This is a genomic window from uncultured Campylobacter sp., from assembly GCF_937959485.1.
Classification (GTDB): domain Bacteria; phylum Campylobacterota; class Campylobacteria; order Campylobacterales; family Campylobacteraceae; genus Campylobacter_B.
The window spans coordinates 1-57,671 of record NZ_CALGPY010000004.1; the positions used below are offsets into that span (position 1 = coordinate 1).

At 47.5% G+C, this 57,671-nt stretch carries 53 protein-coding genes and 1 pseudogene; 30 read left to right on the forward strand and 24 right to left on the reverse strand.

Annotated features, from left to right (window positions below; translation table 11 throughout):
* The 5 genes from Q0380_RS00715 to Q0380_RS00735 form a co-directional block, all read right to left on the reverse strand.
* Window positions 1-3,611 (reverse strand): hypothetical protein (locus tag Q0380_RS00715; RefSeq protein ID WP_298958907.1); only part of this gene is annotated, 3,611 nt, incomplete at its 3' end.
* A 506-nt stretch (window positions 3,612-4,117) separates the two neighbouring features.
* Window positions 4,118-4,921, reverse strand: coding sequence for a transporter substrate-binding domain-containing protein (locus Q0380_RS00720; RefSeq protein ID WP_291936842.1), 804 nt, complete (start codon window positions 4,919-4,921; stop codon window positions 4,118-4,120).
* A 101-nt stretch (window positions 4,922-5,022) separates the two neighbouring features.
* Complete coding sequence (locus tag Q0380_RS00725; RefSeq protein ID WP_298958909.1) at window positions 5,023-5,829, reverse strand: transporter substrate-binding domain-containing protein; 807 nt, start codon at window positions 5,827-5,829, stop codon at window positions 5,023-5,025.
* A 167-nt stretch (window positions 5,830-5,996) separates the two neighbouring features.
* On the reverse strand, window positions 5,997-6,803 hold the full coding sequence (locus Q0380_RS00730) for a transporter substrate-binding domain-containing protein (RefSeq protein ID WP_298958912.1): 807 nt from the start codon (window positions 6,801-6,803) through the stop codon (window positions 5,997-5,999).
* A 139-nt stretch (window positions 6,804-6,942) separates the two neighbouring features.
* On the reverse strand, window positions 6,943-7,449 hold the full coding sequence (locus tag Q0380_RS00735; RefSeq protein ID WP_298958915.1) for a hypothetical protein: 507 nt from the start codon (window positions 7,447-7,449) through the stop codon (window positions 6,943-6,945).
* Between the two features lie 83 nt (window positions 7,450-7,532).
* Here Q0380_RS00735 and Q0380_RS00740 point away from each other — a divergent pair, with 83 nt between their 5' ends.
* Window positions 7,533-8,411, forward strand: a complete 879-nt coding sequence (locus Q0380_RS00740; protein WP_298958917.1) for an aminotransferase class IV — start codon at window positions 7,533-7,535, stop codon at window positions 8,409-8,411.
* A gap of 46 nt (window positions 8,412-8,457) precedes the next feature.
* Here the strand turns inward: Q0380_RS00740 and Q0380_RS00745 are convergent, their stop codons facing one another.
* The 3 genes from Q0380_RS00745 to Q0380_RS00755 all read right to left on the reverse strand — a co-directional run bounded on the left by Q0380_RS00745 (window position 8,458) and on the right by Q0380_RS00755 (window position 10,769).
* On the reverse strand, window positions 8,458-8,931 hold the full coding sequence (locus tag Q0380_RS00745; protein WP_298958920.1) for a DUF3137 domain-containing protein: 474 nt from the start codon (window positions 8,929-8,931) through the stop codon (window positions 8,458-8,460).
* Window positions 8,932-9,006: 75 nt separating this feature from the next.
* On the reverse strand, window positions 9,007-9,423 hold the full coding sequence (locus tag Q0380_RS00750) for a hypothetical protein (RefSeq protein WP_298958923.1): 417 nt from the start codon (window positions 9,421-9,423) through the stop codon (window positions 9,007-9,009).
* Window positions 9,424-9,431: 8 nt separating this feature from the next.
* On the reverse strand, window positions 9,432-10,769 hold the full coding sequence (locus tag Q0380_RS00755) for an AAA family ATPase (RefSeq protein ID WP_298958926.1): 1,338 nt from the start codon (window positions 10,767-10,769) through the stop codon (window positions 9,432-9,434).
* Window positions 10,770-10,825: 56 nt separating this feature from the next.
* Between Q0380_RS00755 and Q0380_RS00760 the strand changes: the two genes are divergently transcribed.
* On the forward strand, window positions 10,826-12,208 hold the full coding sequence (locus Q0380_RS00760) for an SH3 domain-containing C40 family peptidase (protein WP_298958929.1): 1,383 nt from the start codon (window positions 10,826-10,828) through the stop codon (window positions 12,206-12,208).
* 338 nt (window positions 12,209-12,546) lie between these two features.
* Here the strand turns inward: Q0380_RS00760 and Q0380_RS00765 are convergent, their stop codons facing one another.
* Together Q0380_RS00765 and Q0380_RS00770 are read right to left on the reverse strand one after the other, a co-directional pair.
* A complete protein-coding gene (locus Q0380_RS00765) occupies window positions 12,547-13,110 on the reverse strand; it encodes an isoprenylcysteine carboxylmethyltransferase family protein (protein WP_298958932.1) in 564 nt (187 codons plus the stop codon).
* Between the two features lie 510 nt (window positions 13,111-13,620).
* Window positions 13,621-14,640, reverse strand: a complete 1,020-nt coding sequence (locus Q0380_RS00770; RefSeq protein ID WP_298958935.1) for an ABC transporter substrate-binding protein — start codon at window positions 14,638-14,640, stop codon at window positions 13,621-13,623.
* A 159-nt stretch (window positions 14,641-14,799) separates the two neighbouring features.
* Here Q0380_RS00770 and Q0380_RS00775 point away from each other — a divergent pair, with 159 nt between their 5' ends.
* The 3 genes from Q0380_RS00775 (at window position 14,800) to Q0380_RS00785 (ending at window position 18,373) form a co-directional block, all read left to right on the forward strand.
* A complete protein-coding gene (locus Q0380_RS00775; RefSeq protein WP_298958938.1) occupies window positions 14,800-16,224 on the forward strand; it encodes an SPFH domain-containing protein in 1,425 nt (474 codons plus the stop codon).
* A gap of 605 nt (window positions 16,225-16,829) precedes the next feature.
* Window positions 16,830-17,513: a hypothetical protein gene (locus Q0380_RS00780; protein WP_298958941.1), complete on the forward strand. Its 684-nt coding sequence runs from the start codon at window positions 16,830-16,832 to the stop codon at window positions 17,511-17,513.
* 119 nt (window positions 17,514-17,632) lie between these two features.
* Window positions 17,633-18,373 (forward strand): sulfite exporter TauE/SafE family protein, encoded by a 741-nt coding sequence (locus tag Q0380_RS00785; RefSeq protein WP_298958944.1) that lies wholly within the window; start codon window positions 17,633-17,635, stop codon window positions 18,371-18,373.
* A gap of 61 nt (window positions 18,374-18,434) precedes the next feature.
* Here Q0380_RS00785 and Q0380_RS00790 read toward each other — a convergent pair whose 3' ends face one another.
* The 3 genes from Q0380_RS00790 to Q0380_RS00800 all read right to left on the reverse strand — a co-directional run bounded on the left by Q0380_RS00790 (window position 18,435) and on the right by Q0380_RS00800 (window position 21,954).
* Window positions 18,435-19,058, reverse strand: a complete 624-nt coding sequence (locus Q0380_RS00790) for a hypothetical protein (protein WP_298958947.1) — start codon at window positions 19,056-19,058, stop codon at window positions 18,435-18,437.
* A 1,166-nt stretch (window positions 19,059-20,224) separates the two neighbouring features.
* Complete coding sequence (locus Q0380_RS00795) at window positions 20,225-21,277, reverse strand: HAMP domain-containing sensor histidine kinase (protein WP_298958952.1); 1,053 nt, start codon at window positions 21,275-21,277, stop codon at window positions 20,225-20,227.
* Window positions 21,274-21,954: a response regulator transcription factor gene (locus tag Q0380_RS00800; RefSeq protein WP_298958955.1), complete on the reverse strand. Its 681-nt coding sequence runs from the start codon at window positions 21,952-21,954 to the stop codon at window positions 21,274-21,276. Before Q0380_RS00800 ends, Q0380_RS00795 begins: the two co-directional genes overlap by 4 nt.
* A gap of 98 nt (window positions 21,955-22,052) precedes the next feature.
* Here Q0380_RS00800 and Q0380_RS00805 point away from each other — a divergent pair, with 98 nt between their 5' ends.
* From Q0380_RS00805 to Q0380_RS00835, 7 genes are all read left to right on the forward strand, one after another.
* Window positions 22,053-22,730 carry a CsgG/HfaB family protein gene (locus tag Q0380_RS00805; RefSeq protein WP_297951240.1) on the forward strand — a complete coding sequence of 226 codons (678 nt, stop codon included), beginning with the start codon at window positions 22,053-22,055 and terminating at the stop codon, window positions 22,728-22,730.
* Window positions 22,731-22,739: 9 nt separating this feature from the next.
* Window positions 22,740-23,222: a DUF4810 domain-containing protein gene (locus tag Q0380_RS00810; protein WP_298958959.1), complete on the forward strand. Its 483-nt coding sequence runs from the start codon at window positions 22,740-22,742 to the stop codon at window positions 23,220-23,222.
* The gene (locus Q0380_RS00815; protein WP_298958962.1) at window positions 23,219-23,899 is read left to right on the forward strand and encodes a DUF799 domain-containing protein; all 681 of its coding nucleotides are present in this window, start codon (window positions 23,219-23,221) and stop codon (window positions 23,897-23,899) included. The genes Q0380_RS00810 and Q0380_RS00815 overlap by 4 nt, the downstream gene beginning before the upstream one ends.
* A gap of 18 nt (window positions 23,900-23,917) precedes the next feature.
* Window positions 23,918-24,376: a DIP1984 family protein gene (locus Q0380_RS00820; protein ID WP_298958964.1), complete on the forward strand. Its 459-nt coding sequence runs from the start codon at window positions 23,918-23,920 to the stop codon at window positions 24,374-24,376.
* Window positions 24,377-24,766: 390 nt separating this feature from the next.
* Window positions 24,767-25,453 (forward strand): tyrosine-protein phosphatase, encoded by a 687-nt coding sequence (locus Q0380_RS00825; RefSeq protein ID WP_298958966.1) that lies wholly within the window; start codon window positions 24,767-24,769, stop codon window positions 25,451-25,453.
* 550 nt (window positions 25,454-26,003) lie between these two features.
* Entirely contained in the window at window positions 26,004-26,681 is a 678-nt protein-coding gene (locus Q0380_RS00830) for an SMI1/KNR4 family protein (protein ID WP_298958969.1), read from the forward strand.
* A gap of 391 nt (window positions 26,682-27,072) precedes the next feature.
* Window positions 27,073-27,849, forward strand: a complete 777-nt coding sequence (locus Q0380_RS00835; RefSeq protein WP_298958972.1) for a MipA/OmpV family protein — start codon at window positions 27,073-27,075, stop codon at window positions 27,847-27,849.
* Between the two features lie 201 nt (window positions 27,850-28,050).
* On the opposite strand, the gene Q0380_RS00840 is transcribed toward Q0380_RS00835, so the two are convergent.
* The 6 genes from Q0380_RS00840 to Q0380_RS00865 all read right to left on the reverse strand — a co-directional run bounded on the left by Q0380_RS00840 (window position 28,051) and on the right by Q0380_RS00865 (window position 34,768).
* Entirely contained in the window at window positions 28,051-28,578 is a 528-nt protein-coding gene (locus Q0380_RS00840; RefSeq protein WP_298958974.1) for an NAD(P)H-dependent oxidoreductase, read from the reverse strand.
* Window positions 28,579-28,862: 284 nt separating this feature from the next.
* Entirely contained in the window at window positions 28,863-30,206 is a 1,344-nt protein-coding gene (locus tag Q0380_RS00845; protein ID WP_298958978.1) for an anaerobic C4-dicarboxylate transporter, read from the reverse strand.
* A 291-nt stretch (window positions 30,207-30,497) separates the two neighbouring features.
* Window positions 30,498-31,904: an aspartate ammonia-lyase gene (locus Q0380_RS00850; RefSeq protein ID WP_005870686.1), complete on the reverse strand. Its 1,407-nt coding sequence runs from the start codon at window positions 31,902-31,904 to the stop codon at window positions 30,498-30,500.
* Between the two features lie 315 nt (window positions 31,905-32,219).
* On the reverse strand, window positions 32,220-32,819 hold the full coding sequence (locus tag Q0380_RS00855; protein ID WP_298958981.1) for a DedA family protein: 600 nt from the start codon (window positions 32,817-32,819) through the stop codon (window positions 32,220-32,222).
* A 233-nt stretch (window positions 32,820-33,052) separates the two neighbouring features.
* The gene (locus Q0380_RS00860) at window positions 33,053-33,877 is read right to left on the reverse strand and encodes a peptidylprolyl isomerase (protein ID WP_291936931.1); all 825 of its coding nucleotides are present in this window, start codon (window positions 33,875-33,877) and stop codon (window positions 33,053-33,055) included.
* A gap of 114 nt (window positions 33,878-33,991) precedes the next feature.
* Window positions 33,992-34,768 carry a MetQ/NlpA family ABC transporter substrate-binding protein gene (locus Q0380_RS00865; protein WP_005870677.1) on the reverse strand — a complete coding sequence of 259 codons (777 nt, stop codon included), beginning with the start codon at window positions 34,766-34,768 and terminating at the stop codon, window positions 33,992-33,994.
* 234 nt (window positions 34,769-35,002) lie between these two features.
* Between Q0380_RS00865 and Q0380_RS00870 the strand changes: the two genes are divergently transcribed.
* The 7 genes from Q0380_RS00870 to Q0380_RS00900 all read left to right on the forward strand — a co-directional run bounded on the left by Q0380_RS00870 (window position 35,003) and on the right by Q0380_RS00900 (window position 42,413).
* On the forward strand, window positions 35,003-37,654 hold the full coding sequence (locus Q0380_RS00870) for a valine--tRNA ligase (RefSeq protein ID WP_298958984.1): 2,652 nt from the start codon (window positions 35,003-35,005) through the stop codon (window positions 37,652-37,654).
* Window positions 37,655-37,694: 40 nt separating this feature from the next.
* On the forward strand, window positions 37,695-37,841 hold the full coding sequence (locus Q0380_RS00875; protein ID WP_298958987.1) for a hypothetical protein: 147 nt from the start codon (window positions 37,695-37,697) through the stop codon (window positions 37,839-37,841).
* Window positions 37,842-37,899: 58 nt separating this feature from the next.
* Entirely contained in the window at window positions 37,900-38,886 is a 987-nt protein-coding gene (locus Q0380_RS00880; protein WP_298958990.1) for a diaminopimelate dehydrogenase, read from the forward strand.
* 44 nt (window positions 38,887-38,930) lie between these two features.
* On the forward strand, window positions 38,931-39,920 hold the full coding sequence (locus Q0380_RS00885; protein ID WP_298958993.1) for a methionine ABC transporter ATP-binding protein: 990 nt from the start codon (window positions 38,931-38,933) through the stop codon (window positions 39,918-39,920).
* A 432-nt stretch (window positions 39,921-40,352) separates the two neighbouring features.
* Window positions 40,353-40,586, forward strand: a complete 234-nt coding sequence (locus Q0380_RS00890; protein ID WP_295153321.1) for a hypothetical protein — start codon at window positions 40,353-40,355, stop codon at window positions 40,584-40,586.
* Window positions 40,586-41,248 carry a response regulator transcription factor gene (locus Q0380_RS00895; protein WP_298958997.1) on the forward strand — a complete coding sequence of 221 codons (663 nt, stop codon included), beginning with the start codon at window positions 40,586-40,588 and terminating at the stop codon, window positions 41,246-41,248. Before Q0380_RS00890 ends, Q0380_RS00895 begins: the two co-directional genes overlap by 1 nt.
* Complete coding sequence (locus Q0380_RS00900) at window positions 41,241-42,413, forward strand: HAMP domain-containing sensor histidine kinase (RefSeq protein ID WP_298958999.1); 1,173 nt, start codon at window positions 41,241-41,243, stop codon at window positions 42,411-42,413. The genes Q0380_RS00895 and Q0380_RS00900 overlap by 8 nt, the downstream gene beginning before the upstream one ends.
* Before the next feature lie 243 nt (window positions 42,414-42,656).
* On the opposite strand, the gene Q0380_RS00905 is transcribed toward Q0380_RS00900, so the two are convergent.
* The 3 genes from Q0380_RS00905 to pta form a co-directional block, all read right to left on the reverse strand.
* Window positions 42,657-43,280, reverse strand: coding sequence for a hypothetical protein (locus Q0380_RS00905; RefSeq protein ID WP_298959001.1), 624 nt, complete (start codon window positions 43,278-43,280; stop codon window positions 42,657-42,659).
* 521 nt (window positions 43,281-43,801) lie between these two features.
* Window positions 43,802-45,034, reverse strand: a complete 1,233-nt coding sequence (locus Q0380_RS00910) for an acetate kinase (RefSeq protein ID WP_298959004.1) — start codon at window positions 45,032-45,034, stop codon at window positions 43,802-43,804.
* Window positions 45,034-46,632 carry a phosphate acetyltransferase gene (gene pta / locus Q0380_RS00915; protein WP_298959005.1) on the reverse strand — a complete coding sequence of 533 codons (1,599 nt, stop codon included), beginning with the start codon at window positions 46,630-46,632 and terminating at the stop codon, window positions 45,034-45,036. Before pta ends, Q0380_RS00910 begins: the two co-directional genes overlap by 1 nt.
* Before the next feature lie 112 nt (window positions 46,633-46,744).
* On the opposite strand from pta, the gene Q0380_RS00920 reads away from it, so the two are divergent.
* The 4 genes from Q0380_RS00920 (at window position 46,745) to lpxD (ending at window position 51,057) form a co-directional block, all read left to right on the forward strand.
* On the forward strand, window positions 46,745-47,467 hold the full coding sequence (locus Q0380_RS00920) for a helix-hairpin-helix domain-containing protein (RefSeq protein WP_298959008.1): 723 nt from the start codon (window positions 46,745-46,747) through the stop codon (window positions 47,465-47,467).
* A 441-nt stretch (window positions 47,468-47,908) separates the two neighbouring features.
* Window positions 47,909-49,603 (forward strand): acetolactate synthase large subunit, encoded by a 1,695-nt coding sequence (locus Q0380_RS00925; protein WP_298959011.1) that lies wholly within the window; start codon window positions 47,909-47,911, stop codon window positions 49,601-49,603.
* A 1-nt stretch (window position 49,604) separates the two neighbouring features.
* Window positions 49,605-50,075, forward strand: coding sequence for an acetolactate synthase small subunit (gene ilvN / locus Q0380_RS00930; protein ID WP_005870631.1), 471 nt, complete (start codon window positions 49,605-49,607; stop codon window positions 50,073-50,075).
* A 31-nt stretch (window positions 50,076-50,106) separates the two neighbouring features.
* Window positions 50,107-51,057, forward strand: coding sequence for a UDP-3-O-(3-hydroxymyristoyl)glucosamine N-acyltransferase (gene lpxD, locus Q0380_RS00935; RefSeq protein WP_298959015.1), 951 nt, complete (start codon window positions 50,107-50,109; stop codon window positions 51,055-51,057).
* Between the two features lie 24 nt (window positions 51,058-51,081).
* On the opposite strand, the gene Q0380_RS00940 is transcribed toward lpxD, so the two are convergent.
* The gene (locus Q0380_RS00940) at window positions 51,082-51,318 is read right to left on the reverse strand and encodes a hypothetical protein (RefSeq protein WP_298959019.1); all 237 of its coding nucleotides are present in this window, start codon (window positions 51,316-51,318) and stop codon (window positions 51,082-51,084) included.
* Between the two features lie 126 nt (window positions 51,319-51,444).
* Here Q0380_RS00940 and Q0380_RS00945 point away from each other — a divergent pair, with 126 nt between their 5' ends.
* A complete protein-coding gene (locus tag Q0380_RS00945; RefSeq protein ID WP_298959022.1) occupies window positions 51,445-52,083 on the forward strand; it encodes a Type 1 glutamine amidotransferase-like domain-containing protein in 639 nt (212 codons plus the stop codon).
* Between the two features lie 95 nt (window positions 52,084-52,178).
* Window positions 52,179-52,757 (forward strand): NAD(P)H-dependent oxidoreductase, encoded by a 579-nt coding sequence (locus Q0380_RS00950; RefSeq protein WP_298959025.1) that lies wholly within the window; start codon window positions 52,179-52,181, stop codon window positions 52,755-52,757.
* A gap of 90 nt (window positions 52,758-52,847) precedes the next feature.
* Here Q0380_RS00950 and Q0380_RS00955 read toward each other — a convergent pair whose 3' ends face one another.
* Window positions 52,848-53,753, reverse strand: coding sequence for an AraC family transcriptional regulator (locus Q0380_RS00955; RefSeq protein ID WP_298959028.1), 906 nt, complete (start codon window positions 53,751-53,753; stop codon window positions 52,848-52,850).
* A 182-nt stretch (window positions 53,754-53,935) separates the two neighbouring features.
* On the opposite strand from Q0380_RS00955, the gene Q0380_RS00960 reads away from it, so the two are divergent.
* From Q0380_RS00960 to Q0380_RS00980, 5 genes and pseudogenes are all read left to right on the forward strand, one after another.
* A complete protein-coding gene (locus Q0380_RS00960; RefSeq protein WP_298959031.1) occupies window positions 53,936-54,901 on the forward strand; it encodes an aldo/keto reductase in 966 nt (321 codons plus the stop codon).
* A gap of 52 nt (window positions 54,902-54,953) precedes the next feature.
* Window positions 54,954-55,649, forward strand: coding sequence for an antibiotic biosynthesis monooxygenase (locus tag Q0380_RS00965; protein ID WP_298959034.1), 696 nt, complete (start codon window positions 54,954-54,956; stop codon window positions 55,647-55,649).
* Window positions 55,650-55,737: 88 nt separating this feature from the next.
* Window positions 55,738-55,974: a DUF2798 domain-containing protein gene (locus Q0380_RS00970; protein WP_298959037.1), complete on the forward strand. Its 237-nt coding sequence runs from the start codon at window positions 55,738-55,740 to the stop codon at window positions 55,972-55,974.
* Between the two features lie 234 nt (window positions 55,975-56,208).
* Window positions 56,209-57,176, forward strand: a pseudogene (locus Q0380_RS00975) (alpha/beta hydrolase); the annotation flags it as partial.
* A 53-nt stretch (window positions 57,177-57,229) separates the two neighbouring features.
* The gene (locus tag Q0380_RS00980; RefSeq protein WP_298959040.1) at window positions 57,230-57,646 is read left to right on the forward strand and encodes a cyclophilin-like fold protein; all 417 of its coding nucleotides are present in this window, start codon (window positions 57,230-57,232) and stop codon (window positions 57,644-57,646) included.
* Window positions 57,647-57,671 lie beyond the last annotated feature (25 nt).

Sequence of the window (57,671 nt, forward strand, 5' to 3'; positions counted from 1 at the left end):
CCGCTCTTTAAGCTGGCTAAGCTTGCGGCACGGGTTTCTGCGAAGGATTTGGTATTAGAATTTACGCGCGCGCTAGGAGCCGAGGAAACATCAAAGCCTAAATTTAGATAATTGCCGCTTTGATAAATTTTAGGGCTGTAGCTTAGACTTACCCCTACATTTAGCGTTGCGTGCATATTGGCTACGTTAGGAGCTATAAGGCTGCCGCTTCCTTGCTTATTGATTAGATGAATCTCGCTGCTTGGATTAATCGGACCGCTTACTCCGCTGATATAAGCCGTGATATTGTTTACGTTGCTTAGATCTGTGTTAGCGGTAGGATCGCTTAGGGTAAGCACGCTATCGCCTGCTCTAATAGAGCTAGGAAGGAAGAAATTTAACTTGTCAAAACCGCTAATATTTTTAGCGCTTAAGGAATTTACTGCCGCAGGAGAGCTATTGCTAGCTCCTATGTTAAGGGTGTTGCCGCTACCGCTTGCGCTTATTGAGCCTACATTGTGACCACTGATAAAATTTAACGTATTATTTGCGCCTGCTGCATGGATATTTCTAGCGTTAAAATTCTTATCCTCCCCCGCTTTGCCTATGTCTATGTTATTTCCGCTAAGACCGCCGGCACCAAGATACTTCTGCAGCTCATCCGCATCGAAATCCCCATTTATGCTCTCGTTAGTCTTAATAAGCTTTTGGATATAAAGTTCCTTCTCATCCTCGCTTATATGCATACCGCCTATGTTTCTGCTAAAGGTATTGGCATCTTTTATGACATAGTTTTTATTTAGCTGAGTTACGTAGCCTTTATCTTTAAAGCGCGGATCATATCCGGTAAATTTACCGCCTCCGCTTTTATAGGCAAGTGTGTATTTCTTATTATCGCCATTTGGATAGCTTGCATTGTTTAAAGCATTAAATTCGCTTGTCGAGTTTACAAATATATCGGTACCGCTTAGATCAGTATTGCCAGAACCTGTCAAGCTTAAAGCTCTTTTAGCATTTGATGAAACGTCGTTTTTAATCTCGCTAAGAGAAGCTAAGTTGAATTCTAATTTATTGAAATTTGCAAAATTCCCTGCATTTAGGCCATTGCCGGAGTTTGAAGATAGGATATTTAGGCTATTGCCCGAATTGCTAGCGTTTGCACTAGATACGCCGTATATCGTGCCTGCTACGCTACCGCTTCTGAAATTTACTACGTTGTTGCTGCCGCTAGCGGCTTCCGCTGCGTATACGTTGCCAGCAACTTGCGTGTTGCCGTTTAAATTTACAGTGTTGGAGGAGGCGGTGCCGCTAGCCTTTCCGCCGTATACGCTTCCGCCTACGTTTACCGAGTTAAGAGTTATGGTGTTGGAAATCGCGCTGTTTCCCTTGCCGCCTACCGCCATTGCTCCTACGCTGCCGTTGTTTATCGTTACGATATTGGACTTAGCTTCTCCGTTGCTAGTATTGCCTCCGTAAATGCTATTGTGGATTATCGTAGCATTCGTAGTTACGCTATTATCGTGGACGTCCCCGCCTCCGCTACTGCTATGAGTGATGCCTGCATTTACATACCCCACGTCTATTCCGCTTGCTTCGAAGGTTACGTGGTTATTATAAATTTCTTGTGGGGTAGCGGAATTTGAATACCCGCCGTCGATCTCGCCTATGCTGCTTCCGCCCTTGATCTTGGCGTAGTTATCGTGGATGCTGTTGCTTCCGTCGGTAGCGTCGTCTCTGCCCGAGCTTATGTTTTTGCCGCCTAGATTGCCTGCACCCTCTTTTACTATTACGGTGTTTCCTTTATTGCCGAATAGCTCAGTAGCGCCCGCAGCCTTGTTGGAATTTTGATTTTGCATTAGCTCACTTTGATCGAAGTTGGGATCTATCCAAGAGCGAGTTAGTGTGCCTTTCTGCATGATTAAATTCTTGCTGTTTTCGACCTCGATCGTAGTGCCGGTGATTTGATAGTGGTCTTTGTCGGTAATCGTATAAATTTGATTATCTTGCACGGTTTGTGCGGCTCTAGTGATCGTGCCGCCGCCTGAATTATGTATCAGATAGTACTTTCCTTCGCCAAGATCTGATTTTATACCCTCTATCTTTGTACCGTTTAAATTCGTATTACCATTAGTGGTTAGAGTAAGCGGCGCATCCGCTTCGATCGTGGAGTATAAATCATTGAAATTTATAGAGCCGAAATTTTTAATGTCTTTAGCTTTTTTAATGCCGCCGCCGACCCAATTTTCTATATGTAAGGTATTAGTTTTATCCGTAGGCTTATTGCTGCCGTAGATTGTACCGCTTATAGTGCCGCCTCTAAAATTTACGTTACTATTTTCGACGCTGCCGCTTGTAGCGTAGCCCGCAAAGACGTCTCCTGCTATCGTCGTTCTTTCTTTATTGATATAAACGACTGCGTTTTTGACGCTTCCTGCACGTGCGCCATAGACATTGCCGCCTACGTGCACGCCTTTGTTGGAGTCTGACGCTCCTAGAGTAACTCTATCGCCGTCCGATTCGCCTGCAATGCTGTTTGCTGCCGCGACATCGCCTTTTACTGTACCTTTTATAAGATCAACTACGCTTCGCGAGCTTGAGGCGCCGCCCAAAGAGCCTGTGACGCTGCCTACGATTGCATCGTCGTTGTTGATTTCTACGCGATTTGCACTCATTACGCTAGCGCTATTTGCTTGACCGCCTACTACTTGGTAATTTTGCGCTTTTAGTCTTGCGTTTATGGTTACGGAGTTTGCACTAGAGTTTCCACTTCCGCCCGCTGCGCCCCAAATTCTACCGTTTCCGTTTAGAGTGATAGTATTTGTGCTGCCATAATAAGGCACCGTTATATTGACGCTATTGTAGCTGCTTTTTCCCGTGGAGGATTGAGCGCCGAATATATCGAAGTTCCCTCTAAATGTGCCGCTTTTGATAGTTATTCTATTCGATACGGCATCACCGCTACCGCTTACTATGCCGCCTACGATTACGTTTGTAACGGAGCCGTTACCGATAGTGCCTCCGTCGATTGTTACGGCGTTAGAGGAGGCTTCTTTGTCCGCTCCGCTTCTGCCGCCGATGATATTATAATGTCTATTTGAGCTGCCGCCGAAGTTATCGGCATTTCCCGTAATTTCGGCGCCGTATTTCACGAAAACCTGATTTCGCGTCGCTTCGCCTTCGTTGCCCGTTTTTGACGCCGCTATGCCTTGCCCGCCTACAACCAAATTTACCTTAGAGCCGTTTTCCAAGCTCACGTAATTATCCGATACCCCCTTGGCCTCGGCGCCTATTGCGATACCCACGTAAGCGTTTGCGCCTCTAATCGTAAGTCTATTGTTGGAGGCGGAGTTTAACTCGGTAAAGCCCGAAATTCCATCGCCGCTTCCTCCGCCGTAAATCACGCTGCCAGAGTAGTCCGTCCCGCCGCTTGCAACGCCCGTAATCGTCGTAATATTGCCGTTCGGGCTGGTGCTACCGCTGCCGCTAGTATTGCCGCTAAATCCCGCCGAATAGAGGTTATTATGGGTATGGATAAGCGGCGGATTAGAATCTGCATTGCAAAGCGCTTGTGCGGGCGCTAGTGCGAGCACCGCTGCGAGGCTAAGCATAGAGGAACAGATGGATTTTTTCATATATTGATCCTTTAAAATTCATAAAGTTTGCGATTATACATAAAAATAGATCAGTTTGCAATATGAAAATCACTGATCGGTTTTTAAAAGAGGGGGGGCTTCATTTGTAATTTTAAGTAATAAAAATTCACTCTTTGTGCAGAATAAATTCCTGGCTATGAAATTTAATCCTTTTTTTGGGGGGGGCATTTTGAGCGGATTGCAAGTGGTAAAAAATCCTAGCAAGAGGATTTTTAGTAAAATTTGAAATAATAAAAATCTGAGCTAAATTTATTTTAGCAATTTCAAGCTGCCATGGAATTTATGCAGGGTAAATTTTTAAACGAGCGGAATTTTTTATAAATGCCGTTTCGCCCGCGAAAAAGCTTTTTTGAAAAATTTAAACAAGCAATATTGCGCGATAAATTTTATGTGATCCATGGCTGCAAGAGCTAAAGCATAGCAAGCAGGAGATAAAATTTACGAGATAAATCTTGCGTGATAAATTTTAAAATAAGCCGCAAATCCTACAAGAAGCTGTAAATTCCATCTAGCAAGAAATATCTTTTATCCGCAGCGCCGTGATAAAATGGATTAAAAGTTCCCTCGTATGCCTTTTCAAAAAAGCCTTCTTTGCTTAGCTTTATAAGCTCTGCATTGACGAAATCCAGTAGCTCTTTATTGCCCTTCTGCACGCCAATACCCATGAAATCGGGCTTGCCTAGAGTTTTAAGCGGTACTTCTACCTCGCTATCGACTACTGGATATGCCATTGCGATGAGATTATCGGTCGCGTAGGCGTCCACGTCGCCGTCTTTTAGCATGCGGTAGCACTCTCTAGCGATCTTGCAAAATGTAAAATTTCCAAAGCCTTCTTGTTTAAAAAATGCCTCGCCCGTACCGCCGCTTTCGAGTAAAATTCTCTTCTCTTTCAGATCGGCTAAGGATTTTATTCTATCGGCCTTGCGGGTTAAAACTCCAAGATTTACCGAAAAATACGGTGTTGAAAAATCGATCTGCTGCGCACGTTCAGGCGTAATGGTAATCGTAGCGATGACGATATCTACGCGGTTGTTTACTAATGCTGGAATTCTATCCTCGACCTTCATCGGCACAAGTTCGATTCTGCCGCCTTTTTCGCCGAAAAGATCATTTGCTATGGCCTGTGCCATCGTAACTTCAAAGCCCTCGAAAGTTCCATCGTTTAGCTCGCTAAAAGGAGGCTGTCCGTCGTAAACGCCGATGCGAACGACGCCTTTTGATCTTATCTGTTCCAGACTATCGGCAAAAGCAACGATAAATGGTAGCAACATTGCAAGAAGCAATTTCATGGCAAATCCTTAAATTTAATATCTCTTCCGCTTTCAAACGAAGCGGGAAATTTTATTTACTAAAATTCTAAAAGCTGGACTTAAAAATTTAAAGCAAGCTCTTAGAGCATATTATAAATTCCATCTAGCAGAAAATATTTCTTATCCGCCGTACCGCGATAGAATGGATCAAAGCTCTGCTCGTAGGCTTTTTTGAAAAAGCCCTCTTTGCTCAGCTTGATGAGCTCTGCATTGACGAAATCAAGTAGTTCTTTGTTATCTTTCTGCACGCCGATGCCGATGAAATCGCTAGGACCTAGGTTTTTAAACGGCACTTCCAAAGTATCATCGATGACGGAATATGCAAGCACGATGAGATTGTCGTTTATATAGCCGTCCGCATCGCCATTTCGAATCATTTCGTAACATTCCTTAGCCGAAGCGCAATGGCCTAAATTTTTAAATCCCTTGGTTTTGAAAAATTTCTCTGCTACTGTCGCGTCGCCTTCGAATACGATCTTTTTATCATGAAGCTGCGCGATATCGGTAAAAGCGTCGGCTTTGCGCGTTAATACGCCTAAATTTACGGAGAGGTATGGGAGGGAGAAATCGATCTTTCTTTTTCGTTCGTTGGTGATGCTAAATAGACCGATAACCAAATCAAGCTTATTTGCCTCTAAAAATGGAATTCTATCGTTTACGCTTAGTGGGATGAACTCGATTTTGCCCTCTTTTTTGCCGAAAATTTCTTTAGCAATAGCGTTTGCAAGATCGATCTCAAATCCTTCAAATTTGCCGCCGCTAGACTCGCAAAGCGGCGGATGAGCATCGCGCACTCCGATGCGAATGACGCCGTTTTGTCTGATTTGATCTAGGCTATCGGCAAAAAGCGCCGCACAAAGTAAAAATATAGCGATAAATACCCTCATTCCCTATCCTTTATCGTTAAATCTCAACGTTATTCTAGCGAAAATAAGGCAAAAAGAACTAAAATTTTATGAAAAATTGAATTTATTTTTTGAAAACTGAGTGATTGAATGAGATTTTAAAAGATTTTTTGAAATTTAGCGGGTTTTGTACTAAACCCGCTAAGTGTTTATAAAAGGCTGTAAATTCCATCTAGCAAGAAATATTTTTTATCCACCGCCTTTTTGTAAAACGGCTCGAAAGTTTCGTTGTATGCTCTTTCAAAAAAGCCCTCTTTGCTTAGCTTGATTAGCTCAGCATTCACCAGTTCTAACAGCTCTTTGTTGCCCTTCGAAACGCCCACGCCGATAAATTCTGTAGGTCCCAGCGTCTTAAAAGGCACGTCCATCGTCTTATCCATGATCTCGTAAGCAAGCACTATTATATTATCGTTTACGTAGGCGTCGGCTTGGCCGTTCTTTACCATCTCGTAGCACTCCTTTGTAGTAGCGCAGCGCATTAGATTGTCGAATTTTTCCTTTTTAAGATACATCTCCGGAGCCGTTGCATTGCCCTCTACTAAAATTTTCATATCTCTAAGTTGCGAAATATCGCTGATCGTATCCGCTTTGCGGGTCAGCACGCCGAAATTTACGGAAAGATAGGGGATCGAGAAGTCGACGTGCTTACTGCGCTCGGGCGTGATGATGAAGGTTCCGATAACTAGATCGACTTTGTTATTCACCAAAAAGGGTATGCGTTCGCCTGCCGCAACTGGGATAAATTCTATCTTGCCGCGCCCTTCACCAAATACGCTTTTACTAAGCGCTCTTGCTAACGAAATTTCAAACCCCTCGAATTCGCCGTTCTTGGATTGACTAAGCGGCGGGCGACCCTCTCTTACGCCGATTCTGATCGTACCGCTTTGTTTAATGCCCTCAAGGCTATTTGCAAAAAGCCCCGCACAAAACAAAAATAATGCAAAAAACAACTTCATTTTTTGCTCCTTTTCTTTGAAATTTATATAATGATATCAAAATAAAACTGTTATTTGTGCTAATAGTTTTCAAATAGCAATTGCTTAAATGTGTGTTTATGCGCATTCTCTCGCAGTAATTGGAATTTAGATAGTAAATTTATGGTTTTTCGCCAACTTCTACGATTTTGCTTAGCACGTATTGTTCTAGCTCGCGTCTAGGCACGTCGTTTTTGAGCGCTTCGTTGTAGATATTTTCGACTATGCGGCTGTATTTTTCGTAAGGAAAGTAGAGGAAATGGTTCGCCCACGCGCGTTTGATGAGCTCATGCGTTAGCTTTTTTCTAGCCCACGCTTTGAAGCAATCAAAGCCGATAAAAACCGCCGACGTCGTCATAATCGTAAATAAAATGGAGAAGTGAAAGTCGATCTTTTCGAACATCGCGTGCGTCAGCGTTATCAAAAACATTACGCAGATGAATGCGAAGCAGGCGAAGATCACGTAGGATTTGCCGTAGTTAAATTTAAAATTTAGCTTCGAAGGATCGACGAGCATTCCGTCGTTAAACTCGGCGTTGGCTTCGAGCAGATCGCGGAAAAGCACGGGTTTATGCGATACATGAAACATAATTTCTAAAAGCTTATCTTTAAAATTTGATTTATCCATCGGGTTTCCTTCGATTTTTGCGGCATTATATCTTAAATTAAATTGTTATAAGATAAAATGGTGCGAAATTTCAAGGAGCGATTATGTTTGAAATCAGCGGAATGAGTGGCGACGAGATAGTTTATATTAACGGCAAATTTTGCAAGGTCAAAGAGGCCGCGATAAGCCCTTTTGATCGCGGTTTTGTGCTCGGAGACGGCATCTATGAAGTAGCGCCCGTGGTAAATTCTAAAATTTGCGACAGAGCGGATTTTTGGGAGCGCTTTGAGCGCAGCGCCGCGCAGATCGAGCTAAAAATTCCATATTCTCGCGAAAAATATGAGAAAATTTTATATGAGCTCATCGCGCGTAACGGCGTGAGCGAAGGCGCTTTCTACACCCAGATCACAAGAGGTGCGGCGATGCGGGATTTTGATTACGTCCGCGGCATAGAACCTAGCGTCTTCGCCTTCGTCTATAGCACGCAAATTTTTGATAATCCGCTCGCAAAAGAGGGGATCGAGATCGTAAGCCTGCCCGAGATTCGCTGGCATAGGCGCGATATAAAATCGATCTCGCTTTTAGCTCAGTGCATCTTAAAGCACGAGGCCCACAAGGCGGGCGCTTATGAGTGCTTTTTGATCGAGGACGGGCTAGTTACCGAGTGTTCGAGCTCCAGCGCGTTTATCATTAAAGATGACGTTCTGATCACGCGGCCGCTTTCAAACGACATACTGCCCGGCATCCGCCGCAAGGTGATCTTGGGCCTTGCTGAGCAGGCGGGGCTTAGCGTGCAGCAGCGGGCGTTTGGAATGAGCGAGGTTTATGAAGCCGATGAAGCCTTTATAAGCGCGGCGACGCTGATGGTGCTGCCGATCGTAAAAGCTGACGGCAGGCAGGTCGGCGGCGGTGCGGTCGGCAAATACGTACCGCGCCTGCGCGAGATGTATGCCGCGCGGCTAAGAGCCGAAGCGGGACTGTAATAGGGCGGTCAAATTTAGCCCGTTAAATTTAAATTATGCGGGCTGATTAAATTTTGCTTTCTAGCTCCCCGGTTATGTGACCCAGCTCGCTTACTAATTCTAAAATTTCAGACAGTTCGTATTGATGAGCATACGCTGTTCCGGTTGTCGGAGGTATGCTAAATAGCTCTGTTTCAAAGTGGTTCGGCGCGCCGTTTAGAAATAGGTAAAATTTATTATCCATAAACGCCGCGCTTATGCTAAATTTATGGTAGTATCGCTTTAGCTCGTTTAGTCGCTCCATCAGCGCAGGCGTCAATAGATATCGAGCTTCGACCTTGTCATCAGCAAACACGCGAAATTCGCTATTAAAAATGACGTTGTCCATTAGCTCCTTCTCGCCTAAAATTTTTGTATTTAGCTCGCGGCTCGCCAAGATGGTTTTAGTGTAAAATCTCTTGCCGAATTCGCATATCAGCACGCTGCCGTTAAAATCCATATACGCATCATATAAGCTCATCGCAAGCGAAGCTAGCTTCACATAGGTATTGTCTATGCCCAGATCGTAGTTCTTTTTGATTCTAATCGCCTCGCTGAGGCTAAATTTTACCCCATCTCATTCGCCTTTTATCTCATCTTCGCTGATAAAATCGGAGTTTGCAAAGATTCCCGCTCGCCTAAATTCCTTCGCGCTTATGCCACGTCCTGGCGAATAAGTAAGCTGCGGATACGCCTGCGAGATCGCCGTGCGCACCAAAACTTTTTTGTAAAATAGTTTATATTCATAAGCGGCGTCCGCAATGCCGTCGTAAATGCAAGCAACATAAATAATCAAAAGCACCGCATAGATAAGATAGACTTCGATCATTTTGTAATCCGTATCATCGTCTGTTTTAAATACCGCATCGATCGCAAACATTACGATAAACGGAAACAGATACAAAAATGCTATCTTGGCATAGATCATCACTACCTTGCAAATACACTTTTTTTGTTTGGCTCTACTTAGCGCTATTGCCCTGTCTAGTTGCATACGTTTCCTTAAATTTTTTGATCCGAAATTTTATAAAATTCATTCTCTTGATAAAATTTCACCACGGCTTCATTCGCGCTTGCGTTGCGCTGCAAATACCGCAGCAACGGCTCTGCGCGCGTATATATCACCCCGAGCCCCGCAAGGCTAGTCGCGCGCGAAAGCGCCACGTAGAGTTGCCCCTTGGCAAAGATCCTGTCGATGTCGCAGATGAGCTGCGGGATGCTCATGCCTTGGGATTTGTGGATCGTGATAGCATATGCGAGCTTGAGCGGGAACTGATAATACCGCGCCAGCACGATCTGCTCGGCATCCGTGCCGCTCGCGGCGATCTCGCTTAGTTCGTATGTTTGCAGCCCCACGCGGCTTAGCATACCCGAGGGCTTTTTTACGACCACGCTTTCGATCTCGTCGCCGGAGCTTTTTTCGATCTTTTCGACGACACCTTGCTCGCCGTTAAAAAACTCGCCGCTTTTGTTTGCGGTAAACAGCACCTTTGCGCCCTCTTTCAGCGTCAGACTTTGCGGCGTATTTAGAGAGGCGATCCATTTTTGAATTTTTTGCTCGCTCACGCCGCTTTGCAGCGCTTCATAAACGCCCTCGAAGCTGCTTTGCGGCGCATTAAGCTTGGCTAGTCTGGCGCTATTTATCGCATCTACTTCGGCGTTTCTGCCCGAGATTATCGTGGCATCTGGTTCTGCTCGCGCGGCATCGATGATCAAAGATCGCATCAGCTCCGCCGTCTGCTCGCTTGGGGTGCCGAGCCGCAGCTCGCAAAGCAGGCGGTATAGCGCCGCATCTGCGGTGCGCTTGGAGCCTATCATCTCGACGTAAAAAAACTCGCACTGCCTCCACGCGTACGAGCCGAAAGCGTAATCCGAGTCGCTAAATAGGCTCGCGCGCGGCGCGCTCTCGCCCTCTTTGCGCACCGGCGGAAGCTGATAAAAATCGCCCGTAACGAGCAGTCGCCCGTTAAATTTAGAGTTTGAAATTCTAAGATAGATCATCTCGAAAAGCTCGGCGCCGATCATCGAAATTTCATCGATCACGATGAGATCAGCGAGGGCTAAAATTTTTCGCAGCTCGCTTAACTTGCCGCTTTGTTTGCGATCGAAGCTTTTTAACTCCTCGTGGTTTTTGCAAATGCCGAAGCGAAAGAAGCTATGCACGGTCACGCCGCCGATCTCTACGGCGCTGATGCCGGTGCTGCCGAGTACGATGACGAGCTTGCCGCGGGCGCGGTAATCCTCGATGAGCTCTTTTATTACGTAGCTTTTGCCCACGCCTGCGCCGCCCGTGATGAAAATATTGCGATCTTTTAGCTTTTGGATGATGAAATTTATCAAGTTTTTTCCTATTTTTTGGCAAAATTATAGCCAAAATTTTTTAAAAGGCATTTTGTTTGAAACGATTAGTATCTCTTATCTTCGCGGCTTTAATCCTTGTAGGTTGCGGTAAAACCGTCCATAAGTTTATCCCGGAAAATCCCGCTGTTTTGGATCTCGAATACGCTCAAAACAGCGAGCGGCTGCCGGCTCCTGCGTCGGTGCAAAACATAAGCGGAAAAGCGTTTAAGAGCCGCTATTTTAAAATTTGGTTTGACGATGCGCCCGTGAAGGCGGGAATAGATACTTTTTGGGGGCTTAATTACGCCAAGGGGCGCCACTTTGACGCCGCAGGCAGGATATACGACGATGCGATCTATCAAAGCATTCGTATAAACGCGAACGAAGAGGCGTTCGGGCTGATCTCCGCGCCCGCTATAACGGTAAAAAACGCGCTACTGCGAAATATCCCAAGCGACTTGCCGATTTTCGGCGATCCGAGCGAGCCGGGGGAGGGCGAGCCGTTTGATTACGCCGCAAATTCCGCCGTGAGCGTGGGCTATCCGCTGCTGCTGTCGCATTACAGCAGAGACGGCGCGTGGGCGTTCGTGCGCAACGACGGCGTATGGGGCTGGATAAAAAGCGACGCGATAAAGCGCATCAGTCCTCAGCAGGCAGATATTTACGCAAATTCTAAATTTATAACGATCCTGCGCGAGGGCGCAGCTGTCTATGACGGAAGCGGCGCGGAGCTTTTTAAGGCGCGCACCGGCACGATCCTGCCGTATGATTTTAGCGGCGAACGCGATCTTGGCGGTACGCTCGGCGTGCGGAACGTATTTAGCGGCGAAATTTTAACCCAGTTTGGCGCCAAGAGATATTTCGTTAGCGCGGAGGATGCGAGGCTTTGGCCCGCGCCGCTTGATGAGCAGAACTCAAAGATCGTAGCCGCTAGCCTGCTCGGGCAGAAATACGGCTGGGGCGGGTATAAATTTCTTCGCGATTGCTCGCTTTTGACGAAAGATTTTTTGGCGAATTTCGGGCTGTGGCTGCCGCGAAATTCCAAGGCGCAATCGGGCCGCGGCGAGCGTTTTTCGCTGGCGGGGATGAGCGCGGATAAAAAGCTCGAGCTCATCGGCAAAAACGGCGTGGCGTATAAAACCCTGCTGTATATGCCGGGCCACGTGATGCTCTACGTAGGGCAGGTGGACGGCAAGCCTGCAGTGCTGCACGATATCTGGGGGCTTCACACGGTGGGAGGCGGGCGCGCGGTCATCGGACGCACGGCGATTACGTCGCTTACTATCGGTTCGGATCGCGCGGACATCGCCGAGGATCGCCTGCTGATCTCGCGTATCAGCGCGATGAGCGTGCTCTCGGGCGAGGATGACGCTATCTCGGACGATCGGTTCGCTCCTGAGGATCCGAGCACTCTGTCTGCGTATGCGAGCGGAAATTAGGCTGCTTGCGGGTATGGGCGTGAATTGGACTTCGCTTAGCAGCTGCCGTCATAGTTTGCTTTTGCCGTTGGTGGAGTCGCGCGCTTGACGATGCTGCGGTGCACGCAGGCTAAATTTAAAATGGCGTTTTAAGTGCTGCGCCATTTTAAATTTAGCCTAGGCGGCGAGCAAATTTAAAATTTCGGGCTTTAAATTTAGTTCTAAATTTAAGCCTCAGCTCTTGCAGTCCTTAAAATTTCGGGCAAAATTTTAAAATTAGCCCGCAAGTCTAGTTAAAATTTTAAAGCGTTATCTAAATTTACGCTCCTGCTTTAAAGCTCAATCGCGCGTTGCTCCCCTTAAAAGAACAAAAAATATCTCGGCGTTTTGCGTTTATACTTTAAATATTCCTGTCCATAGGCTTGCTCGCAGTAGCGCTCCTCGCCGAGGACCACGAGATGGTTGTATATGGCAAAGGGCACTATCACTATGAGTAGCCACAGCGACGCCGAGGCGATACAAACGCCCGCCATGCCGAGGAAATAAAAGAAATACATCGGATTGCGCGATAGGCGGTAGATGCCGCCTTGTGCGGCTCTGTCCGCAGGAGCCGCCGCATAGTCGTAAAACGCCTTGATGAAGTCCGCAAAAGCCGCTACGTAGATTACCGCTCCGATCCAAAACCACGCGCTGCCCGTCTTAAGCGGCACGAATACTGACAAAATAAGCAGTGCTACTTGCAGCAGCGAGCTTATGATCGCATTTCGCTTGTCCGCGAGCGCGTACCACGAGGTATCGGTGGCGCGTTTGCCGACCTCCTTGTAGATAAACATATACGCGAATTGTATCAGCACCATCGCAAATGAGGGTATCCAAGCACCCGCTAGAGCAGGCTTAAGCGTCGTAAAAAATGAAATTTCCATGACCGCTTCCTTTGCTTTAAATTTTATCTTGCAGCTTTGTTTTGCCCTTTTTCGCTCGCCGCTTTACTTTACCTTTTTAGCTTGCCGCGGGTTTAAATTTTACTTCGCCTCGCACCGCCCGTTTTAGCGTGCTGCGGCTATGTTTGCTCGGCACGCCGCGCGTTAGGGATGCCGCTTCGGTAAGGCAATACGATAGTGACGCCGCTCATTCGGGTATCGACGCGCCGAGCACCGATGGGATCTGCACTTTATGCGGGCGGCATCCGCACTTCAACGCGCCAAAAATGCGATAGTGCCGCTTATTTTGACGATACGACGCCGCTCGCCAGTATGACTAGACGATTTGTATATCTGGTGTCGAGATAGGACAGGCAGTCTGCTCGGCACCGATGTGCGTCGCACGATGAAACATTCTGTACCGATGTACTCGCTGCCTACTACACGATGAAACTGTTCGGCACGGGTTGCCTGCTAGGTGCGGCGCCGACGTCGTTGCTTCGGTGCCGCGCGTTATTTACCCTCCGGGCTAAGTCCTTTTAAAATATAGCCAAATTCCGCGTCGCTTAGCTCGTAATTCATAAATTTTTTATAAAACGCCTTCGTTTCGGCCTTTATGTCGATATCCGCAAAAAGCTCCGGCTGGATGGTTTTCGCCGCCCATAAAATTTGAAGCACCGTATCCGCGCCGTATCGATCCCAGTTGAAAACCCCGCGCGGATTGCCGTAAACGCGCCCGTTTTTGACCGCATCCGTGCCGCTGTAGATCGGGCTGGATTTGATCTGAGCTACCGCATCTTCGTTGTGATCGCCGCCCACGATTATGATCTGCGGGTTGCTAGCGATGATCTCCTCGGCAGTGATGGTTTTCATCGGGCCTTTTGTGGCGGTGATCGCATTCGTTCCACCGGCTAGCTCTATCCACGAGTCGATCAGCGTGCCCTTGCCGTCGATCTTTAAAAGATCGGTTCCGCCTACGATGTGAAGGACGCGCGGGCGCTTATCGGGACTTAAATTTGCGGTGCGGCCGCTAACCAAAGCGATATTTTTATCGAGATTTGCGATCAGATCCTTCGCTCTTTGCGGCGCGTCGCCGCCTAGCATATCGCCGCACATCCTGATGCTTCGCCTCATCTGCTCGTAATCGCTAAAGCTCGCCTTTAAAACGGTAAAGCCCTGCTTAGCTAAATTTTCGCCTGCCAGTGCGGTTGAGACGATGACTACGTCGGGGTTACGGCTCATTAGTTCCTCTAAATTTACGTCGTTATTTTTTAGCAGTACTGGGATCTGCGCTAGGCGCGGATAAATTTTAAGAAACCATGCGTTTTTGCTGATGTTATCGGTGGTAGCGACGATCTTGTCCGCTCCTCCTAGGGCCAGTAAAATTTGATTGTTCGAGTGCCAGAGCGCCGCGATGCGCTCAACTTTTGCGGGGATTTTAACCTCAGCTCCGTCCATATCCTTGATAGTTCTAAGCTCTGCTGCGCTCGCAAAAAGCGCGCCCGCTAAAAGCAGTAGTAAAAATTTTTTCATTTTTTCTCCTAAAAGGTATTGAAATATACGCTGCGATATTACATAAAATCTCATTAAAATTGCGTAAATTTTAACCGCTGTCGCCGCGATTATTTATTATTTTTCAAAGTAAATTTTTATATAATCCATTTTAAATTTAGCATTTTTAAAGGAGAGAAAATGGATGAAATTTTGTATTTAATAGGCGCCGCCGCCGGGGTTTTAATCGCGCTTTTTATCATCGTGCCTCTGTTTTTCAGGCGTATAGTGGAGACGAACGAAGTGCATATCGTCCAAAGCGCACGCAAGACGACGAGCTACGGCAAAGATACCGGCAACGGCAACAGCTACTATGAATTCCCAAGCTGGGTGCCGGTGCTGGGCGTTACGAAGATCGTTTTGCCGGTCTCTGTTTTTAGTATCAAGATCGAGGATTACGAGGCGTATGATCTAGGCAGGCTTCCTTTCGTCGTCGATATCACGGCGTTTTTTAGGATTATGGATTCAAATTTAGCCGCGCAACGCGTTAATAATTTTGAGGATCTTAACAATCAGCTTAGAAATATCATTCAAGGCTCGATCCGTTCGATCCTTTCGAGCCGTGTACTTGAGGATATTTTGCAGATCCGCTCCGAGCTCGGAGATGATTTTACCAAGGCGGTAAAGACGCAGCTGCAAAACTGGGGTATCGAGCCCGTTAAAAACATCGAGCTGATGGATATCCGAGATAGCAGCGGCAGCAAGGTCATCTTAAACATCATGGAGAAGAAAAAATCCCAGATCGAAAAGGAAAGCCGCGTCGAGGTCGCAAACAACACCAAGCTCGCTCAAATCGCCGAGATCGAAGCCGCGCAGGCAACCGAAGTGCGCCAGCAGGAGGCCAATAAGATGGTGGGCCTTAAGACCGTCGAAAACGAGCGCGAAGTCGCAATCTCAAAAGAGCAGGCCGAGCAGCTCATCAAGGATCAGCAAAAGATCACGCAGGAAAAGGCGATGGAGGTCGTGCGGGTAAACGACGTCAAGCAGGCCGAGATCAAAAAGCAAGTGGAGATCGTAAAAGCCGAGCAGGAGCAGCGCAAGATCGAGATCGACGCCGAAGCGCGTAAAAACGCCAAAATCCGCGACGCCGAAGCGATCAAGGAAAATCAAATTTTAGTAGCGCAGGGCGATAAAGAGAAGCAGTTTCTCGCCGCCGCGGCGCTTTTGGAGATGAAGGATAAAGAAGCACAAGGTACGCTAAAGATAGGCTCTGCCGAGGCCGAGGCGCTTAGGTTAAAAGAGCTCGCGCCGGTAAACGCACAGATCGAGTTGGCACGCGAGATCGGCGAAAATCAGGGCTATCAGACCTATCTCATTTCGATCAAACAGATCGAAGCGAACCGCGACATCGGCCTAGAGCAGGCCAAGGCGCTAAGCGCGGCGGATCTTAAGATCATCGCGAACGAAGGCAGCGTGGGCGAGGGGATGAGCAAATTCGGCGAAATTTTAAGCGCCAAGGGCGGCACGCAGCTAGCCGCGATGCTTGAAGCGCTAAATCAAAGCGAGGTCGGCAAAAAGGTGCTGGATAAAATTTCAGGCGCCAAGGAGGGGGATAAATCCGAGTAATATTCGCACCGAGTAATGTTCGCAACATCTCGGGCGAGTAAAATTTTAAATTTATACGCTAACGGCGTTGCAGGGGCGAGTAAATTTGAGTGATCTGCTTGTTCTGGCAGTTTACCTGCCTACGTCGGATAAAATTTAAGACGCTAGAGGAATTTTAAAGGTTGTAAATTCTAAATACTCGCAGAATTTAGAATTTCGCTGGAATTTAAAATGCCGTGAAATTTTAAAATGCCGCGGAATTTTAAATATCGTGAAATTTAAACGCCTCGAAATTTTAAATGCTAGTAAAATTTTAAGCCTTCCGTGCGTAGCGTTTGGAAACGGTGCGGTATCGCAAGTATTCGTAGAGCGCCGAAACTGCGGGTAAATTTTAAAAAAATTCGCAAAGCAAGATTTAAAATTTAGGCGCGGGTGCATAGCGTTCACGCGAATTACACTTAGTAGTTGTAGGTTTGCCGCCAATGCTTGAGCTCTGCCGTTTATCGGTCAAATTTTGCCGCCCTGCGAGGCAAAATTGATTCGATTCGCATGAAACTCAAGAAGCGCGAGCCGTTTGAGGCAGCGCAAAATTTAACCCGCCTACATAAAATTTTAAGGAGCGCACGATGCCAAACGCCGTAAATTCCGCGCAGTATCAAGCGCGCATCAAGCAGGCGGAAGCTCTTTTTGAGGAGCAAAATTTTACTCAGTGCCAAACGATAAATTTGGGTAGCGGATATGAGATCGTAAAGGACGCATATGGGCCCAGCACGGCAAGCTTTGGCGGCGGCGAATACACGCTGTTTGATACTCACAAAATACAGATAAAAAACTGGCGCTGTATAGACGATCGGGCGGAATTTTTCAGCCTGATCCGCCACGCAAACGGCAAATTTTACCTCGTCTTTCGCCAGGATCTATACGGCTATAGCGTGCTTGATCTAGCCTCAGCGCAGATCATGCGCTTCGTGCCGGACGCCTGGACGCTCGGCAAGGAGAGCTTCATTTGGGGCGGCGTGCACTATCTGCGGGGCTGGGACGCGCTGGCCGTGAGCGGCTGCTACTGGGCGGCTCCAAACGGCGTGCATTTGGTGAGCTTTGCCGAGCCGATGAGCGAAGAGCAGAGATATGTAGATGTTTTAGACTGCATACGGGGCGGTTACGACATCTACGAGCAGGCTGATTTTGCGGGCTTTGAGGGTAATGAACTGAGCCTAAAATGCTTTCGCGCGGATACCTTGCGATATGAAAATATAAAAATTTCGCGCGAGCGCTACCGCGAATGGATGCGCGGAGCGAAACAGCTATAAGGCTTAAATTTACTAAATTTTGCGCTTAAATTTAAAGACTCGCAAAACAGTAAAATTTAATTACAAGCCGCAAAAAGCGGAATTTAGAGAGATCAAAGGGGCTGAAATAAGGAATACGGATGTTTTTTGAATACATTTTAATCGGCGCCTGCGTAGGCTTTATCAGCGGATTTTTCGGCATCGGCGGCGGCACGGTCGTGGTGCCCGTGATGATGCTCTTCGGCTACGATGTCAAGTACGCCATCGGCATCAGCATCATGCAGATGATCTTCAGCTCGATTTTCGGCTCGTTCGTAAATTTTAAAAGCAAAATGCTCGACGTCGCGCCGGCGCTGGTGCTGGGGCTCGGGGGCTTTTGCGGCGCGCTTAGCAGTGGCTTTATCGTAAGCTATTTCTCCTCAAAATTTCTACTCGGCACGCTCATTTTGGTGCAGATCATAAATTTAATCAAACTCTTCAAAACCCCGACCGAGCCCACCGGCGAGGCTAACGAATCAAAAATTTTACTCTTTATCGTGGGGCTGCTCGTCGGCGCCGTGGCGATCAGCGTGGGTATCGGCGGCGCGGTATTCGTGATGCCTATTTTGATCAGCTTTTTAAACTACGACATCAAAAAGGCCGTCAGTACGGGGCTATTTTTCGTGATATTTTCCTCAAGCGCGGGCTTTATTAGTCTTGCCGCGCACGGGCTCGTGTACTACGAAATCGGTGCATTACTCGGCGTCGGCTCGCTAGCGGGCGTTTATGCGGGCGTCAAAACCTCGCACAGGATCGGCAAAAAAGCTCAAAAGTGCTGGATGATCGCACTTATCGTCACGATACTTTGCGTGACGATCAAAAAATTTATCGCTCTAAACTAGCGCTGTTCGTTTCGCTTGCCGCGCCTAAATTCGGCCTAAAGCGTGCTTTAAATTTTAAAATTTAAACTCCGTCCGTTCGCGCGAGCGATTTTTGAAATTCGTATTTGAAATAAAACGTCCACGCGAGCGGGCACAGAAAAAATAGCGCGCGGATTACGTAGAGCGATTTTAGCGGTATTTGAAAATATATCCACACGCAAAAAACGTAGCTTAAAACATACGCGAGCACGCAGATTACGGGCAGAAACCTTCTAAGCTTGATCGCCGCAGCCAAAAGATAAATGCAGATCGCGATGAGAGAGCCTGCGAAAAAATAAAACATCGTGCCCTCCTTTTGGTAGTGCTCATCCGCATCTAAATAGCCTAAAATGCACGCTGCGACGATCAAAATCGCCAAGGCTGCTCGTAGCGGCGTAAGAGAGCGCTTTATCGCGCCGCTAAGCAGCCAATGCAAGCAGAGCGCGATAAAATAGGCATTCGCGGTAAAATCGAAAGAGATATAAAATAGCTCTCCTCCAAAATTCCCCCGATGGTATTCGTACCCCAAAATCGCAATGCGCGTAAGATAGATCGTGCCGAATTTCGCCGCTAAAAATACAGCCGTAAGTAGGATCGGGTGCAGTAGCGCTCTGCCTGCAAGCAAATCTGCGCAAATGTGCCTCAGGAAATTTATCGATTTTTTCAAGCTAGGCTCCTTTGAGATTTTGCCGCTTGCGACGTCTTTTGTGAAATTTTTGCCGTCTTGGTTGAGTTTAAATTTGATCTTAGATCGAGATAAATTTTAGCTCGAGAGCTTTTAAAAATCGCTTAGCGGCAAAGGCGTAAATTCGCGCGATTGGGAGCGGGTTGCGTATCTTAAAATTTGCGCCGTTAAAATCATTTTCCTATCACAAGCTGTTTGCGAGCGAGCACATATTGCAAAAGGCGCGGATGAAATGGGGCGTCAACTAGCTCATTCGTCCGCTAGTAGCATTTAAAATTTTATCGATCTTTATAGTTTGCGGCGGGAGTTTGCGCACAGCAAGGTTTGCGTGCGGCCGGTTTGCGTGCGGTATGGGTTTGCACGTAGTGAGGTTTGCGCAGCAGGCGGCGGGTGGATTAAAATTTTGATTTATAGTTAGCTAGGGTGCGCCCCTTTTCGCAGCGGATGCGAGGCAGGGCGCAAATTTCGTAAATTTTATAAATTATTTCGGCAGATCGCCGAGCTCAAAGCGTAAAAATTACGCGCCTAAAACTATAGCCGACAAAAGCCCCCATAAAATGGCCTCTATCGCTAGCACTGAATGAAGTACGGTCGTATTCATCGCTTCTCCTTTGTTTTTAATTTTATTATTTGCCGAACTCGGGCGCTAGGGGCGTACCCGATCGATCTATGAGCGGGATTATATAAGATGATTGTGTTCTTAATGTGTCTTTTGAAATTTAGGACAAAATTTCTCCGTCCGTTGCAAAGCGTGAGCGAGCAGCGGCGGATTTCAGGCAAAATTCAGCTACCTGTGTTAAGGCGCGGCAAATTTAAGCGAGCCTGCCCGCTCGCCGTAATGTGCGGCAAAGTCGCAGCGCGCGGTAAATTTAAAGCAGAATTCCGACCTCGTCGCGGCGCGCGCGGCATCCGCGGCAAATCGATATAAAATTTAAAGCAGAATTTTATGTGAATGCGGCGCGCGACACGCCCACGCTTTTTTACGTCGTCAAAGCTTGTATCATCAAAGGACTGCATCGGCTAGGATTGCGCCGTCAGGGCCCGTATCGTCAAAGCTTGCATCGGCGTGGCTTGCGCCTGTGGGCGAAATTTTACGGCGAGCTACGAATTACAAGACGCAGCTCATCCGCACCGTCTTAATTTGAAATTTAAAGCGGGATTTTAACGCGCGCCTCGGTTCCTACGCCCGGCTCGCTTTCGTATTCGATCTGTCCGCCCAAAAGATCAAGCGCCGTGCGTACGATGCTAAGTCCAAGCCCGCTGCCAAGCTGTTTGTGCGATTCCTCGCACTGATAAAATCGGTCAAAAATTTTATCCAGCTTCTCTCGCGCGATGCCGATGCCTTCGTCTTTTATGCTCACCTGCGCAAAGCCATCGCAAGCGCAGCAACAAACGAAAATTTTACCGTTCGGGCGCGAGTACTTAAGCGCGTTTTCGATCAAATTTCGCCAAATTTGATTTAGCAGCCCCGCGTTTGATTGCAGGCTAAGTGGCGATAAATCTAGCTCAAACTCGCGCCCTTCGTAGTTTTGGCTTAGCGAGATGATGCATTGCCGCAGCTGCTCGTCGATACGTACCGTCTCATCTAGGCACACCGCCGCACCGCTATCAAGCCTGGTTAGCTTTAGCATATCGGTGCAGAGCTTGCTTAGGCGGTTTGCTTCTGCGCCGATGGAGGCTGCGTATCGCACCGCGCGCTCCTCGCTCACGCCGCCCTCTATCATCTCACTTAACGCGGCGATTGAGGAGATCGGCGTTTTCATCTCGTGCGAGACGTTTGAGACGAACTCCTTTTGTAGCTGCTCGTGCTTTTGCAGCTTCTGCGCCATTTTATTGACGTTTACCACAAGCTCGTCCAGCTCGTGCATATATACGTAATCGGTGCGGTGCCCGTGTAGCTTGCGCTCGGCGCGCGCCTCAAAATCGCCGTTTGCGATCGCGGTGATCGCGTCTAATAGCCGCTTGATCGGGCGGAATAAAATTTTAAGTCCGAAGTAAAGCAGGGTAAAATTTAGCGCCATCGTGATTAAGCAGATGATCGCGCACAGCGCCACTCCGTCCCAAAACCCGCCGATCTTGCCGCCGATGCCTATGTAAAAAAGCATGCAAACCGCGAAGCAGACGATGAAATTTATCAGGCCGAATGCGAGCGAAGAGTAAAACGCGATGAAGCTTTTGAGGCTGATGAGGTATTTTTTCACGCTCGCTCCTTTTTTACGGCTTTGTAGCCGAGCCCGCGCACGGTGATTATCTCAAAATCTTTGGAGTTTTCAAATTTCGCCCGCAGCTTTTTGACGTGCGTATCGACGACGCGCTCGTCGCTGTCCGTTTCGTAGCCCCAAATTTCGCTCATTATTTCAAACCTCGTAAAAATTCTGCCCGCATAGCTTAGCAGCAGAAACAAAAGACGAAATTCCTTCGGCGCCAGGCTTATCCGCTCGCCCGCCGCACGGACGCTTAGCGTATCGTAGTCAAGCTCGCTTCCGCCGATGAGAAGTCGCTTTTCGTTCGCGATCTTTGCGCGTCTTAGCAGCGCATGCACGCGCAGCACGAGCTCTTTTAAATTTATCGGCTTGCTCATATAATCGTCCGCGCCGCTTTTAAAGCCCGTCTGCATATCCTCGATCTCACTTTTTGCCGTTATAATCAGTATCGGCTGGCTCTTGCCGTCGCGCCTAACGTATCTGCTAAGCTCAAAGCCGTCCATCTTAGGCATCATCACGTCCGAGATGATCAGATCGAAGTGCGCCTTATCCAGCGCCTCTGCCGCTTGCTCGCCGTCGAAAGCGCAGCTCACGTTAAAGCCCTCGTCAAGCAGTTTTTCTCTTATCACCGAGCTCAAAGCCTCATCGTCTTCGACCAGTAAAATATTAAGCATAATCGCTCCCGTTTTGCTAAATTTATGCGCTTAAATTTATACATAAAATTTTAAGAAATAATGAGATATTATACGTAAATTTTTTCAAGGAGTAAAGAATGAATTTCAAAAAAACCATATCGGCTGCCGTTATTGCAGCTTCGGTGCTGGCGCTATTTAGCGGATGCGCGAAAGAGAGCTCTCGCGTAGTGCAAACCCCTACGGTAGCGAGTCTAAACACCAACTACTCGGGCGAGCGGATCGCCGTGTCGGTAGGACGCTTTAACAACCAATCCTCTTACAACAACGGCGTGTTCTCCGACGGTGAGGACAGACTGGGCAACCAAGCGCAGACGATTTTAATCTCAAATTTACAGCAAACGGGACGCTTCTCGGTGCTTGATCGTACAAATATGCGCGCCATCAAAGAGGAAAGCGCAATCTCCAAAAGCGCGCAAAACTTAAAGGGCGCCAGATACGTTATCACCGGCGATGTGACTGAGTTTGGACGCAAGACGACCGGAGATCATCAGCTGTTTGGAATTTTAGGCAAGGGAAAGACCCAAACCGCGTATTCTAAAGTAAATTTAAACATCGTTGACGTCAGAACGTCCGAGGTGGTCTTTTCGACTCAGGGCGCGGGCGAGTATGAGCTATCAAACCGCGAAGTGCTAGGTTTCGGCGGCACTGCGGGCTATGATTCGACGCTAAACGGCAAGGTGTTAAGCCTGGCGATCATCGAAGCGGTCAATAATCTTGTAAACGGCCTTGAAAACGGCGCGTTTAAAGTGAGATAAGGATTAAATTTGAAAGCGAGCAGCGCTCTTGTTCTTGCTGCTGCGGCCGTGATCTTTTGCGGCTGCGGCGGCGGGACGCGGAATCAAATTTATTACTGGGACGGCAGCTACACGGACTCAACCTATCGGTATCTAAAGCAGGAAGGCGACGTAGGCGAGCAGATCGAAGCGCTTGAAAAATCCATCCAAAAGGCATACGAAAAGGGGCTCAAAGTCCCGCCGGGGCTTTATTCACATCTGGGGCTTTTGTATCTAAACGCGGGCAACGGCGTGAGGGCGAGGGAAAACTTTGAAAAAGAAGCTCAGGCCTTCCCTGAATCAAAGCCGTTTTTGACCTTCGTTACAAACCCCGCCGCGCTTAAAAAAGCTGAGGCTAAGTCTGATGAAACGAAAGCTACAAGCGGGCGCGAAGTCGCCAAAGCAGCCTCTGCAAAGCAAGGCAAAGTTGCCGCAAAGCAGGGCGGCAAAACGAATAAAAAGGCTAAAAAATGAAAAATAAAGCTCAAATAGCGATTTTTAGCGTATTCGTGGCGCTGTTTTTTAACGCGTGCGCTCTAAGCGAGCCTGAAATTTACGATTACTCGGCGCTTCAACAGGCTAAGCCGCGATCGATTTTGGTGCTGATGCCGAGCAACGAAACTACCGAAGTGGATGCAGGCGCTGCCGTGCTTGCCAACGCGATCTATCCGCTAAGCGAGGCCGGGTATTATGTATTTTCGCCTGCGCTCGTGCATGAGACCTTCAAAAATAATGGAATTTACGAGGCAAGCGAGATCCAAAACATCTCTACGCACAAGCTAAGACAGATTTTCGGCGCAGACGCCGTGCTATACATGGATGTCGTCAAATACGGCACTTCGTATATGCTACTAAATAGTGCGACCGTCGTGGCGGTTAATGCCAAGCTCGTGGATCTGCGAAGCGGCGCGACGCTCTGGGAGGGCTCGGCGCAGGTAAGCGACGACTCGAGCAGAGGCAGTAGCGATCTTGTAGGCATGCTGATCTCCGCGGTTATCAAACAGATCGGCGATACCGTCTCCGATGCGGGATACAAGCTCTCTGCGAGCGCAGATGCGATGCTTCTAGCTCAGAACTGCAACAAATGCTTGCTCTACGGCCCGTATTCACCGCACTACGGACAAGATCGACAGCTTGGCGGCGGCAAATAAATTTTAAAAAGGACGAAAATGAAACTAGCCGAGGCGCTGATACTGCGCGCCGACATACAAAAACGCATCGAGCAGCTAAAATCAAGGCTCGCTTACAACGCGAAAGTGCAAGAGGGTGAAAAGCCTAGCGAAGAGCCTAATGCGCTGCTAGCCGAGCTGGACGCGCTTACAGGCGAACTTGAGCTGCTAATCGTTCGGATAAATTTAACCAACTGCACCGCAAAAGCGGACGGCAAGAGCCTGACCGAGCTGATCGCCAAGCGCGACATACTCACGCTAAAAGCGGGCGCGCTACGGACTTTCGCGCAAGTCGCCGCGCAAAAGATCGATGCATATTCGCGCAGCGAGATTAAAATTTTAAGCACGGTCGACGTCGCGGCGCTGCAAAAGCAAGTGGACGAGCTGGCTAAGCAGATCAGACAGCTTGATACGACGCTGCAAGGCGCGAACTGGCAGACCGATCTGATCGAAAGCTAAGGGCGTAAAATTTAAAATTTCGGGTAAGTATCGCAAGAGGCGAGCATGAAAACCTTCCCTGCAACGGAATTAATAGCGCTCGCGGAAACGGCGCACCCCTTTTTACGATTTATTTTCAGTAAATTTACAGGGGCAATGTGACTGCGCAATGTAACTACCTAATGCTGATCTAGCGATACCCAGGGCGGGAACGGGGAAATTTTAAAACGAAATTTTAATTTTTGCGGCGCGGCTTGCGGGCTCGCAGTAAAATTTGGCGGCGATCTGGGCGGCCTTGACGCTTAAATTTTACGTTTAAATTTAGGCGCGCTTGCCATTTTGCATTTTGACCCGTCTGGCGTCAAATTTTTACAATAATCATAAAATTTAGCCAAATTTAAAGGATGAAATTTGAAATTTAAAACCCTTGCGCTAGCAGCCGCGCTTTTCCTTGCGACCGGCATGAATGCAGAGCTCGCTACAGAAGCGAATTCCATAAATTTTAGAAAAACGAGCGGCGCGGAGCAAAATCTCGCGGACGTAAAAGACGCCAGATTTCAACACGCGCATTCTAAAAATGCAGATACCGCAGCGCGCGGCATAAACTCAAACTCATCGCAAAAATCAACCCTCATCGACGAAGTGAAAAATTTTTACCGCGTGGATGAGCTGCTGTTTCGCAGCGCTCAGCTTGACGGAGGCGATGCCGCGAAACTGCATGAGCTTGGCATCAAAAGCATCGTAAATCTGCGCCATTTTAGCAGAGGCGGCGACAAAAGGGCATTTGGCGATCAATTTTGGCTCACGAACAAGCCGCTTCAAAGCTGGGAGATAAGGCCCGCGCAGATAGTGGACGTTTTGCGCACTATTCGCGAGCGCCAAAAGGAGGGCGCCGTGCTCGTACACTGCTATCACGGAGCCGATCGCACGGGGCTTGTAGTGGCGATGTACCGTGTGATCTATCAGGGCTGGAGCCTGGACGCCGCGCGCAGCGAGATGATAGACGGCGGATACGGCTTTCACTCCATGTGGCAGGACATCGCGGGCTTTTTGACGCCGCGAAACGAAGCACTCATAAGAGCCGAGCTTGGAATTTAGACGCGGAATTTCGCCCGTCCGATCAGACGGCGGCGAAATTTGTAAATTTAATAATGACAAAATGCAGTTTATAACGAAATCTTAGAATATGGGCTATGTATATTTTCTGGGGTGAGGCTCGGGATACGCCAAAATAGGGGCGAAAAACGAGCTGCAAAGACTCGCAGAGTTTGAACAAAAATTTGAGGCTAGCAAACAAAAGGCGCGAGAAATTTTAAATTTATAGATATCGCTAAAATTTTACTCTTTGCGGCGAGCTAAATTTAAGGCCGCAAATTTCTAAAAAGAAGCAAAGAGACCTTAAAATAATAAAATTTAAGTTGTAAAATTTTACGCATTTTTCTACTTAAAATTATCATACTTTTTTCAAATATGCGCTCATGCCGATGCTACGTGCGTATCGCAACTAAAATCGGCTAAATTTTAAAAGCCCGATTTGCGCTTGCGGCGACGGGGCGCGTAAAAACGCCGTATATATCAGGCAAAATATCCGTAAATTTAGCCAAAACGTAGTAAAATTCGAGCGGCAAATTTAGAAAAAGGAGCGATCGTGGAAAATTTATTACTAGTGCAGCTGCGCGAGGCGCTACCGCAGGGCATGCGCGTGCCGAGCGAGACCCAGGCGCTTTATGCGTGGATCGAGGCAAACGGCTTTTATGACGACGCGGGCGGGCGCAGACGCGGCTATCTCTACCCGCAGGATCGGCTACGGCAGAGCTGGAGCGACGATGAGCGCGAGGGCGGCACGGACATCGTCTTTTTCACGGATGAGCCGAAAAATCGCGACGAGGAGCTAAGGTATTGGTTTTACGGCAAGGATCGCGAGCTTGCCGCGGAGATCAAGCAGCGGCTTTGCGTGTTCGCAGGCAGCGGCTCGGAGGGCTCGATGTGCGCGCTGTGGCTGGACGATGCGGGCGAGACGAAGATCGTGCACATGGGCTCCGGCTCGGGCTCGACGATGACCTGCGTTTTGGCTCGCAATGGGCTTGATTTTTTACGATTGCTCGCAATCGGTTATGATGAAATCTGCTGGGATGAGGATTTTAGCACGCCGCCAAACAGCGACGATTTTATCGTGCATCCAAACGTGAAATTTCAGCAGTGGGTAACACAGACGTTTAAAACGACGATCCCGCAGACTGCGCTTGAGCTCGTCACTCCCGCGCATTTGGACGACGAGAACCCGAGCGATGAGTTTTTGATCTGGGTAAATCGCGTCGCTGGATAAGGCAATTTTGCGGTAGCTTGAGCAAATATAGAATTTCGCGGATGCCTGCGGAATTTGATCTTTAAATTCCTGATAATTTCGGGCATAAGTCTGGCGGCTTTTTAATTGAAATTTAGCGGCAGTAGCGCCCGTATACAAAGCCGCATTCTTATAAAATGCGCCGCTTCCGTTGCTCTTAAATTTTAATAAATATCGAGCAATGGAATTTTATTTTTACGATACGGCAAGTTGCGGCGATCAAGGAATGAAGGTGCGATGTTGCCGCGCCTTTAGAAATTTGCGTGAATGAGCCGAGATGCTGAATGCGGCAGAATTTTATCGGTCGCTTAAGAAAATAAAAAGCGAAAAAATAATATTGTTAAGAACTAACTTTTATACGAAAGGAAGTAAGATGAAAAGAGCTTTTTCGGTAGTTTTAGCGATAGGTATGGCTTCGGGCGCCCTATCGGCGAAAGGTTTTGATAGAGAAGACGTGAGTGGCGCGCATAGCGAGGAAAACGGCGTGAGCGTCGGTATCGGCGTAGCATTTTATGACGGAATGTTTCGCACTAAAGAGCGTACTCGAACAACCCCGATACTGGGTATCTCCATAAAATATGGCGGATTTTACATTGATGGTATGGAGGTAGGATATAATGCGAATCTGGGCGAACATGTCTTTGCAACTATCTATGTACAGGCATTTGATGGCTGGAAAGTGAAAGCAAACAAGCTAAAACCCGGCTATCAAAGTATTCATAACCGCAATGAACAAATTGCGCTCGGTGGCGAAGTGGGCGTAAACCTCGGTGATTTTGAGCTATCCGCACATGCGCAGGGCGGCAAGCGCGGCAGTAGTTATGGTGCGGAAGCATCGTATTCGGTGCCGATTTCGCAGCGATTTTCCTTGACGCCGGCGATCAACTATGAAGTGTTTTCTAGCAAGATGAGTAATTATTATTTCGGTATCGATGAGGACGAACTCGGTGGACGCATCGGCAGCACATATAAGCCCGGTAGTGCAAGTGCAGTAGGCGTGCATCTTACGGCGCTTTACGAATTAGGCGAAGGATTTGGAGTGAGTGTTACGGCGGGCGTAGATAGATTTTCCGATGAAATTTCGCGCTCGCCGATTACGGATAGCCGCTACGAAAAAGCGCTTAGTATGGCAATTTCATATAAATTCTAAATCAAATTTTTGCCCCCCCCTTAGGAGGATAAAATTTTACGATCAAAAGGGCAGGAGATTATGCCCACGGATTGCGTACGCGACGCAAAATACAGCGGTGCGAGGCGTGCCGAGCAGTGCGGATGAAACGAGACTATTTTCATCCGCCACTTTTTAAAATAAAATTTCGCGACTAAAAAAGCGATTTTGCCTTTGTAAATTTTAAAATTTTGCTAAAAATTCTTCGTATTTTTCTGCACTTTTTGCGATATATTCGCTATCTGGATGAAATGAAAATCCATAGCCAAAGTGGCACGGCAGCAGCTTGGCGCCTGTAAAATTCATCGCGCATTTAAAAGGTGTGATAACTTCCTCTATGCCAAATCCGATCGTGCCGTCTTTTTTATAGTTGTTTCGCTCGTCGCCGATAGTGATCGCTAGGGCGAATTCTTTACCTTTTAGCTTGTCGCCGGTGCTGCCGTAAGCCCAGCCGTGGGCAAATACATCGTCGAACCATTGCTTTAAAAGCGGCGGATAGCTGTACCAATAAAGTGGAAACTGAATGATAATTTTATCGTGGCTTAAAAGTGACTCCTGCTCGCGCGCTACGTCTATTTTGCCGTTCGGATAAGCAGCGTAAATTTCGTGAATATCAAATTTATCCGCTTGCTTTTTGGCTACCTCGCGCCACGCCTTGTTTGCGTGCGAGCTTGCCATATCGGGATGAGCGATGATGATGAGATTTTTCATATTTTCTCCTTGTTTTTAAATTTCTTACATTATACGTTTTTTAGCTGAAATTTTGATTTATCATCTAGCATAATATGGGTATGAAATTTCAAATAAAATTTTACTTCCACTCAAATACTACCGGAAGACTTGTAGTTTTTTGCATGCGATTAGAAGTTAAATTTATAAGCAAATATGGCAGACCCCAAAATCGATAGAATTTTATCTATTAGATTGTATTAAAAATTTTAAATGGTATGAAAAATGCGCCGAAAAATTCGGCGCAAATGAAAGGAATACTAATCTTAGATTAGCGCAGGAGCTACTAAAAATCCTAGAGCGACCGAAAGCGCAACCATAATGGTTCCCGGAAGGAAGAATGAGTGGTTAAATACAAATTTACCGACTCTGGTCGTTCCGGTATCGTCCATGGCGATCGCGCCGAGCGTCGTAGGATAGGTAGGGAGCACGAACAAGCCTGAAACGGCTGCGAACGATGCGACTAAGATCCAAATTTGACCGGAATTTTCAGGGCTGGTCATTCCAAGCGCAGCGGCAACGGCAGGCATCATAACCTTTGTGGTCGCAGCCTGCGAGTATAGCAAGCAGCTTAGGAAGTATAGCGCGATAGCCAGTACGAAAGGATACTGCGTAACGACGTTTTTAGCTACCTCTTTGATGCTGTCGATGTGACCGTTAACAAAAGTAGTACCGAGCCATGCGATACCGATGACGCAGATGCACGCATTCATACCGCTTTGGAAAGTGCTGGTAGAGAGCAGTTTGCCCGTATCGATCTTGCATAAAACAGCGATAAGAAAGCCGATAGTTAGCATAAAGCTGATGATCGCGCTATCTCTTGAAAGGATTGGTTTTTCTACCAAGCCGACGCTCTTTGAGATCGCAAGTGCATAGCAAACGACGATCAAAACGCCGACAGCAAATATCGCAACCGATCTTTTTGCGTAAGGCTTCGGCTCTCTATACTCCTCGGCTTTGATCTCGGCTACAAGACCTTTTGAAAGCCTCTCTTTGTAAACAGGGTCTTTTGAAAGATCGAGATCGTAGAATTTATTTACGATGAAAGCCGTGATGATCATAGCTACGAAGGTAGTAGAGATGCAGATAAACAAAAGCTTAGGATAGCTAACGCCTAGCTTCTCGCACAAGCCGCTCATGGCGACGAACGCCGCTGAAATAGGGCTCGCAGTGATCGCTACCTGAGATGAAACGACCGAAAGCGCAAGAGGAGCGGAAGGTTTGATGTTCTGCGTCTTTGCGACCTCGACGATAACCGGGATCATAGAAAACGCAGTATGTCCGGTGCCCGCAAGTATCGTAAGTAGATAGGTAACGATAGGCGCTAGGAAGTTGATCTGCTTAGGATTTTTCCTTAAAATTTTAGATGCTACCTGAACCAAATAATCAAGTCCGCCTGCGACTTGCAGCGCTGTAATCGCGGAGATTACCGATGCGATAATTAGGATAACATCAATCGGGATATCCTTCATATCGACCTTCATGCCCAAAATGGCTAGGACGACAACGCCCAAGCCGCCTGCATAACCGACGCCCATGCCGCCTAGCTTAACGCCTAGGTAGATGCCGCCTAGTAAAACGATAAATTGCAATATCACCATAAAGTCCATTGCAAAACTCCTTATAAAGTAATTTTTTAACGGCGCGTAGAATTCTAAAGATTTCAGCAGGTAAAATCCGAATTATCTTTATAATTCAGTGGTCGGAATTCTATGCGGAATTTTATCCTAAAATTTCGCAAGTGGAATTTTACTCCACGGAAGCTAAATCTAACTTGATGAAATTCTGCATCTACGGAATTCTGCACGATCAATCTTATCTATATTAGAATAGAATTCTACTTTGCGGAATTTCGCCTATTAAATTAACCGACGAAATTCCGCGCCGCACCTAGTTTGGAACTATTTTTTGCTCATATGTGGGTTGAGCATAGATTTAGGCTCTAGGATCTTATCGATCTCCTCTTTTTTCAAATATCCGCGCTCTAAGCAGATTTCGCCGACGGATTTTCCGGTCTGAAGTGCCTCTTTGGCGATACTTGCGGATTTTTCGTAGCCAATGTAAGGATTGAATGCAGTAACGATACCGACAGAATTTAGCACCGATTTTAGGCAAGCTTCAGGGTTTGCTTTTAGATGTTTGATAGCTTTTTCAGCTAGTGTATTCATCGCATTTTCCAAAAGCACAATCGAGTTAAATAGCGCATATGCGATGCCAGGCTCAAACGCATTAAGCTCGAATTCTCCGCGCTCGGAGCAAAGCATAATCGTAACATCGTTGCCGATTACCTCGTAGCAAGCCTCGCCTACGACCTCGGCGATGACTGGATTTACTTTGCCCGGCATGATGGAGCTACCCGGTTGCATCTTAGGAAGCTCGATTTCGCCCAGTCCGCATCTAGGACCGGAGTTCATAAGACGTAGGTCGTTTGCGATTTTGCTTAGGCGGACGGCTGCTGTTTTTAACGCGCCGCTAACGTGGACGAAGTCCGCAGTGTCTTGTGTGGCGGCGATGAAGTCCTCTGCGGCTTTAAATTTAACGCCGGTGATTTCGCCCAGTTTTTTCTCGACTACGTTTTTGTAATCAGGGTGGCAGTTTATGCCCGTACCAATCGCCGTAGCGCCCATATTTAGGTAAGTCATCGACTCTCTAGCAGCTTTAATAAGCGCGATATCGGTTTTGATGTAGGTAGCAAAAGCGTTGAAAGTATTTCCAAGAGTAGTAGGAACGGCGTCCTCAAGCTCCGTCCTTCCCATTTTGATGACATCTTTGTATTCCTTGGCTTTAACTTCAAGCTCTTTTTTCAAATTTTCCATAGCTTTTAATAGATCGGTTAGCTTGGCGTAAGCGGCGACTTTGATCGAGCTAGGATAGGTATCGTTGGTGCTTTGACCCAAATTTGTGTGGTCGTTTGGATGGAGGTATTGGTATTCGCCCTTTTTGTGTCCCATGCTCTCCAAAGCTATGTTAGTAATGACCTCGTTGGTATTCATATTCGTCGAAGTTCCGGCGCCGCCTTGGATCATATCGACTACGAATTGATCTCTGAACTCTCCTGCGATGAGCCTGTCGCAAGCTTTTGCAATCGCATCGGCTTTTTGTGCGTCTAGGACTCCGACCTCTTTATTGGCTAGTGCAGCTGCTTTTTTGATTTGCGCAAATGCTTTGATAAAAAATGGATAGTCTTTGAGCGCTCGTCCGCTTAGATGGAAGTTCTCTAGTGCCCTAAATGTTTGCACACCGTAGTAAAAATCGTCGGAAATTTCTAATTCACCGATGAAATCGTGTTCTTTTCTGGTCTTTGCCATAATAAGTCCTTTCGTTGAAATTGTTAATGGAATTTTAAAGCTTTTAGTATTAAAAGCAGCTTAAAACGTAACGAAAAATTAAAATTTAGAAATTAGTATGATTGTTTAAGGCTTTAAATAGAATTTTACTTAAAAAATATTTTGGAATTCGCTACTAAGGCATAATTACACTTTAATAGAAATATCGTATTGCACGCAGATTATGAAAGTGAAATTATAAAAATTCTTGTTTAGCTTAAATTATAATTTGAAAAATTTGAACTTAAAGGCGATAAAATGGAATTTTTCATTGTATTTGTATTTACTAGTGCGGAGCTATTTTTTGCGTTTTATAAAATAAACATATAGGAGCGAGATTATAATGACGATGGCGAACAAAGCGATCGTAATTAGATGCAGATCTTGCTTGATTAGCTCCTCGTTTTCGCCGATGAAATATCCCAAGCTCATTAGTATTAGTGTCCAAATCGCAGCTCCAAGCCCGGTAAATAGCACGAAGCGCGCGACATTCATCTTTACAAGCCCCGCAGGAAGGCTGATGTATTGACGGATGCCAGGGATTAGGCGGCAGTTAAACGTTGAAATTTCGCCATGACGGTTAAAAAACGCTTCGAATTTTGCAAATTTCTCCTCGGTGATACCTACGTATTTGCCGTATTTAGCGATAATCTTACGTCCAAAAAAGTAGCATAGATAGTAATTAAACAGCGCGCCGGTAATGCTACCACCAAGCCCACAAACAAATGCTAGAGCAAAGCTCATCTGCGATTTTGAGGCCAGATAGCCCGCAGGGATCATCACGACTTCACTTGGGAAAGGAAAGAAGCTGCTTTCTAAAAACATCATCACAAAAATGCCAAGGTATCCCCAACCTGCGACAAATTCTACGATAAAATTTACGATATTAGAAAGCATTTGAATTCCTTGATTTAATGTGTAAAAACCGGCTGCGCTTAAAATTTCGCGAAATTTAGCATCGGCAAAGCGAATAAGTTTAGAATTTAACAATCCGGCGATACAAGAGCGAGCTTAATTTTACAAAATTTAGCTCATATAAAACAAAAGCGCGGGCTAAATTTTATCCTTACAAGTTGCCACCGTAGCGAACTTGCATATAAATTTAATAGCCTCGCGCCTTAAAATTAAAACTATTTTGCGTATTCGATGTTTAGTTTGCCGAATAGCTCATTAGCCTTGTCATCGATTTTTTTGTTTACTTTGCTTGGAAGTAATTGATTTTTGATGAGATCTTTTACCTTTTCAAACGGCATAGTCTCAGCCTTTTTGCTGCTTTCTTTGTAGATTATATGATATCCGAATTGCGTCTTTACCGGCGTTTTGCTCATCTCACCATCTTTTAGCGCAAACGCCGCTTTTTCAAACTCCGGCACCATCATCCCTTTGCCAAAAGAGCCCAAATCGCCACCGTTTTCTTTCGCACTTGGATCGATTGAAATTTCTTTAGCTAGTTTATTAAATTCCTCTTTTAAATTCTCTTTTTTGACTTTTGATAGCTTCGCAATCGCGTTTTTAGCAGCCTTTTCGTCTGCTACTAAGATATGACTTGCGGTAACGGAATCTGGTTGCATGAAATTTTGTTTATTTTCATCGTAAATTTTTTTAGCTTCCTCGTCGCTGATGCTTACGTCTTTAGCCTGTTCGCGTTGCCATAGATTAAATGCGATGCCATCTTTAGCTAGCTCTAGCTGATGTTTATATTCGTCGCTGTTTTCAATGCCTGATTTTTTCGCTTCTGCGATTAGAAGTTTGTATTTGATCAGATCATCGATTAGTTTTTTCTTCTCATCGGCGGTCGGTTCCTGTCCGCCGTGCTGCATACCTTGAGCCAAAAACGGTGCAACATCCTCATCCGTAATAGTGATATTTGCGTCTTTTGCAGTAGCCAAAACGCCTGCATTAAGCGAAGATATAGCCATAGCGGCAACAAAGCTGAAAGATAAAATTCTTTTCATTATTTTTCCTTTATTCGGTAAATTTCGCGCAATTATAAAAAAAGATAGTAAATAAAATAGCGAATGCCAGCAAATTCGGCGCGAATCCTGCGCCGAATTTTAAAAAGAGGGGAGTTAAAACGACGGGATGATTGCGCCTTTATATTGCGTCTCGATAAATTTTTTCACTTTCTCGCTTTGGATCGCTTTATCTAGCGCCTTGATTTTAGGGCTGTTTTCGTTGCCTTCTTTAACGCTAATAACATTTGTATAAGGGTTGCCCTCAGCCTTTTCTAAAAATAGCGAATCTTTGATCGGGTTTAAATTTGCGTTAAAGGCAAAATTTGAGTTGATAACCGCAATATCGACATCGCCCAGGGTGCGTGGAAGCGCGGCGCCTTCAAGCTCTAAAATTTCTAAATTTTTAGGATTTTTTGTGACGTCCAGCGGCGTGCGAAGCTTGGCGTTTTGATCAACTTCGATGAGCCCCGCGGCTACGAGCAGATCAAGAGCGCGGCTTTCGTTAGTCGGATCGTTCGGCACGGCAACTTTGGCACCGTTTTTGAGATCTTTTAAATTTTTAATCTTATGGCTGTAGATGCCCATCGGCTCTAAGTGCACGCCCACGGTCGCTTTTAATTTTGTACCTTTGTTAGCGTTAAATTCCTCCATATACGGCACGTGCTGGAAAAATCCGGCATCCACGTCGCCGCTGTCGGTAGCGAGGTTCGGGGTTACGTAGTCGTTGAAAACTTTTACTTCAAGATCGTAGCCTTGGGCTTTTAGATCGGGCTTGATCTGCTCCAAAATTTCGGCATGCGGTATCGGAGTAGCGGCGACTACGATTTTTTCGGCAAGAGCGAAGCTGACGACGCTGGCGCTAAGAAGCGAAGCGAGAAGAAATTTCTTCATAATTTAATCCTTTTGGTTAAAATTTCGCGGTATTATAGCAGGTAGAATTTTTAAAGTCAAGTGTTTTTATATGATTTTTTAAAATTTTATCTAAAATATTCTAAAATTCGATATTTCTATATATATTTAAATACTACATTTTATTGTATAATGCAGAATTGGCACGCTTTAATGAGCGCTTTACAAAAATTCCGCTAAAATCGCAAAATTCAAAATTTTAAAAAAAGGCTGAAAATGGCAGATTTTTACGACGCGAAAGCCGTAGAGGAGAGCTTTTATAAAATTTGGGAGCAGCGCGGTTATTTCGAGATCGACGGCAATAAAGATATCCAGCAAAAAGGCAAAAACTTTTGCATTATGATGCCCCCTCCAAATGTCACCGGAGTGCTTCATATCGGGCATTCTCTCACTTTTACCTTGCAAGATATTATGACGCGATACAAGCGAATGGACGGCTACCGCACGCTTTGGCAACCGGGGTTAGACCACGCAGGCATCGCGACGCAAAATGTCGTCGAGCGCGAGCTTTTGGCGCAAGGGATCAAAAAAGAAACGATCGGGCGCGAAGAGTTTTTAAAGCACGTTTGGCATTGGAAGGAGCAAAGCGGCGGGCAGATCGTAAAGCAGATGAAGCGCCTGGGCGTCACGCCCGCGTGGAGCAGACAGCGCTTTACGATGGACGAGGGGCTCAAAAACGCCGTGCGCAAAGCCTTCGTAAATTTATACGACGCGGGGCTCATCGTGCGCGGAAACTACATGGTAAATTGGTGCACGCACGACGGCGCGCTAAGCGACGTGGAGGTAGAGCACAGGGAGAACAAGGGCAAACTTTATCACTTGCGTTATTACTTTGCGGACGAGCAAAATTCAAACTCTTGCAAAGATTCGAGCGAGACGAGCCGCAACTACATTGTTGTTGCGACGACGCGCCCCGAGACCTACTTCGGCGACACCGCCGTAATGGTAAATCCCGCGGACGAACGCTATAAAAATTTGATCGGCAAAAAAGTCGTGCTGCCGCTAATTGGCCGCGAGATAGAGATCATCGCCGATGAATACGTCGATATGAGCTTCGGAACGGGCGCCGTAAAGGTCACGCCCGCGCACGATACCAACGACTACGAGGTCGGCAAGCGCCACGAGCTGGGCTTTATCACGGTATTTGACGAAAAAGGAATTTTAAACGAGCAGTGCGGTAAATTTCAAGGCTTAGAGCGACTTGCCGCGCGCGATCAGATCGTAGCGGAGCTTGAGAGGCTGGGCTTTATCGAAAAAATCGAGGACTACGAAAATCAAGTCGGCTACTGCTACCGCTGCAAAAACGTCGTCGAGCCGTACATTTCGCAGCAGTGGTTCGTGCGCGCAGATATCGCAAAAGAGGCGATCTCTAAGGTAAATTCCGGCGAGGCGGAATTTTTCCCGAAGCACTGGATCAATAGCTTCAACGCCTGGATGCGCGAGCTGAAGGACTGGTGTATCAGTCGCCAGCTGTGGTGGGGGCATAGAATTCCAGTGTTTTACTGCGACTGCGGTCATCAGTGGGCGGATGAGCGCGAGAGCCACGATGCCTGCCCGAAATGCGGCGGCAAAAATTTTACTCAAGACCCTGACGTGCTCGATACATGGTTTTCAAGCGGTCTTTGGCCGATCAGCACGCTTGGCTGGGGCAACGGCGAGGCGCTAAAAAACGAGAAGTGGTTTGAGGAGGATTTGAGCGAATTTTATCCGAATACCATGCTGATTACGGGCTTTGACATTTTGTTTTTTTGGGTCGCGCGCATGATGTTTCAGTGCCAAAACGCCATGGGCGAGCTGCCGTTTCGCGACGTCTATCTGCATGCCTTGGTTAAGGATAAAGACGGCAAAAAGATGAGCAAATCGAGCAAAAACGTAGTCGATCCGCTGTTAAAAATCGATGAATTTAGCGCCGATATTTTGCGCTTTACGCTTACGATTTTATGCGTGCAGGGGCGCGATCTGCGCCTTAGCGACGATAAACTTTTGATATATCGAAATTTTACGAATAAGCTCTATAACGCGAGCAAATTTTTGCTTTTAAACGCTTCTAAATTCGATGATTTGGACGTGGCGCGGATCAAAACGAGCCTCGGCAAATATATGCTTTCGCGCTTTAACTGCTGCGTGGGCGCGGTGCGGGAAAATTTGGACGAATACCGCTTTAACGACGCTGCGACTGAGCTTTATAAGTTTTTTTGGGACGAGTTTTGTGACTGGGGCATCGAGCTTAGTAAGGCGGACAAGGCCGCGATCGGTGAGTTAGGGATGATTTTTAAAGAAGCGATGAAGCTGCTTAGCCCGTTTATGCCGTTTCTAAGCGAGTATCTGTATCAGGAGCTAAGCGGCACGAAGCTGCAAGACGCACGCTCCATCATGGTGATGCGATACCCGCAGCCGGGTGGGCGCGACGAGCGGATCGAAGAGCTATTTTCGCTCGTTATCGAAGCGATCGTTAGCATTCGCCGCGCAAAGGCGACGATCGAGCTCGGCAATGCGCGCGTAGCAAAAGCCTACGTCAAATCGGCAGTCGATCTAAGCGCCGCCGCGGACTACATCAAAACGCTTGCCAAGGTGGACGAGGTGGAATTTACGCAGCAAAACATCGCAAATTCCGCCCGCGACGTGAGCGAGAGGTTAGAAAGCTTCGTGCCGCTTGAGGGGGTCGATCTTAGCGGCGTGATTTCGCGCCTTAACGCGCAAAAAGCGAAGCTGCAAAAAGAGATCGAAAAGCTCTCAGGCATGCTAAATAACGAGAAATTCGTGGCCTCCGCCCCGCAAGCCGTAGTTGAAGCCAACCGCGAAGGGCTGCAAAGCGCGCAGGAAAAATTTGCCAAAGTATGTGACGAGCTAAAGGCGTTTGGCGAGTAGTCCGCTCGTTTGAGTCTAAATTTAAATCAAGGAGAAAAATATGTCAAAAGGTAGTATCGGTGGATTTACATTAGGCACGGTCATAGCCGTCGCACTATCATGGGGAGTCAATAAAAGCGTAATGTGGGCGATAATCCACGGATTTTTAAGTTGGTTATACGTGATTTATTATTTCCTACTAAGGTAAAATTTCATCGGTGGCGCGCCGTTTTGCGCGCTTAATTTTAAAATTTGAAGGATGAAAGATGAGCGAAAAAATAAAAATAGCGGTTTTGGGATATGGAAATTTAGGTCGCGGCGTGGAGCTTGCCGCGCGAAATAGCAAGGATTTGCAGCTTTCGGCGGTGTTTTCTCGTCGCGAGCCGCACAGCGTGAAAACATGCGGTGCGCCGGTATTCAGCGCGGATGAAATTTTAGCGCATAAGGGCAAATTTGACGTTTTAGTTCTTTGCGGCGGTAGTGCGACGGATCTGCCGACTCAGACGCCGGAGTTTGCAAAAGATTTTAACGTCGTCGATAGCTTCGATACGCACGCAAAAATCCCTGAGCATTTTGCCGCGGTAGATGCCGCCGCTAAAAAAAACGGAAAGGTGGGCATCATCGCCGTAGGCTGGGATCCAGGGTTGTTTTCGCTAAACAGGCTATTTGGCGAGAGTGTGCTGCAAAACGGCAGCAGTTATACATTTTGGGGCAAAGGCGTGAGCCAAGGCCACTCTGACGCCATCCGCAGGATCGAGGGCGTCGTGGACGCGCGCCAATACACCGTGCCGATAGATAGCGCACTAGAGCGAGTTCGCGCGGGTGAAAATCCAAAACTTAGCACGCGCGAAAAACACCTGCGCGAGTGCTACGTCGTGGCCGAGGACGGCGCCGATAAAGCGCGCATAGAGCAAGAGATAAAAACGATGCCGAACTACTTCGCCGACTATGATACGAGCGTGCATTTCGTGGGTCTTGCGACGCTTAAAAAGGAGCACGGCGGCATCCCTCACGGAGGCTTCGTCTTGCGAAGCGGAGCGACGGGAGAGCGCGGCGAAAATAAACACCTGATCGAGTTTTCGCTAAAGCTTGATTCAAATCCCGAATTTACCGCAAGCGTGCTCGTAGCCTACGCCCGCGCGGCGTATCGCTTGGCGCAAAGGGGCGAGCGCGGCGCGTTTAGCGTGTTTGACATCGCTCCGGCGCTTCTTTCGCCAAAGAGCGCAGATGAGCTAAGGCGCGAAATTTTATAAATTTCAGGAGGCGTTTCGGCAGAATTACGAACGAGGAATTTTGAGTGATAAAGATAGAGAATTTAAAGAAATTTTACGGCAAGACTTGCGTGATCGACGATGTGAACCTGGAGGTGAAACAGGGTGAAATTTTTGCCATCGTCGGTCGCAGCGGCGCGGGTAAAAGCACGCTGCTGCGCTGCATAAACGGCCTTGAGGACTATCAAGAAGGAAGCCTTAAGGTAGAGGGCAAGGAGGTAAGAGAGCTAAGCGCCGCGCAGATCCGCGAGCTGCGCAAAAATATCGGTATGATTTTTCAACACTTTGCGCTTATGAGCCGCCGCAGCGTCGCGCAAAACGTCGCCACGCCGCTTGCGTTTTGGGGCCATTCCGAAGACCACACGAAGCGGCGCGTAGCCGAGCTTTTGGAGCTCGTGGGGCTTGCAGATAAAGCAAACGCCTATCCTAGCGAGCTTAGCGGTGGACAGAAGCAGCGCGTGGCAATCGCGCGCGCGCTTGCATTAAGCCCTAAAATTTTGCTTTCCGACGAGGCGACCTCGGCGCTTGATCCCAACACCACCGCTCAAATTTTATCACTTCTGCGCCGTATCAATCGCGAGCTAGGCATCACGATCGTGCTCGTTACGCACGAGATGGAGGTCGTAAAGGGCATCGCGCAGCGCGCGATCCTGCTTAAGGGCGGGCGCGTGAGCAACTCGGGCGATATCGTCTCGCTGTTTTTGCACCCGGATGAGAATATGAAGGAGTTTTTGGGCGAGGAGGAGGTGCTGCCCGCAAGCGGCGTGAATATCAGGCTCTTTTTCCCGCCCGCGGTTGCGTTTGACAGCGTGATCACGCATATGGCGCGCGCTTTGGAGATAAATTTTAACATCGTTTGGGGCAAGCTCGAGCGGCTTGATAAAAACGTCGTCGGAAGCCTCGTGATCAACGTAGAGCCCTCACACGTCGCGCGCGTGGAGGAGTTTATCAAAAACGCGGGCGTGATCTACGAGATCGTAAGCGAGGATGAGATCAAAAGCTGCGCCGCGATCTAGGTGCGATTTCGCGCCCTGTGCGCTTGCGCCGCACTAAATTAAAAGCTTACGCGGCATAGCGAATTTAAAAGCTCGCGCGAGGTCGCGGACTCAAAGGCTGGCTCGGCGCGTTTTTGATTTGACGTGCGTGTCGTGGCATAATAAATTTAATCAGTTTCGCCGGCGGTTTAAATTTTTATCTCGCCGCGGTAAAGCAAGCTCGGTGATGCGCTGTTGGCGTGCGCCCTCGTTAGCTTTGATTTGCGTTTAGAATTTGACTAGCCGTAGCGAGGCGATTTAAATTTCAGAGATCGCGACCGACCGAGCGCATTTAAGCCGCGCCGCATTTGAATTTACAGGCGTTTAAATTTAAATTTGAATTTTTTCGGAATTTCACACATACTTCACTTTTACGGAAGTATAATTCCGCTAATTTCTTTTAAGGAGTACGTAATGAAAAAACTTACTTTGTTTGCGCTTAGTGCGCTATTTGCTGGCACTTTTGCCGTAGCTGCCGACATGGGCATGAAAGATGAGATGAAGGATGCCAATATGTCAATGCATAATGGTGCGAAAGAGATGAAAGGCGATATGAAGGATATGCACAAGGATGCTATGAAAGAGGGTAAACATATGAAAGATGAGATGAAAGGCGAAATGAAAAAAGAGATGAAAAAAGAGATGTAGTGAGTAAAATTTTACTCGTAGAGGACGATGAGATCCTTTGCGATCTCATCGGCGAATATATAAAAGACGCGGGCTTTGACGTATGCGTTTGCAGCGACGCTCAAAGCGCCGCGGATCTTGCTTATGAACAAAAATTTGATCTTTTTATCTTTGACGTAAAAATCCCCAAAGGCGACGGATTTTCACTTTTAAAAGAGCTTCGCAAGAGCGGCGATCGTACCCCCGCGATATTTGCCACGTCGCTAAATACGCTTGATGATCTTGAAGTCGGTTTTAAAAGCGGCTGCGATGATTATCTCAAAAAACCGTATGAACTAAAAGAGCTACTACTGCGTGTTAATTCACTCATAAAGCGAAACTTCAGCCATAATTTTGATGATTTTGTAACTATTGACGACGAGTTTAAATTTTATTTTGCAAGCAAAGAGTTACGCAGATCGGGCGTGCCCGTCGCGCTTTCAAACAAAGAGCGTGAGCTGCTGGCACTTTTTTTGCAAAATAAAAACAGGCTTTTGAGCAAGGATGAAATTTTCTCCGCGATCTACGCTTTTGACGAAACTCCGAGCGAGGAAGCGCTACGAACTTATATCAAAAATCTACGCCGCGTCCTAGGCGAAGAGCACATCATAAATCGCCGCAACGCAGGGTATCTGTATGTCTGAAAAGAGCGCTTTAACGCTTAAAATTTTATCTTTATATCTCATTTCAAGCGCGTTGTTTTTAGGATATTTTTTCAAGATAAATTACAGTATGAACGAAGCCGCGCTACTTTCGCACAGGATAAAAGAGCTAAAAGAGATCAAAATGATGATCTATATGAAAGCGAGCATGGACGGGCTGGAATCACTAGCGGACTTCGAGCGCGAAAAGGGCGTGAGTGCGTGTATATTTAAGCCAAACTCTGATGAAATTTACGGCTGCAGTGGCGAGCTCGGAGCGCTTGATAAAGCGAAGCTAAAGGCGGAATTTATAAGTGGCGGAAGGCTAGGAATTTATGAGAATCTGCAAAATATGGAGGAGCGAAACGCCTTTTCCAAGGCTAAAATCATCCTGCTTGGAAGTAGCGTGCAGGGCGAAATTTTAACGCTTCGTATTAAAACCGCAGCGATGATGATAGCGCTTTTGGGCGTGATATTAGCCGTGGCGTTTTATCTGGTGCGGCTAGGCACCAAGCCGCTTTACGATAAGATCGACACGCTAAATCGCTTCATCAAAGATAGTACCCACGAGATCAACACTCCGCTTAGCATCATCTCCATGAGCGTTGAGACGATGCGGCACGCAGAGCTTGGAGAATACAACGCCAAGCGCGTCGCTAATATTGATCTTGCCGCTAAGACGCTTTCTCGCATCTACGAGGATCTCGTGTTTTTGACCTTCGGCATGAAAAAGGAGGGTGAGATTAGCTCGATCGATCTAAAAAGCCTCGTCGCTTCGCGCTGCGAATATTTCGCGCCGTTTATTCAAAAGCGCAAACTAAGCCTTAAAACCGATCTTTCGGATGCGAGCATGAACGCAAACATCTATGAAATTTCACGCCTGATCGATAATCTGCTAAGCAACGCCGTAAAATACGCAAACGCAGGCGGCTACGTGGATGTGCGGCTAAGGCGCGGCGAGCTGGCGATCTCAAACAGCGGCGAGGGGATCGATAGGAAAAAGGGCGGCGAAATTTTCAGGCGTTTTGCGCGCTTCAACTCAAGCGAGGGCGGCTTTGGCATCGGGCTTAGCATCGTAAGCGAGGTCTGCAAAAAATACTCCTTTTCTATCTCCTACGATAGCGTGCCGGGCGAGATAACGACCTTTCGCCTTACGTGGCGAGAGTAAAATTTTAAAATTTAGTGAAATTTAAAATTTAAAAGCGGCTGCTTGCGGTTTAAATTTAATCGTAGTTTGGTCGCTTAAATTCCGCGCAAAAAGGCTCTAATTGCTGGAGCGTTTAAATTTAATCGTCGCTTGTTTTTGTTCTAAAACGGAGCGCGGAATTTTATCAGTCGTTCGCTTTGCGCTCGTAAAATGACCCTGAAAGTTATTGGTGCGGAATTTTATTCGTCCATGATTTTATAAAATTTAGCTTTTATTTCTCGATAGATATATCCAGTGGACTATATCGCTAAGCGAAATCACGACAAGCATACTCATAAACATCGAGGTGGCTGTGAAAAACGATATCCAGCCAAATAGGCTCTCTCTGCTCGCAAAAGTAGGAAATATTCGTCCGCTGCCTACTCTGCGCGGGATGCCGTTTACGGCAAAATCGGCGTAGAAATAATTGTTTAATGCCCAGTAAGCGAAAGGTATAGCGAGCAATATCACAAATAGCTGCGTCTTGACGGTGGGAAGCTCTTTTTTGTATAAGAATGTGGCGATCGGACAATACACGCAGCTTAGCGCGAAAGCCGTTAAAATAGGTACCCACAATACCGCGACGTAAAATTCCGCAAGCTGCGTATGCGGGCTTATTTTGCCGATTGCGGCGATGTTTGGAAAAAACCGCTTCATAAATCCAACGAAGTCCGCGCATGCCGCGCTTACGTCTAAAATATTTTCGGGTAGCACGAATACGCTAAGCGCCGTGATCGCAAACAGCGCAAAAACCGCCGCGTAAAGTCGCCCGAAAAATTTAGTAAATTTCGTATCGGGATATGACGCCTCTTGCTCTTGCGCGCCTTGAGAATTCGGCAGATCGCTCATCGTTCGCTCCTTTAATAAAGTTTGCGTGCCAAAACCCGGCTTGCGCTAAATTTTAAAATTTTATGCCTTATCGTTCGGTAAAATTTCACGACGAGGACTTGCTTTGGAATTTTGCGGTCAAATTTGAAATAAAATTTATTAAATTTAACCGAGCAAAGCTTTGTTTAAAAATAAAATCTCGCCGCCTTTAACACGCAGTGATCTAGGCGGGGGTTTGGGCGGTAGACCTGCTTGCGGTTGCTAGCCGAAGCAAAGTAAAAGGGCGCTTCGCAAGTATAGCCCCTTCTGCTCCGCCCCCTCCGAGGAAGAATTTAAGCTTTATCGAAGCGACGAATAAAATTTAAACCCGCGCGTAGCGTGGCAATTTCTTGTATCGTCGGAGCGAGAAAGCTACTAAAATAAAGAAAGCCCTTTCATTTCATGCAAGCTCACAGCCAAGACCCAAAATTTAATTGCCTAACAAAAAAGGCAAGTTGGCGTCGCTGCTCGCAAAATAACCGCGGAATCCCGCTAGATAAAATTTAAAATTCCGAGTATTTCTGATAGTCGATCTGCGCGGAATTTTTGTTGATCGTATCGACCGTAGCTTCAGCGATCGCCAGCTCCTCGTTGGTAGGGATTACGAGCGTTTTGATTTTACTATCCGCCGCGCTTAAATTTCTAATCGATCCGGTATTTTTGGCGTTTTTTGTCGCATCGATTTCGATGCCGATATGAGCGAGTCTCTCGCAGACATTTTGCCTAAAATGCGGCGCGTTCTCGCCGATACCTCCGGTAAAGATCAAAGCGTCCACACGCCCGAGCACGGCATAATACGCTCCGATCATCTTAACGACGCTGTAAACTAGCATCTCAAACGCAAGTTTCGCGCGCGGCTCGCCATCCTCCATCTTTTCATATACTTTTCGCAGATCGCTTGCGCCGCAGATGCCCAAAAGTCCGCTTTTTTTGTTCATTATGACGTCCATATCCTGCGCGTTGTAGCCCGCGACGCGCTCGATGTATGGGATGATCGCAGGATCGATCGAGCCGCATCTGGTGCCCATGATGATGCCTTCAAGCGGCGTTAGCCCCATCGAGGTGTCGATACACTTGCCGTTTTCTATAGCGCTTACGCTAGAGCCGTTGCCAAGATGTAGCGTAATGGCGTTGAAGTTTTCGTATTTCTTACGTAAAAATTTCGCCCCCATCGTCGAGACGAACCAATGCGATGTGCCGTGCGCGCCGTAGCGGCGAACCTTATATTTTTCGTAGAATTCATACGGCAGCGCGTACATATACGCATACGGCGGGATGCTTTGATGAAAGATCGTATCAAAAACCGCTACGTTTGGAATTTTCGGAGCGATCTTTAGGCAGGATTTGATGCCTGCTAAATTTGCGGGATTGTGTAGCGGCGCAAGCGGCGCAAGCTCGGCGATTTTAGCCATTACATCCTCATCTATGAGCGCAGGAGCGTCGAAATAATCCGCACCCTGAACGATGCGATGCCCGATACCGCCTACTTGAGTTAGATCTTTGATTACTCCGCTTTGTTTTAAAAGATCAATCGCAATCGCAATCGCGGTTTCGTGATTTGGAATTTGCTCGTTTTCAACCTTTATGCTTCGTCCGTTGGCGCAATTGATGCTTCCGCTTGCGTGCGTCGAGCCGATCTCCTCGATGAGCCCGCTTGCGATGCAGGCGTGATTTAGCATATCGTGGAATTTAAATTTAACCGAGCTCGAACCGGAATTTATGACTAGGATATCCATTAATTCTTTCCTGCTTGAATGGCGCTGATAAGTATCGTGTTTACGATATCGGCGACCTTGCAGCCGCGGCTTAGATCGTTTACCGGCTTTTTTAAGCCCTGCAAGATCGGTCCAATCGCCACGGCGCCTGCGGTGCGCTGAACGGCCTTATAACATATATTTCCGCAGTTAAGATCGGGGAAGATAAATACGTTCGCGCGCCCTGCGACCGCCGAATTCGGCATTTTTTTCTTAGCGACTGCGGCATCGACTGCGGCATCGAATTGCAGCGGCCCGTCGATAAGAAGCTCGGGCGCCTTTTCGCGCGCTTTTTGCGTCGCCGATTTGATAAATTCCACGCACTCTCCGCTACCGCTATCGCCGCTGGAGTAGCTTAGCATCGCTACGCGCGGCTCAAGCCCGAACGCCTTTGCGGTCGCGGCGCTTGAGATCGCGATACCCGCCAGATACTCCGCGCTCGGGCTCGGCGCTACGGCGCAGTCGGCAAAAAGCAGAGCTTGCGTATCCAGGCACATTATAAACGCGCCGCTAACGCTCGCGATGCCGGGCTTTGTCTTGATGATCTGAAGCGCGGGGCGGATCGTCTCAGCAGTAGTCGTGCTTGCACCGCTTACCATCGCGTCGGCCAACCCTTCATACACGAGCATCGTGCCGAAGTAGGTGCGGTCGCGAACGAGATCGCGCGCCTGCGCCTCGCTCATACCCTTCGCCTTGCGAAGCTCATAAAGATCGTGCGCAAATTTTTCCAAGCTCGCATTCGTCTGCGGATCTAAAATTTTAACGCCCGCTAGATCAAGACCTAGCTCGCGCGCGTTTTTTTGCACTTCGTCTTGCCGCCCTAAAAGGATTAAATTTGCAGCTCCGCTTTGCTTTATAATCGCAGCCGCGCGTAGAATTCTCTCATCGTCGCTTTCGGGCAGTACGACGGTTTTAACGTTCGCGCGAGCCTTGGCGTAGAGCTTGCTTTCAAATTTCAATGGGGTTAGAATTTCACAGCGCGTGGAGTTTGCGGCGTCCGTGAAGTAGCTTTTGTCGGCAATGACTTTATCAAGCTCTATCGCGTCGCTTTGGCAAGCGGAATTTTCGTCGTGAAATTTTGCGCCCTTTTCGCAGGCAGAATTTTTACCGTAAAGCTCCGATTTTTTAGAATTTGCACCCTCTTGCGCAGATCTTAGCGCGGAAAATGAAATTTTATCCTCATATACGCTGGCGAAATTTACCGCTTTTGCTGCAGCGATTGTGCGCTCGCCGATGCGCGCGGCGATTTCGTTAGGATAAAATCCGCAAACAGAGATATTTAGATCCTTGGCGATTTGTAAATTTAGCTCGCGCATATCGGCTCCTGCGGCGCCGCGAACCAGTACGAAATTACACTGCTTTAGGATCTGTGCAAAGCGTTCTATCGCCGCCTTTCGCACGCGCTCATCCTGCCCGTCCGCGAGTGCTCTTTCAAGCTCACTCCTGCTAAAAAGGGCATTGTCGCCAGCGATGCAAAGTTGCAAAACGTTGTGAAAGCTCATGGATAAAATTTTATCTAGTTTTTTTAGCTCGGATTGGTAGGCGACAGGCTCGTCGCATAGGAGCAAAATTCCGTTCATCGGTTGATCCTTTGAAATAAGATAGGCAATTGTAGCAAAATTTTGCTTGCGTGTTAATCAAAGATTTATCGTGAGGGTTTAGAATTTGGTAACTTCCAACAAAGGAGCACACATGAAAAATTTAGTGATTTTGGCTCTTTTAGTGAGCCTTGCCGCGGCGAAAATCAACATAAACGAAGCTAGTCGCTACGAGCTGATGACGATCGGTGGGCTTGATGCGGGTAGGGCGGATATGCTTATGCAATACCGCCAAAAGCGCGAAATTTCAAGTGCAGATGAGCTAAAGGGTATCAACGGCTTTGCAAGTTACGATACCGCCAAACTGCAGAAGAGCTTTGAAATATCGCCTAGAGCTAATGTGCAGCAGCCGGTGCAGCCTGATCGCGATATAGTCGTAGTCGAAAAGACCCGCACCCGCACGGTTTACGGAGGCTCTACTTACAAACGCGTTGAAAATTACGGCAATGGCATCACGATCACAGAGACCGGTACTTTACCGCCGCCTCCTCCGCGAGGATATGGTAGGCACGGCGACATGATGCCGCCTCCTCCCCCGCCTCCTGGCGGCATGCCACCACCTCCGCACGGAGGTATAAAACCACCTCCTCCGCCACCGCCACCTCCGCGCGATGATTATTCTCGCAGGAGAAGTTCTAATAGTATGAGCGATAGCGAGATTGGCGGAAGCTCACGCCGTAACATGCCGGTGCCTATGCATATGGGAACGATCCGCTCGAAAAGATCCAGTAGCGTCACAAGCTTCGGCGACTGCGATCCGCAAAGCGGCAACTGCGCTAGCGTGGGCGTAGGCGTGCAGGTAGATAGAGGGTTTTAAAATTCATTTTACGCGGGCGGAATTTTAGAATTTTAAATCGAGATTCCGCCCGCCCTAAATTTACGGCTAAATTTTAAAATTTTGGTAGTGTAGAATTTAAAATTTACGCTGGCGTCGCTCCACGCTACGATAAAATTCCAAAAAATTTTATGAATTTAATCCAAGCCTCGCATGGTAAAATTTCAAGCTAAAATTTTACGTTAAAAATTCCGTGCCGCGTTTGGTCGAAACAAATCTGCACTTTAAAATTTTAAATCCGAAATCCAGCTGCATGATAAATTTTAAATTTGCCTTTTCTACTCTCGCTAAATTCCGAAATTTTGCCCCGTCCGCGCCGCTATTAAATTTGAAATTCTACCCGATTTAGCGCCTAAAATTCGTGAAATTTAATTTACAAAATAATATAATCACAAAATTATTCCAACGAAACAGGATGGGCGTATGAAAGAAATTAGCGGATCGCAGATGATCGTGGAGGCGTTGCGGCAGGAGGGGGTAGAGGTTGTTTTCGGCTATCCCGGCGGCGCGGCGCTGAACATATACGATGCAATTTACAGACAAAAATACTTCAGACACATTTTGGTGCGCCACGAGCAGGCCGCGGCGATGGCTGCGGACGGATATGCGCGCGCTAGCGGCAAGGTCGGCGTGGCGTTCGTCACAAGCGGTCCTGGATTTACGAACGCCCTTACGGGGCTTGCTACGGCGTATTCCGATAGCATCCCGATCGTGCTTATCAGCGGTCAGGTGGCGACCTCGCTTATCGGCACCGATGCTTTTCAAGAGATCGATGCGATCGGGATTTCGCGCCCATGCGTCAAGCACAACTATCTAGTTAAAACGATCGAAGAGCTGCCTAGAATTTTAAAAGAAGCTTTCTATGTCGCTCGCAGCGGCAGACCGGGACCCGTACATGTCGATGTGCCAAAAGACGTGACGGCGAAGCTAGGCGTTTTTGAATATCCTAGCGAAATCAAGATGCAGACTTACAAGCCGAATTATAAGGGCAACGCTAAGCAGATCAAAAAAGCCGTCGAGCTAATCGCAAGCTGCAAAAAGCCTATCCTCTACATCGGCGGCGGTGTCATCAGCGCCGCCGCAAGCGAGCTGGTTCGCGAGCTTAGCGAGTTTACGCAGATCCCTGTCGTTGAAACCCTTATGGCGCTGGGAGCTATGCGAAGCGATGATAAAAACCGCCTCGGCATGGTCGGTATGCACGGTAGCTACGCCGCAAATATGGCGCTTAGCGAGTCGGATCTGATAATCTGCTTGGGCGCGAGATTTGACGATCGCGTCACTGGCAAGCTTAGCGAATTTGGCAAAAACGCAAAGATCATCCACATCGATATCGATCCTAGCTCGATCTCAAAGATCATAAACGCGGATTATCCGATCGTGGGCGACGTGAAATCGGTGCTAGAAGAGATGCTGCCGCGCATTAAAAGCGAGGTTAGCCCTGCAAATTTCGAGCAGTGGCGCGAGCTCATCCGCAAATACGATGAAATTCACCCGCTTAAATTTAACGACAGCGATGAAATTTTAAAGCCGCAGTGGGTTATACAAAGCACCGCAAAAATCGCGGGCGAGGACGCTATCATCGCTACGGACGTGGGGCAGCATCAGATGTGGGTTGCGCAGTTTTATCCGTTTTGCAAGCCACGCACTCTGCTAAGTAGCGGCGGGCAGGGCACGATGGGATACGGTCTTCCTGCGGCATTGGGCGCGAAGGCTTATGCGGGAGATAGACCGGTTATAAATTTTAGCGGCGACGGCTCTATTTTGATGAATATCCAAGAGCTGATGACGGCGAGCGCGAGCGGCCTAAACGTCGTAAATATCGTATTAAACAACAATTTCTTAGGCATGGTGCGGCAGTGGCAGAGCCTGTTTTACGGGCAGCGTTTCTCATCGACCGATCTTAGCTCTCAGCCCGATTTCGTAAAAATTGCGGGGGGCTTTGGCGGCGTGGGCTTTAGCGTTAGCACCAAAGCGGAATTTGAAGATGCGCTGAAGCAGGCTCTTGCTAGCAAAAAGGTAAGCGTCATCGAGGCCAAGATCGATCGCTTCGAAAACGTCTGGCCGATGGTGCCCGCAGGCGGCGCGCTTTATAATATGATTTTTGAGCAGGAGTCGTAGGATGAATAGCATAAGAAGAGTAATATCGGTCGTCGTTACCGATGAGCACGGCGTTTTGTCGCGGATCTCGGGACTTTTTGCGGGGCGCGGCTATAATATCGATAGCCTCACCGTTGCACCGATCCCAAATACCGGTCTATCGCGCCTTAGCATCGTCACTTCGGGCGACGAGCGCGTCATAGAGCAGATCACTAAGCAGCTTCATAAACTGATCCCCGTCTACAAGGTCATCGAGGATGCAAAATTCGTCGAAAAGGAGATGGTTTTGGTAAAGATCGCGCTGGGCGAAAATTTAGCGGGGCTTGACGCCGTTTTAAAAGCCTACAACGGCAGCATCGCAAACAGCGACGACAGCAAGATCGTCATCATGGCGTGCGACGACGCAGACCGCATCGACGGCTTTTTAAAGACGATAAAAAAATACAATCCGATCGACATCGTCCGCGGCGGTAGCGTCGCGCTGGATATGTAAGCGGCGATAAAATTTAATCAAAGGAGCGTAAATGAAATTATCCAAAATTGCCGAAATTTTAAACATTGAGCTTGGCGGAGCGGATGCGGAGATTACCGCGATAAATTCGCTTCAAAACGCGAACGAAAGCGAGCTGAGCTACTGCGATAGCGACAAAAACGAGAAATTTTTATCCGCCACCAAAGCAGCCGCCGTGCTGGTAAAGTGCGGCACTGCGGTTCCAAGCGGCGTGCGAGCGCTGGAGTGCGAAAATCCGCATCTAGCCTTTGCGATCTTAAGTGCGCATTTTGCTAAGCCGCTCATTCGTAGCGGCGCGCCCGCAAAGATCGCCGCCAGCGCACAGATCGGGCAGAACGTGCATATCGGCGTAAATTCTACGATCGGCGAGGATTGCGTCATCTTAAGCGGCGCGTATATCGGCGATGACGTGCATATCGGAAGCGGCTGCGTGATCCACGCAAACGCCGTCATCTACAATGACACGATCATCGGCGAGCGCTGCATAATCCACGCAAACGCCGTCATCGGAAGCGACGGTTTCGGCTACGCACACACCAAAACGGGCGAGCACGTTAAAATTTATCACAACGGCAACGTCGTGCTGCAAGACGAGGTCGAGATCGGCGCGTGCACGACGATCGATCGCGCGGTATTCGGCTCGACGATCGTTAAGCGAGGCAGCAAGATCGACAATCTCGTTCAGATCGGGCACAACTGCGAGCTCGGACAAAACTGTCTCATCGTCTCTCAAGTTGGGCTTGCGGGCTCGACGACGCTCGGACGCAACGTCGTGATGGGCGGACAGAGCGGCAGCGGCGGGCACGTAAACGTGGGTGATTTCACTCAGATCGCGGCGCGCGGCGGCATAAGCAAAGATCTGGCGGGCGGCAAAAACTACGCAGGACAGCCTATAATGGAGCTTAGCGAGTGGTTCAAGCTGCAGGCTAAGATCGTTAGATTTTTTAAAGATAAAAAGCACTAGCCGTTTTGCCTTGGCTGACTTGCTTTAGTCGGTTCGGTTGATCGGCTTGATTTGATAGTTTTGATCGTTCGCTCTGATAGACTCCTCTAGCCAGCTCGATTTGATTGGTTCGCGTCGTTTCAGTGAAGTTTGAAATCGCCAGGCAGTTGGCGATTGTGGAGTGGTTTGCCTTGCCGTTTGTGCTTTGGTGTATTTTGTAATCGCTGCGGCGGTAAATTTTTGCCCTTTTATCGGCGAAATTCTGCCCGCGCCATTTTTCATCGTGTGCTTGCTTTGTGGGCGCGGTAGAATTTAATCTACTCGTTTTGAAATACGTTTGCTCGCAGTCATTGCGGCCAAGCTTTACGAGCGCTTTAAATCAGCGCAAATTTAATGAAAGGAAAAACAATGATAGAGATGTTTTTATGCTCCTATTTTGCGGGTGCGGCGACGCTTTTTGAGGACTATGCGAGGCAAAATATCCGCGCTAAAGAGGTACTTTTCATCCCGACCGCCGCAAACGTAGAGGAGTACCGAGACTACGTGGACGAGGCGAAAGAGGCGTTTGCCGAAATGGACTTTGAGGTTCAAATTTTAGACGTTTCCAAAGCGAGCGAAGCCGAAGCCAAGGCAAAGATCAGCGCGGCGCAGGTGCTTTACGTAAGCGGCGGCAACACCTTTTATCTTTTGCGCGAGCTAAAAAAGAAAGATCTTACTGGCCTCATCGCAGATCGCGTCCGAAGCGGCGAGCTCGTGTACGTGGGCGAGTCGGCTGGCGCTATGATCGCAGCTCCCAGCGTGGAGTACGCAGCCATGATGGATGATGCGAGTGGTAGTGAATTAGTATCAGCGCAAACCGGGCTAGATCTTGTTAAATTCTATCCAGTAGTGCACTACGGCGAGGAGCCTTTCGTGCAAAGCACGGCTAAAATTTTAAAAGCTTACGGCGGCAAGCTAAATTTGGCGCCGATAAATAACGCCGAAGCGATCGCGGTGCACGGCGATAAATTTGAAATTTTAGGGCGCCAAACTGCGACGCAGAAGTAAAATTTACGCTTGCATTCGCGCATAAGGCTGTGAGGTGAAATTTAAATTTAAGTGCGGTAAACTGCTAACGGATAAATTTAATCAAAAGGATCAAAATGAAAATATTACTGATTAACGGCGGAGCGCCGTTTAACGGCAATGGCGGCAAGCTAAGCAAGACGCTGCACGAGTTAGCCAAAAAGACGCTGCAGGCCCTAGGACACGAAACGCGCGAAACTACGATACATGAGGGCTACGATATAGAGGGCGAGGTAGAAAAATTTCTATGGATGGATGCCGTGATCTGGCAGATGCCCGCGTGGTGGATGGGTGAGCCTTGGCTAGTCAAAAAGTACGTAGACGAGGTGTTTATGGGCGGCATAGGCAAGATAGTGGCAAACGATGGGCGGCACAGCGCGAGCCCAAACGACGGCTACGGCACGGGTGGACTGATAAAGGGCAAATCACACATGCTAAGCGTCACTTGGAATGCGCCGCTTCAGGCGTTTGAGAAGCCGGGCGATTTTTTTGAAGGCGCGGGCGTAGACGGCGTTTATCTGCATTTTCATAAGGCAAATGAGTTTTTAGGCACGAAAAGGCTACCTACTTTTATGTGCAACGACGTCGTTAAAAATCCTGATGTAGAGCGTTTTATGAGAGATTACGAAGCGCATCTAAAAAGGGTTTTCGGCTAAATTTAAGCAGACTTTAGCGCAAATTTATAAGCTAGACAGTAGAAATTTTACCCTGCCCTTTGTGCCATTAAATTTGATCTAAATTTAAACTCATGCCACGCCGGAGCGTAGAATTTCGCTGTGAATTTTAGGCGGTACGCCAAACATCCTTGCGTATTCGCGGCTAAACTGCGATGCGCTCTCATATCCTACGTCAAATGCTACCTGCGCAACGCCGATATTTTTATTTACGAGCAGGTTTTTAGCCTCTTCTAGGCGGATCTTTTTTTGAAAAGCTATGGGGCTTAGCGAGGTTACGATTTTGAAGTTATGATATAACGAAGACTCGCTCATATCGCATTCGCGCGCGACATCTTTCATATTTAGCTTTTGCGAAAACTCATTTTTTATCTTTGTTACGGCTTTTGAAATTTTATTTGAAACACTGCCTTGCATCGCAAATTTACTTAAAAAATAGCCGCTTTTGTCGTTTGTTGCGAGCATGTAAAGTATCTCTTTTTTAGCAAGGTCTGAGAGGAATTTGACCTTCTCTTTTGGCTTTTCTAGCAGCCAAACAAACCTCAAAGCAGGCTCTAATATCTCATCCGTTAGCTCGCCAAAGAATATACCTTTTTCGCTTTTTTGTAGGCTCTGCTCTTTTACGTCCACGCCTTTTAGCACTTCATAGACCTCATCAAGGCTAAATTTAATGCGAAGCGAGATGTATGGTTTCTCTTTTGAGGCGTCCTTTAGGCTTACATTTAATGGCACATGAGTAGAAGCCAGCGCATAGGTTCGCTCGTCATATCCGTACATCTCATCGCCAAAGCCGATCGCCTTTGCCCCTTGTAATATTATGCACAATGACGGCTCATAAACCGCGCTGATAAAATCATGCGTTTTGTCGCTGATATAAAAGTCAAGCGAGTCGATATCACTTTGCGTAGATCCCACTATGCCGTATCTGTCTAATAAAAACTCTTTTGTCTGCTCTTTTAGTAAATTTATATCAGCCATTTTGCGCCTCCAAACTAAATTTTGCAAAATTATACAACTTTTTAGAAATTTTGCAGAATTAGGCATGAAATTTACAGAATCGTTCTAGCGTAAAATTTAAAATACAGATATAATGCTCTCCATAAAACAAAGCGGTTCGCTGAGGATTTTAGATCACAGCGTACGATATCAAAGGAGAAATCATGAAGCAAATTTCATTAGGAGAGCTTAAAATCCCGGCAGTCGCACTTGGCACTTGGTCGTGGGGTTTTGGCGGTATCGCCGGAGGCGACAGCGTGTTTGGCAACCGCCTAAGCGAGGCGGAGCTTAAGCCAGTTTTTGATTACGCGATGAGCAAGGGACTCACTCTTTGGGACACGGCCACGGTTTACGGAAGCGGCGCCAGCGAAAAAATTTTAGGCGAGTTCGTAAAAGAGCGCAAAGATGCGATAATATCGACCAAATTTACGCCGATTTTAGCGCAAGGTAGGGGCGACGAAGCGATGGAGGAGTTTTTAGAGGGTAGCCTAAAAACGCTGCACAAGAACGCAATCGACATTTACTGGATCCACAATACCGACGACGTGCCGCGCTGGAGCGCGCAGCTCGTACCATTGCTAAAATCGGGCAAAGTGCGAAAAGTAGGCGTTTCAAATCACAACTTGGAACAGATAAAATTCGTAAACGAGCTATTAAAAAAGGTAGGGTTCAAGCTAGACGCAATCCAAAATCATTACAGCCTGCTTTACACGAATATCGAGGATGGCGGGATTTTGAAGTATTGCAAAGACGAGGACATAGCGGTGTTTGCCTACATGGTGCTGGAGCAAGGCGCGCTGGGCGGTAAATACACGAAGGATAACCCGATGCCTGCAGACACTCGCCGCGGAGAGGCCTTTCCGCCGCAAACGCTTGCGAGATTAGAGCCGCTTTTTGAGGTGCAACGAAGCCTCGCTAAAAAATACGGCACGACGCCAGCGCTAATAGCCACGGCATGGGCGATCGCAAAGGGCGCGGTGCCGATCATCGGCGTTACTAAAAAAGAGCAAGTGGACGACGCCGAGCGCGCTAGCGAGATAAGCTTGAGCACGGACGAGGTAGCGCAACTGGAAGCCGCCGCCAAGCAAACAGGCGTAACGGTCAAGGGCGAGTGGGAAGGCTCGATGTAATGGATCGAGGTGAAATTTAACGAACTTGATGAGATAATAAATGAGGAAAATGATGATTAAAAAAGCTATTTTGCCGTGCTTGACTGCTTTAAATTTACTGGCTGCGGAGCCTAAAATAGGGTTGTTTGCGCTTGAAACGACGCCTGAGCATTTAAATGAGCTCACGGCTCTAGGTATGGACAATCTTTCAAACTCGCAAAAGCTTGAAAGCGGCACCTTGGCGATGTTTTTTACGAGCGCAGAGGGCGAGCCCGAAAAGATCTACGTGCTTGAAATTTACGCAGACGAGGCGGCCTATGAGCGGCACGCGAGCTCGGAGCATTTCAAGCGATTTTTAAACGGTAGCGCGAATCTGCTCGCAAGTAAGCATAAATTTGACGTAGAGACCAAATTTTTAGGACAGAAGAAGCTTAGCGAGGCTGCGCTAAATAGCGCCCATATGCGCCTAGCTAAGATTACGGTTAGACCTGAAGACAACGCCAAATTTGAAGGAATTTTGATGAAGGAGATGAAAGCAAGTCTCGCCAAAGAAAGCGGCGTGCTGGCGCTTTTTACCTTCACGCTAAAAGATGCGCCGAACCAGTGGATATTTTTTGAAATTTACGCTGGCCAGGCCGCGTATGAGGCGCACAGGCAGACGCCGCATTTTAAGGAGTTTGTGCAGGCGCGCGACGATATGGTTGCTATGTTTGAGGGTTTTGCGCTAAAAAACAATTACTCTTTTAGCAAGATGAAGCCCCGCAAATAAAAACTAAATTTAGACGGTTTTGTGAGAGCGTCGCCGAATGTGTTGGCGTAAAAACCGTCTCAAACTAGACTTTAAAAAAGGAGAAAAAATGATAGATATTAGGTATTTTAGGTTTGTTTTCGCGTTTATTATGGCGCTTTTTATGTCGCTTATCATCTCAGGCGTACTTACATACGTAAATTTGGGGTTTGCCGATGGTTTTTTTGGCATTTGGATGGCCGGTTACGCAAAAGCTTTCGCTGTGGCGTATCCTAGCATACTTGTAATCTCGCCGCTAACTACGAAGCTTACTAAAGCTATTTGCGTAGATAAGTCGCAAAAGTAAATTTACTGATTTAGGTAACGTAAAATTTAACATACAAATATAATGCGCCACAACAAAACGGTATGCGGGACAAGGAAAATCCAAAGCTCGCCAAAATATCAAAAATTTAAAGGAGAAGAGATGAATCTTAAGAAATTTGCGGCGACGCTTGTAGCGTCAAGTTTTATTTTAGGAGGTAATGCAATGGCTAACACAAACGTGGTAAAATCACCGTTAGAAGCGGTATAGATGGTAAGCGAGTGGGATAAAATTTTCGCCAAAAGCGATAAGGTAGACCACAAGAAAGTCAAATTTAAAAATCGCTACGGCCTGGAGATCGTCGGCGATCTTTATACGCCTAAAAATTTGCATGGTAAAGCTGCTGCGATCGCAGTTAGCGGACCTTTTGGCGCGGTTAAAGAGCAATCAAGCGGCCTTTACGCCCAAACTTTAGCCGAGCGCGGCTTTATCACGCTTGCCTTTGATCCAAGCTACACCGGAGAGAGCGGCGGCGAGCCAAGAAATTTAGCAAGCCCAGAGATAAACACGAGGATTTTAGCGCGGCGGTGGATTTTTTAGGCACCCAGAGCAATATAGATAGAGATAAAATCGGCATTTTAGGCGTATGCGGCTGGGGCGGCTTTGCTCTAAACGCAGCTCTTGCCGATCCTCGCATAAAGGCGGTTGCAATCAGCACGATGTATGATATGACGCGAGTGATGGCAAAAGGCTACAACGATAGCGTAGGCGCCGATGAGAGATATGAAACTAAAAAGAAGCTAGCCGAGCAACGCTGGGTCGATGCTAAAAATGGCAAACCGGCATATACGGGTGCGATAAACGTTGATCCAAAAAAGATAGACGCAAGCACGCCGCAGTTTATCGCTGAGTATGCTGACTATTACCGCACGCCGCGCGGATATCACAAACGCTCTGTAAACTCAAACAGCGGAGAGAGCGGCTGGATCGTCACAAACCCTATCTCGTTTATAAATATGCCGATCCTTGCCTACGCTAGCGAGATGAGAACTCCGACTCTTATCGTAGCCGGCGAGAAAGCGCACTCAAGATACTTTAGCGAGGACGCTTTTAAATCTCTTGGCAATAAAAATAAAGAGCTAGTTATCGTCCCGGGCGCCGTGCACACAGACCTATATGACAATAAAAACAACAAGATCCCATACGATAAATTTGAGGAATTTTTCAAAGCAAATTTGAAATAAACCGCTGCCCCTGCACCTTGCGAGGGTAAATTTGAGAGATAAAGGAGACAAGAATGAGAAAAATTTTAGCCGTCTTTATGCTTTTTGCGGGGTTAAATTTAGCAGCAGGAGAGAAAATGCAAAATTTAAAGATAGTCCTAAAGGGCTCTAACGGCGAAGCGACGGCTATCCTAGATGATACGGCAGCAGCAAGAAGTTTTGCCGCACAGCTGCCGCTAACGCTAAATTTAGAGGACTACGGCGGACGCGAAAAGGTAGCTAAGCTGCCAAAACGGCTTGACATAAGCGGATCTCCAGTCGGTAGCGACGGCAAAAAAGGCGAGATCTCATACTTCGCTCCGTGGAATAACTTTGTCATCTACTACGGCTATCAGCCCTACTATGAAGGCATCGTACGCTTGGGCGTGATCGAGGGCGACGTGAGCTCGGTCGCAAAAGATGCAGAGATCAGGATAGAGCCAGCAAAATAAATCCGCCGTAGCCGTAAAATCAGCT

Coding starts and splice junctions, on each gene's coding strand:
- Q0380_RS00980 (WP_298959040.1), top strand. CDS start 57,230: ATGAGAAAAATTTTAGCCGTCTTTATGCTTTTTGCGGGGTTAAATTTA.
- Q0380_RS00950 (WP_298959025.1), top strand. CDS start 52,179: ATGAAAATATTACTGATTAACGGCGGAGCGCCGTTTAACGGCAATGGC.
- Q0380_RS00970 (WP_298959037.1), top strand. CDS start 55,738: ATGATAGATATTAGGTATTTTAGGTTTGTTTTCGCGTTTATTATGGCG.
- Q0380_RS00725 (WP_298958909.1), bottom strand. CDS start 5,829: ATGAGGGTATTTATCGCTATATTTTTACTTTGTGCGGCGCTTTTTGCC.
- Q0380_RS00770 (WP_298958935.1), bottom strand. CDS start 14,640: ATGAAAAAATTTTTACTACTGCTTTTAGCGGGCGCGCTTTTTGCGAGC.
- Q0380_RS00900 (WP_298958999.1), top strand. CDS start 41,241: ATGTCTGAAAAGAGCGCTTTAACGCTTAAAATTTTATCTTTATATCTC.
- Q0380_RS00865 (WP_005870677.1), bottom strand. CDS start 34,768: ATGAAGAAATTTCTTCTCGCTTCGCTTCTTAGCGCCAGCGTCGTCAGC.
- Q0380_RS00965 (WP_298959034.1), top strand. CDS start 54,954: ATGATTAAAAAAGCTATTTTGCCGTGCTTGACTGCTTTAAATTTACTG.
- Q0380_RS00730 (WP_298958912.1), bottom strand. CDS start 6,803: ATGAAGTTGTTTTTTGCATTATTTTTGTTTTGTGCGGGGCTTTTTGCA.
- Q0380_RS00815 (WP_298958962.1), top strand. CDS start 23,219: ATGAAAAATAAAGCTCAAATAGCGATTTTTAGCGTATTCGTGGCGCTG.
- Q0380_RS00835 (WP_298958972.1), top strand. CDS start 27,073: ATGAAAAGAGCTTTTTCGGTAGTTTTAGCGATAGGTATGGCTTCGGGC.
- Q0380_RS00720 (WP_291936842.1), bottom strand. CDS start 4,921: ATGAAATTGCTTCTTGCAATGTTGCTACCATTTATCGTTGCTTTTGCC.
- lpxD (WP_298959015.1), top strand. CDS start 50,107: ATGAAATTATCCAAAATTGCCGAAATTTTAAACATTGAGCTTGGCGGA.
- Q0380_RS00940 (WP_298959019.1), bottom strand. CDS start 51,318: ATGAAAAATGGCGCGGGCAGAATTTCGCCGATAAAAGGGCAAAAATTT.
- Q0380_RS00805 (WP_297951240.1), top strand. CDS start 22,053: ATGAATTTCAAAAAAACCATATCGGCTGCCGTTATTGCAGCTTCGGTG.
- Q0380_RS00960 (WP_298959031.1), top strand. CDS start 53,936: ATGAAGCAAATTTCATTAGGAGAGCTTAAAATCCCGGCAGTCGCACTT.
- Q0380_RS00820 (WP_298958964.1), top strand. CDS start 23,918: ATGAAACTAGCCGAGGCGCTGATACTGCGCGCCGACATACAAAAACGC.
- Q0380_RS00910 (WP_298959004.1), bottom strand. CDS start 45,034: ATGGATATCCTAGTCATAAATTCCGGTTCGAGCTCGGTTAAATTTAAA.
- Q0380_RS00775 (WP_298958938.1), top strand. CDS start 14,800: ATGGATGAAATTTTGTATTTAATAGGCGCCGCCGCCGGGGTTTTAATC.
- Q0380_RS00840 (WP_298958974.1), bottom strand. CDS start 28,578: ATGAAAAATCTCATCATCATCGCTCATCCCGATATGGCAAGCTCGCAC.
- Q0380_RS00765 (WP_298958932.1), bottom strand. CDS start 13,110: ATGGAAATTTCATTTTTTACGACGCTTAAGCCTGCTCTAGCGGGTGCT.
- Q0380_RS00800 (WP_298958955.1), bottom strand. CDS start 21,954: ATGCTTAATATTTTACTGGTCGAAGACGATGAGGCTTTGAGCTCGGTG.
- Q0380_RS00945 (WP_298959022.1), top strand. CDS start 51,445: ATGATAGAGATGTTTTTATGCTCCTATTTTGCGGGTGCGGCGACGCTT.
- Q0380_RS00855 (WP_298958981.1), bottom strand. CDS start 32,819: ATGCTTTCTAATATCGTAAATTTTATCGTAGAATTTGTCGCAGGTTGG.
- Q0380_RS00780 (WP_298958941.1), top strand. CDS start 16,830: ATGCCAAACGCCGTAAATTCCGCGCAGTATCAAGCGCGCATCAAGCAG.
- Q0380_RS00955 (WP_298959028.1), bottom strand. CDS start 53,753: ATGGCTGATATAAATTTACTAAAAGAGCAGACAAAAGAGTTTTTATTA.
- Q0380_RS00870 (WP_298958984.1), top strand. CDS start 35,003: ATGGCAGATTTTTACGACGCGAAAGCCGTAGAGGAGAGCTTTTATAAA.
- Q0380_RS00735 (WP_298958915.1), bottom strand. CDS start 7,449: ATGGATAAATCAAATTTTAAAGATAAGCTTTTAGAAATTATGTTTCAT.
- Q0380_RS00845 (WP_298958978.1), bottom strand. CDS start 30,206: ATGGACTTTATGGTGATATTGCAATTTATCGTTTTACTAGGCGGCATC.
- Q0380_RS00860 (WP_291936931.1), bottom strand. CDS start 33,877: ATGAAAAGAATTTTATCTTTCAGCTTTGTTGCCGCTATGGCTATATCT.
- Q0380_RS00750 (WP_298958923.1), bottom strand. CDS start 9,423: ATGCAACTAGACAGGGCAATAGCGCTAAGTAGAGCCAAACAAAAAAAG.
- Q0380_RS00890 (WP_295153321.1), top strand. CDS start 40,353: ATGAAAAAACTTACTTTGTTTGCGCTTAGTGCGCTATTTGCTGGCACT.
- Q0380_RS00740 (WP_298958917.1), top strand. CDS start 7,533: ATGTTTGAAATCAGCGGAATGAGTGGCGACGAGATAGTTTATATTAAC.
- pta (WP_298959005.1), bottom strand. CDS start 46,632: ATGAACGGAATTTTGCTCCTATGCGACGAGCCTGTCGCCTACCAATCC.
- Q0380_RS00785 (WP_298958944.1), top strand. CDS start 17,633: ATGTTTTTTGAATACATTTTAATCGGCGCCTGCGTAGGCTTTATCAGC.
- Q0380_RS00880 (WP_298958990.1), top strand. CDS start 37,900: ATGAGCGAAAAAATAAAAATAGCGGTTTTGGGATATGGAAATTTAGGT.
- Q0380_RS00905 (WP_298959001.1), bottom strand. CDS start 43,280: ATGAGCGATCTGCCGAATTCTCAAGGCGCGCAAGAGCAAGAGGCGTCA.
- Q0380_RS00850 (WP_005870686.1), bottom strand. CDS start 31,904: ATGGCAAAGACCAGAAAAGAACACGATTTCATCGGTGAATTAGAAATT.
- ilvN (WP_005870631.1), top strand. CDS start 49,605: ATGAATAGCATAAGAAGAGTAATATCGGTCGTCGTTACCGATGAGCAC.
- Q0380_RS00920 (WP_298959008.1), top strand. CDS start 46,745: ATGAAAAATTTAGTGATTTTGGCTCTTTTAGTGAGCCTTGCCGCGGCG.
- Q0380_RS00875 (WP_298958987.1), top strand. CDS start 37,695: ATGTCAAAAGGTAGTATCGGTGGATTTACATTAGGCACGGTCATAGCC.
- Q0380_RS00925 (WP_298959011.1), top strand. CDS start 47,909: ATGAAAGAAATTAGCGGATCGCAGATGATCGTGGAGGCGTTGCGGCAG.